We start from the raw sequence: 55,125 nt of genomic DNA, 5'->3' as shown, positions 1-55,125 counted from the left end.
GTTCGGCGGCCTTGACGGCAGTGAGCAGCGTCTTCTGCGCGCTCATCACGATGATCGGCAGTTCGGGGCGGATGCGCTTGATGCGCGGCAGCAGATCCAGGCCATTCTCGTCGGGCATCACCACATCGGTGATGATCAGTTCACCCTCGCCTTCCGATGCCCAGCGCCACAAGGTTGCGGCATTGCCGGTCGAGCGCACCTGGTAGCCGACGCGGCCGAGCGCCTGATCCAGCACGGTGCGGATCGAGCGATCGTCGTCGGCGACGAGAATGGTGCCCTTATTACTCATTCTAACTCTCCGGATTCATCCGTCGCCGAGGTATGGACCGGCAGGCGGGCACTAAAGATGGTACGGCGGGGGCGACTGTCACACTCGATAACGCCCCCGTGATCGCCAATGATCTTGGCAACCAATGCAAGACCGAGGCCAGAGCCGCTGGCCTTGGTTGTCACGAACGGATCGAACAGATGAAGGCGGATATCCTCGGGCACGCCGGGACCGTTATCCTGCACCGTCACTTCCAGCGGCAAATGCAACCGGTCGCGCGAGCCGCGCACCGCGAGTCGCACGCCATGCCTGTAGGCCGTGGTCAGCACGATTTCGCCACCCGGATCGTCGCCAATGGCCTCTGCTGCATTCTTCACCAGATTCAGGAAGATCTGGACCAGCTGGTCGCGGCTGCCATTCACCGGCGGCAGCGACGGATCGTAGCGCTCGACGAAGCGCAGATGCTTGGCAAAGCCAGCCTGGGCCACCTTGCGCACATGCTCCAGAACCTGGTGAATATTCACCGGTCCGCGGTCGATGCGCTTGTCGGAAAAGACTTCCATGCTGTCGACCAGCGCGCAGATGCGGTCGGTCTCGTCGCAGATCAGACGGGTCAGCTCGCGGTCGGCCTGACTGCAATTGGCTTCCAGCAACTGCGCCGCGCCGCGAATGCCGCTGAGCGGATTTTTCACTTCATGGGCAAGAATGGCGGCCATGCCGGTCACCGAACGCACCGCGCCGCGATGGGTCAGGGCGCGGTCGATCTTGGCCGCCATGGTGCGCTCGTCGAAGCGCACGATCACATGATCCTCGGCTTCGGGCACCGGCGAAACCTGTACGTCGACCAGGCGCTCGCCCAGACGTGGCGAACCGAGATCGACATCGTATTCCGCCACGCTGTAGCGCTCGCGGAATACCTGAGCAAACAGCTGCAGCACCGGACTGCCGAAAGGCACGAGATCGCGCAGATTCTGCCGGCACAGCACGGCGGCGCCGGAATCGAAGAACTGTTCGGCCGCCGGATTCACATAGGCGATATCGCCCTGCCGGCCGACGACGAGGATGGGATTGGGAATGGCGCCCAGGACCTGGGCCGCATCGATGCTGCTCATTTCAATTTCTATATTGTCAGCCGGCTGCATCAAGCCGCCATCCGGTCGAGCTGCGGCGCATAGAAATCGCGAATGGCCTGGCGCACCTGGCCCGGCTCCTCGATTTGCATGATGCGCGTGCGGAACTCGGCCGAACCCGGCAGACCCTTGGAATACCAGGCCACATGCTTGCGGCCGATCTTCACGCCGGTCTGCACGCCGTAATGCTCCAGCATGGCGTCATAATGTTCCAGCACGATGGCTTCCTGCTCATCCAGTGCCGGATCGGGCAGACGCACGCCGGTCTTCAGGAATTCGATGACCTGGCGCAGGAACCACGGGCGGCCATAGGCGCCGCGACCGATCATCACGCCATCGGCACCCGACTGCTCCAGCGCATCCTTCGCTTCATCCAGCGTGGTGATGTCGCCATTCACTATGACAGGTAGCGACACGGCTTCCTTCACCTTGCGCACGAAGCCCCAGTCGGCACGGCCATTGTAAAGCTGGTTGCGTGTGCGGCCATGGACGGTGAGCATCTTGATGCCTTCACCCTCGGCGATGCGCGCCAGTTCCGGCGCATTGCGATTGGCGTCGTCCCAGCCGGTGCGCATCTTCAGCGTGACGGGCAGCCTGACAGCCTTCACGGTGGCCGTGAGCAGGGTCTTCGCATGATCCAGATCGCGCATCAGCGCCGAGCCGGCATGGCCGTTGACCACCTTCTTCACCGGGCAGCCCATGTTGATATCGATCAGGGCGGCGCCGCCATCTTCATTGAGCTTCGCGGCCTCGGCCATCACATGGCCCTCGCAGCCGGCAAGCTGCACCGACATCGGGAATTCTTCCGGCAGGTTCTGTGCCATCTTCAGCGACTGACGCGAACTGCGCACCATGGCTTCCGAGGCGATCATTTCAGACACGACAAGACCGGCGCCGCTGCGCTTCACAAGACGGCGAAATGGCAAGTCCGTGACACCTGACATGGGAGCCAGGATGACGGGTTCTGCGATAGAGACGGGACCGACGTTTATGCTCATTTTTTACACAATTCCCTGGGATGCCCAGTTGTTGGTCACGATAAAGGCTTTCCTACTGCGCTGCAACATACTTCCGCAGTCGGATCATATCCGGCTCTGCCGCCCGGCCTTTGCCTGATCCGGCAGCCTCGGGTAGGTTGCCGGATATGGAAAACGCCGCGCTGATCGTCGCGGCCGGTCGCGGCAGCCGCGCCGGCGGAGAAATACCTAAACAATACCAGATGCTTGGTGGAAAATCTCTGCTGCGGCACAGCATCGAGATATTCCTGCGCCACGGGGCAATAGCACGGGTCGTGGCCGTGATCCACCCCGATGATTCCGCCGCTTATGCCGCCGCGATACAAGGCCTGGAAAATGAGCGGCGGCTAGCCCCGCCCTGCCTCGGCGGTGCCGCCCGGCAGGATAGCGTACGCCTGGGTCTTGAGGGTCTTGCTGTCGAAAAACCCGCTACCGTGCTGATCCACGACGCAGCCCGCCCATTTTTACAGCACAAACACATCGATGCCCTGTTGGAAATGCTCAAACAAGCGCCAGGTGCCGTTCTTGCCATCCCGGTTGTCGATACCTTGAAACGCGACGACCAGGGCAAGGCCCGTAGCGGCGTTGAGCGCCAGGGTCTTTGGCGGGCCCAAACCCCGCAGGCCTTCCGCTTTCCCGATATCCTGACCGCCCATCGCCAGAGTGCCGGCCTGGCGCTGACCGACGACGCCGCCGTGGCCGAGCAGGCCGGCCTCGCCGTGCGGCTGGTGCAGGGTTCCGAGGAGAATTTCAAGGTGACCGAACCCGAAGACTTCGCCCGCGCCGAGCGACAGCTGATGATCCGGCGCAGCGACATCCGTACCGGCACCGGCTTCGACGTGCATGCCTTCAGCGACGAGCCCCACCGCAAGCTGACCATCGGCGGCATTGTCGTGCCGCATGATCGCGGCCTCGCCGGCCATTCCGATGCCGATGTGGCGCTGCATGCGCTGACCGATGCGATCCTCGGCGCTTTGGGCGATGGCGATATCGGCCAGCATTTCCCGCCATCCGACCCGCGCTGGAAGAATGCCGACAGCGCCGCCTTCCTGAAACATGCCGCCGATCTGGTGGCACAACGCGATGGCATGATCGGCCATTGCGACATCACCATCATCTGCGAAGCGCCGAAGATCGGACCGCATCGCGAAGCGATGCGTCAGCGTATTGCCAGAATCATCGGCATCGGCCTCGACCGCGTCAGCGTGAAGGCGACGACAACAGAGCAACTCGGCTTCACCGGGCGGCGCGAAGGCATCGCGGCACAGGCCATCGCCACCATCCGGCTGCCGGGCTAGGACGCACAATCCCGCATGCTGTATTTCCTGCCCTTCATGATTTCCACCTTCTTCGGCGTCGGCAAGCTGCGGCCTGCCGCCGGCACCTGGGGCTCGGCGGCCGCCCTGCCCTTTGCCTGGGGCCTGCAGATGCTCGGCGGCCCATGGCTACTGATCGCCGCCGCCGTCGCCGTTTCTGTTGTCGCACTCTGGGCGATCAGGCTCTTTCTTGTGCGCTGGCCTGGCGACGATCCCGGCGAGATCGTGATCGATGAAGTCGCCGGCCAGTGGCTGACACTCGCCTTCGTGCCGCTCGATCTGTGGCATTATGCCGTCGGCTTCCTGGTCTTCCGCTTTTTCGACATCACGAAAATCTGGCCGGCCTCCTGGGCCGACCGCACGCTGAACGGTGCGCCGGGTGTGCTGGTCGACGATCTGTTCGCCGGCCTCTATGGCATGCTGGTGATGTTCGCGCTTTCCTACGTCTGGTGACCGCTATGGACGATACGCTGTTGCGCCTTGCCGAAGACCTGCTCGCCCGCTGCCGCGCCAAAGGCGCGATGCTGGCCACGGCGGAATCCTGCACCGGCGGGCTTATAGCTGCGACGCTGACCGAGATCGCCGGCTCATCGGATGTGTTCGAGCGCGGCTATGTCACCTATTCCAACGAAGCCAAGACCTATGCCATCGGCGTACCGGCCGAGATCATCGCCGGCCATGGCGCCGTGTCGGAGCCGGTGGCACGCGCCATGGCGGAAGGTGCCTTGCGCAAGAGCAATGCCCATATCGCGATTGCCTGCACCGGCATTGCCGGGCCCGGTGGCGGTTCGCCCACAAAGCCGGTGGGCCTGGTGCATATCGCCGTCGCTGGCCAGGGCCAGGAAACCATGCACCAGCGCATGACCTATGGCGAGATCGGCCGCAGCGCCGTGCGCAGCGCCACGGTGGAAGACGCGCTGACGCTGGCTGGCGAGATGCTTGAACAGATGGCGGCGGCCGCCGAAGGCTAGAGCCCGGCCAGCCGCTTCACGTCTCCCGAGGCGGCAATCGTCCCGTCGCGCACGAGGCGTTCGTGATTCTGGTCGATATCGTCCAGGCGGTAGAGATAGTTTACCATCAGGCCGGCCGACTGCTTCATGCCGTTGCGCGAGCGGTCGCCCATCCAGTTCAGGCGATGCACCTGGGAACCGTTGCTCAGGTGAAACCGCGCCACCGGATCGAGCGGTTTGCCCTTGTCGGTGCTCAGCAGATAGCGCGCGGCCAGCCGCGTCAGCACCGGCTTCAGTGCTTCGACCAGCGCGGCATTGTCGGCCCAGGCATGATCTTTCAGCAGCGCCGGCAGCATGCCCTTGGAGAAGCGCTGCCCCAAGGCATGGCTCAGCTCTTCGCGCGCCTTGCTTTCGACCAGATCCGGCGTGCCTTCGGCCACCGCCTCTTCCAGCCATTTGCGGAAGCCCGGGATCGGCGACAGCGTCGAGAACTGCTTCAGGTTCGGCAGGTCGCGCGTCAGGTCGTCGACCACGCGCTTGATCAGGAAGTTGCCAAACGAAATGCCGCGCAGGCCGACCTGGGTATTCGAGATCGAATAGAAGATCGCCGTATCGGCTTCGCGCGGGTCCAGCACCGGCGTGGCCTGATCGAGCAGCGCCTGCACATTGCCGGTAATGCCCTTGACCAGCGCGACCTCGACGAAGATCAGCGGCTCCAGCGGCATGCGCGGATGGAAGAAGGCATAGCAGCGCCGGTCGGCATCGAGGCGGTTGCGCAGGTCGTCCCAGCTTTCGATGGCATGCACGGCTTCATAGGCGATCAGCTTTTCCAGCAAAGCCGCCGGGCTGTTCCAGCTGATGCGCTGCAGCTCCAGGAAGCCGATATCGAACCAGGCGACGCACAGGTCTTCCAGATCGGCATCGATGATCGCCAGTTCCGGCACTTCCTTGCGCAGGCGCAGGGCATCGGCGCGCAGATCGACCAGGAATTTCACGCCCTGCGGCAAAGCCGTGAACTGGGTCAGCAGCCGCTGGCGCGGCGGCGTCAGCGCCATGCGCAGCTTGCGCTCCGCCTTGTGGCGGGCAATCGGCGCCTCGGCCTTCTGCAATTCGCGGATCGCGGTTTCCAGCGCCGCATCATCGGCAGCAAAATCGTTGGCCAGAACCTGCAGGAAGCTGCGCTTGCCGGCATCGTCGAGCGCCAGGTAGAGCCGGCCGAGCGCTGCCGCCCGGGCCCGCGCCGCCACCTCGCCGCCGCGCGCCTCCAGGCATTCGGCGAACAGGCCGCGCAGCCGTTCGACATCCTTGGCGTCCTTCAGGCCCTCGCGGACCAGATGGGCGGTCTCGTCGCCGCCGGCGATGCCGCGCCAGGCGCCGACCAGACTGCGCAAGCCACGCTCCAGCAGGGTGCCGGAAATCGACAGATTGGGAAGGGTTGGCAGGGCGACCATGCAGAACACTCCAGAAAAGGCTCAGGATAACGCCCGAACCGGGTCAGAGTGCCGTGATCGTAGCACCAGGCGCCAGGGATAATCCATTCTCGCCATAGAGCTGGCGCGCCCGCGTCTCGAAGGCGCCGACCATGCGCTTGACCGCTTCGTTGAACAGCAGCTCGATGGTTTTCTGCAGCAGCCTGGAGCGGAACTCGAAATCGACATAGAAGTCGATCTCGCAGCCGGTCGGGTGGGCCGAGAATATCCAGTGGTTCTTCAGGTATTTGAACGGGCCGTCGGTATATTCCACATCGATCCGCCGGGCTTCGGGACTGAGCGTCACCCGGCTGGTGAAGCGTTCGCGGAATACCTTGAAGCCGATAATCAGGTCGGCCACCACGACAGTTTCGCTGCGCTCGCGGATACGCGCGCCGATGCACCAGGGCAGGAATTTCGGGTAATGCTCGATCCCGGCGACCAGCGCATAAAGCTGGTCGGGGCGATAGGGCAGGATGCGTTTTTCCGCGTGGGTGGGCACTAGACGGCTTTGGCGGCGAACTTGGCCTCGCGAGCCGCGCGCAGGCGGGCGAAATCGTCGCCGGCATGATGCGAGGAACGGGTCAGCGGCGAGGCCGATACGGTCAGGAAGCCCTTGGAATTGGCAATCGTCGCATAGGCGGCAAACTCGTCCGGCGTGACGAAGTGCTTCACTTCGGCATGCTTGCGGGTCGGCTGCAGATATTGCCCGATGGTAATAAAATCGACATCGGCGGCGCGCATGTCGTCCATCACCTGCATGATCTCGATCTTTTCTTCACCAAGACCGACCATAAGCCCGGACTTGGTGAACATCATCGGATCGAGTTCTTTCACCCGCGCCAGGAGCTGCAGCGAGGCGAAGTAGCGCGCACCGGGACGGATGGTCGGGTAAAGCCGCGGCACGGTTTCCAGATTGTGGTTATACACATCGGGCCGTGCGGCCACGACCGCCTCGATGGCGCCGGGCTTGCGAATGAAATCGGGCGTCAGGATCTCGATGGTGGTGGTCGGCGAGGATTTGCGGATTTCCTCGATGGTGCGGACGAACTGCGACGCGCCACCATCGGGCAGGTCGTCGCGGTCGACCGAGGTAATCACCACATGATGCAGCCCGAGCTTGCCCACGGCCTCGGCCACATGGGCCGGCTCATGATGATCGACATCGCCGGGCTTGCCGGTAGCGACATTGCAGAAGGCGCAGGCGCGCGTGCAGACGGCGCCCAGGATCATCACGGTGGCATGCTTCTGCTTCCAGCATTCGCCCAGGTTCGGGCAGGCCGCTTCCTCGCAGACGGTGTTCAGGTTCAGCTCGCGCATCAGCCGGCGCGTCTCGGCCACCTCCGGCGAGGTCGGCGCCTTCACGCGAATCCAGTCCGGCTTGCGCAGCATCGGCGTGTCAGGCTTGTGGGCCTTCTCGGGATGGCGGACCGGGAGGGGATGAACGTTGATGACCACGGCAGTCTCTAATCCTGTTGGCGACCTCTGGGGCTGAGGTAGCGCAGGAGCAGTATACAGAAAAGCCCCTGCCCTCGCATCTGCCCGCAAAAGCCTAGAAATTCAGCGCCTTGCCATAGGCGTCCAGTACCGACTCATGCATCATTTCGCTGAGCGTCGGATGCGGGAAGATCGCGTGCATCAGCTCGACCTCGGTGGTCTCCAGGGTCTTGGCGATGCCGAAGCCCTGGATCAGCTCGGTGACTTCCGCGCCGATCATATGGGCGCCCAGCAGCTCGCCGGTCTTGGCGTCGAACACGGTCTTGACCAGGCCTTCCGGCTCGCCCAGCGCAATCGCCTTGCCGTTGGCGAGGAAGGGGTAGCGGCCGACCTTCACCGCATGGCCCTTGGCCTTGGCGGCGGCTTCCGTCAGGCCGACGCTGGCAACCTGCGGCGTGCAGTAGGTGCAGCCCGGGATGTTGCTGACATTGAGCGGATGCACGTCCTTCTCGCCGGCGATCTTCTCGACGCAGATCACGCCCTCATGGCCGGCCTTGTGCGCCAGCCAGGGCGGACCGGTCAGGTCGCCGATGGCATAGATGCCCGGCTCCGCCGTGCGGCTGTATTCATCCGTCACCACATGGGTCTTCTCGACCTTCACCTTGGTGGTCTCAAGTCCGATATTCTCGACATTGCCGACGATGCCGACAGCCAGGATCACGCGTTCGACGGTGATCTCGCTCTCCTTGCCGGCCTTGTCCTTCAGCACGGCGGTGACGGTGTCGCTGCCCTTCTTGAGCGCGGTGACCGTCGTGCCGAGATGAATCTTCATGCCCTGCTTCTCGAAAGCCTTCTTGGCCAGGCCGGAGATTTCCTCATCCTCGACCGGCAGCACGCGGTCCATCACTTCAACGACCGTGACTTCCGAACCGAGCTGGCGGTAGAAGCTGGCGAATTCGATGCCGATGGCACCCGAGCCGATGACCAGCAGCGACTTCGGCAGCGCCGTCGGCACCATGGCTTCCTTGTAGGTCCAGACCAGCTTGCCGTCCGGCTCCAGGCCGGGCAGCGAACGCGCGCGTGCGCCGGTGGCGAGGATGATGTGCTTGGCGGTCAGGTCGGCAACGGCCTTGCCGTCCTTGCTCACCTTGACCTTGCCGGGACCATTGAGCACGCCGACGCCGTCGAAGACGGTGATCTTGTGCTTCTTCATCAGGAACTTCACGCCGTTGGACAGTTGCGCCGCGACTTTACGCGACCGCTCCACCACCTTGGCGGTGTCGATGGTGACCTTGCCCTCGACCTTGAAGCCATAGGCTTCGGCATGCTTGATGTTGGTGTAAATCTCAGCCGAACGCAGCAGCGCCTTGGTCGGGATGCAGCCCCAGTTCAGGCAGATGCCGCCCAGATGCTCGCGCTCGATGATTGCGGTCTTCATGCCGAGCTGGGCGCCACGGATGGCGGTGGTGTAACCGCCCGGCCCGCTGCCGACCACGATCAGATCGAAACTGGTATCAGCCATGCTGGCCTCCTTAAATCAAACTGACCGCGTAATGCCGCCGTCGACGCGGATATTCTGTCCGGTGATGTAGCTCGCCTGCTCCGACAGCAGGAAGGCCACCGTATCGCTGATCTCGCGCACCGTGCCGTAACGTTTCATCGGGATGCGCGCGATGCGCTCGTCCTTCGACGGCAGGCTGTCGATAAAGCCAGGCAGCACGTTGTTCATGCGGATGCCCTGCGCCGCATACTGGTCGGCATAGACCTTGGAGAAGGCCGCCACCGCCGCGCGCACCGGACCCGAGATGGGGAAATCGCTTTCCGGCTCGAAAGTGGCATAGGTCAGCAGATTGACGAAGGCGCCACTGCCCTGCTTGAGCATCACCGGCGTCACCAGCCGCACCATGCGGATGACGGCCAGATGCACCAGCTCGAAACCGGTGGTCCAGGCGGCATCGTCCAGGTCGAGCAGCTTGCCCTTGGGCGGATGGCCGGTGTTGTTCACCACCGCATCGATGCGGCCGTACTTATCCAGCGTCAGGTCGACCAGCGCCTTGACGTCGTCCGCCTTGGCATTGGAGCCGGCCGTGCCGACGCCACCGAGGCTCTCGGCCAGCGTCTTGGCCGCACCCGAAGGCGACATGGCGGCAACGCGATAGCCATCGGCCGCCAGCTTTTTCAGAATCCCCGCACCCATGCCCTTGCCGGCACCGGTGACGATGGCAACCTTTGCTTCAGCCATCGTCAATGCCTCACAGCAGCATGGTCAGTGGGTCGTCGATGAAGCCCTTGAAGGCCTGCAGGAACTGCGCGCCGACGGCACCATCGACGGCGCGATGATCGACCGACAGCGTGCAGGTCATGATGGTGGCCGGCACGATCTGGCCATTCTTCACGATGGGGCGCTGTTCGCCGGCACCGATGGCGAGGATGCAGCCCTGCGGCGGATTGATCACCGCTTCGAACTGCTTCACGCCAAACATGCCGAGATTCGAGATCGAGAAGGTGCCGCCCTGGAATTCCTCCGGCTTCAGCTTGCCGTCCCGCGCCCGTGCAGCGAGATCTTTCATCTCGGTGGCAATCTGAGTCAGCCCCTTGCCTTCGGCCTGCTTGATGATCGGCGTGATCAGGCCGTTCGGGGTCGCCACGGCGACCGAGATATCGGCATGCTCGTAATACATCATGCCGCTGTCATCGAAGCTGGCATTGGCGGTCGGCACTTTCTTGAGCGCCAGCGCCACGGCGCGGATGACGAAGTCGTTGACGCTAATCTTGGCGTCGGTCTTGTCGTTCAGCCGCTTGCGAAGCGACAGCAGCTCGTCGATCTCGGTGTCGATGGTCAGGTAGAAATGCGGCACCGTCTGCTTGGACTCGGTCAGGCGGCGCGCGATGGTCTTGCGCATCCCTGACAGCGGCTCCAGCTTGTAGGGCATCTTGAGCAGGTCGGCGAGCTGGCGCGCGCCCGGGCCGCTGGCCACCGGCGCAGCCTTGCCGGCAGCAGCCGGAGCCGCAGCACCCGCCTTGGCGCCCGCGGGCGCCTTCTCGATATCGGCCTTGACGATACGGCCATGCGGACCGCTGCCCGACACCGCCTTGAGATCGATGCCGGCCTGTTCGGCCATGCGGCGCGCCAGCGGCGAGGCGAAGACGCGATCACGGGACTTGACCGGCGCAGTGGCAGGCGCCGCGGCCGGAGCAGCCTTGGGCGCTTCGGCCTTCTTCTCTTCCGCCTTCGGTTCGGGCTTCTTCTCTTCTGGCTTGGCGGCGGCCTTCACATCACTGGCGCTTTCGCCCTCTTCCAGCAGCACGGCAATCGGCGTGTTCACGGCCACACCCTCGGCGCCCTCGGCCACCAGTATCTTGCCGATCTTGCCTTCATCGACGGCTTCGAATTCCATCGTCGCCTTGTCGGTCTCGATCTCGGCGATGATGTCGCCGGACTTGACCGCGTCGCCTTCCTTCTTGTGCCACTTCGCCAGCTTGCCCTCGGTCATCGTGGGCGAGAGCGCCGGCATCAGGATTTCGATCGGCATCCTTCAGGCCCTCCCTTACTTGCGGTAGCAGACGGCTTTCGCCGCCGCGACGATTTCCGGCACCGTGACCAGGGCCAGCTTTTCCAGGTTGGCGGCATAGGGCATCGGCACGTCCTTGCCATGCACGCGCACCACCGGCGCATCCAGGTAATCGAAGGCCTCTTCCATGATGATGGCCGCGATCTCAGACCCGATGCCGGACTGCGGGAAGCCTTCCTCGATGGTGACGAGGCGGTTGGTCTTCTTGACAGATTCGACAATGGTGGCGCGGTCCATCGGACGGATGGTGCGCAGGTCGATCACTTCGGCGTCGATGCCCTCTTCGGCCAGCTTTTCGGCCGCCGCCAGCGCATGGCCGACCGCAATCGAATAGCCCACCAGCGTCACATCCTTGCCCTTGCGGGCAATGCGCGCCTTGCCGATCGGCACGATGTAATCGTCCAGCTTCGGCACCTCGAAGCTGCGGCCATAGAGGATTTCGTTCTCCAGGAAGATCACCGGATTGGGATCGCGGATCGCCGCCTTGATCAGGCCCTTGAAATCGGCAGCGCTGTAGGGCGCGACCACCTTGAGACCCGGAATATGCGAATACCAGGCGGCATAATCCTGGCTGTGCTGGGCGGCGACGCGCGCCGCCGCGCCGTTCGGACCGCGGAAGACAATCGAGCTGCCCATCTGGCCACCCGACATATAGAGCGTCTTGGCCGCCGAATTGACGATCTGGTCGATGGCCTGCATCGAGAAATTGAACGTCATGAATTCGACGATCGGCTTCAGGCCGTAGAAGGACGCGCCGACACCCAGGCCGGCAAAGCCCTGCTCGGTGATCGGCGTATCGATCACGCGGTCGGGGCCGAACTCGTCCAGCATGCCCTGGCTGATCTTGTAGGCGCCCTGGTACTGGGCGACTTCCTCTCCCATCAGGAAGACCTTCGGGTCGCGGCGCATCTCTTCCGACATGCCTTCGCGGATCGCCTCGCGCACGGTCATGCTGACGAACTGCGTGCCTTCGGGAATGGCGGGATCCTTCAGCTCCGGCGCCGGAGTCTTGGCCGCGGTGACGGCAGACTCGACAGCCTTCTCTTCCTTGGGGGCTTCGGCCTTCGGGGCCGGCGCTTCCGCCTTCTTGGCCGGAGCCGCACCGGCTGCCTCGCCTTCGCCGCGCAAAGACGCGATCGGCGTGTTCACGGCGACGCCCTCGGTGCCTTCGGCGACCAGGATCTTCTCCAGCACACCCTCGTCGACGGCTTCGAATTCCATCGTCGCCTTGTCGGTCTCGATCTCGGCGATGATATCGCCGGCCTTGACCTCTTCGCCTTCGCGCTTATGCCATTTGGCCAGCTTGCCTTCGGTCATCGTGGGCGACAGGGCAGGCATCAGAATCTCAATGGACATCGTTAAATCCTCCTGCCCGCTTCACGCTTCGACATAGACGTCGGTCCACAGCTCCGACGCATCGGGCTCGGGACTGCTCTGCGCGAAATCGGCAGACTTCTGCACGATGTCCTTGACCTCCTTGTCGATGGCCTTCAGCGCATCCTCGTCGGTCATCTTGTTGTTCAGCAGCAGCGCCCGCACCTGGTCGATCGGATCGTGCTCCGAGCGCATCTTGCTCACTTCGTCCTTCGAGCGGTATTTCGCCGGATCGGACATCGAATGGCCGCGATAACGGTAGGTCATCATTTCCAGGATGACCGGGCCCTTGCCGGCGCGGCAATGGGCGACGGCTTCCTCGCCGGCTTCCTTCACGGCCGTTACGCTCATGCCATCAACCTGGCGGCCGGCGATGCCGAAGCTTTCGCCGCGCTTGTACAGCGCCGGCTGGGCCGAAGAGCGGGCCACCGAGGTGCCCATCGCATACTGGTTGTTCTCGATCACATAGATGACCGGCAGCTTCCACAGCTCGGCCATATTGAAGCTCTCGTAGACCTGGCCCTGATTGGACGAGCCGTCGCCGAAGTAGCAGAAGGTCACATTGTCGGTCTTGTTGTACTTCTGGGCGAAGGCCAGACCGGTGCCCAGCGGCACCTGGGCGCCGACGATGCCGTGGCCGCCATAGAAATGCTTCTCGCGGCTAAACATGTGCATCGAGCCGCCCTTGCCCTTGGAATAGCCGCCGGCGCGCCCGGTGAGTTCGGCCATCACGCCGTTCGGGTCCATGCCGGTGGCCAGCATATGGCCGTGATCCCGGTAGGAGGTGATGACGGCATCGCCGAGCTTGGCGCAGGCCTGCAGGCCGACGACCACCGCTTCCTGGCCGATATAGAGGTGGCAGAAGCCACCGATCAGGCCCATGCCGTAGAGCTGGCCGGCTTTTTCCTCAAAGCGGCGGATCAGCAGCATGTCGCGGTAATAGTTGAGCAGGTCCTTGGCAGGCGGCAGTTTGCCACCCTTGGCCGCATCCGCGGCCTTGCCCGGTTTCGCCATCGTTTCTCTCCCGACTGAAGCTCAGACGGCCCCTTTTACGCAGGGGCATTGGCCGGTACCGTAACACCGGCCGGGAGCGAAGATGACGGCTAAATTCAGTTAAAACAACGGCTTTTGGCTGATTAACTTGATTTCAGTTAATCGGCGCAATTCCGTTACCGGAAAGGGCCGTTTCAGCGTCTGAGAATTACCAGCTCGCCCGGGCGCAGCAGGCCCAGAACCCGTTTGCCCTGTTCGTCCAGCATGTCGGCATCCAGCTTGTCGGTGCGCAGCAGGGCAACCCGGCGCTCGATGGTCTTGCGCTCGGCCGTCACCTCGGCCAGCGCCGCCCTGGTGTCCTGGATCTGCAGGGTCAGCCGCGTATAGGCGTTGATGCCATGTTCGCCTTCCATCGCGTGGTAGGCGAAGTAACCAATGGCGGCAAAACAGATAACCGGCACAATGGCCGCCAGCGAATGGCGGCGTATTTCACGAACAGCGCTCATGATTCGAATCGAATCATATCCGAGTCGCCGGGTCAAACCTTTTCCGAGTCGGACTCAAGATTCTCACACGAGAATCAACAGATTAGGCTGAATTCCGGATCTTGGCCCCGAACTGCCTTCCCCGCTGCCGGGCAGAAGGTTATGCTGCGGTTATGCGCAAATCGAAAATGATCCGTCTGGCCCTGCTGGGCACCGTGGGTTTGGTCGGCCTCGCCGGCTGCGACAACAGCGACGATCCGCTGGCCGGTCATGACGTGCTGCGCGACCAGAAAGAATGCGCGACCAAGCCCGATCCCGATGGCTGCCGCACCGCCCTGGCTGACGCCCGGGCCCAGCATCTGCAGACCGCGCCCCGCTTCACCACGCGCGAGGAGTGCGAGGCGCAGTTCGGCCTCAGCAACTGCGGCACCCCCAATCAGGTGCTGGCCGGCGGCAACGACGCCTTCTCGGCCGCCACCCCGGCCGGCGACCCCACCAATAGCACGTCCGGGCAGCCGGCGCCGCTGAACCAGCAGACGCAGCAGGCCAGTTCTGGCGGCATCTTCATGCCCATGCTGATGGGCTACATGATCGGCCGCACGCTCGGCGGCGGGTTCGGCGCCCAGCCGCTGTATCGCGATCCGTCCAATACCGCCTATTCCGGCGGCAAGCCGCTCGGCCAGCTCAGCGCCAACCGCTTCCCCGATGCGCCGGCAGCTTCGCCGAACGCTGTGTCGCGCGGCGGCTTTGGCCGCACCGGCAGCGCCATCTCCTCTTCGGCCGGCTCCTAACACCGATGGAGCGGCTGACGGTCGAGCCGCGCCCCGACTGGCGCGAGCGGGCCGAGAAGATCGGCTTCGAATTCCATACGATCAACGGCGAGCCCTACTGGTGCGAGGACGCCGCCTATCGCTTCACCGCGGCCGAGGTCGATGTGATCGACGATGCGGCCCAGCGGCTGGAGGATATGAGCCTCGAACTGCTCGATGGCATCATCGCCAGGGGCGACTACAGTGCGTTCGGGATTTCGGATCGCGCCTGCAGCCTGGTCGAGGACAGCTGGCGCCGTCAGGACAAGAATCTCTACGGCCGCTTCGACTTCGCCTGGTGCGGCACCAAACCGCCCAAGCTGCTCGAATACAATGCCGACACGCCGACCGCGCTCTATGAAGCCAGCGTCGTGCAGTGGGAATGGCTCGACAGCTACTGCAACCACTGCGACCAGTTCAACGGCATCCATGAGACCCTGATCGAGGCCTGGAAGCATTTCGGCCTCTGGGGCCATCGCGTGCATTTCACCTGCGTGCGCGACCATGCCGAAGACCTCGGCACCACCGAGTATCTGCGCGATACCGCCGTGCAGGCTGGGCTGGACACCGACCGGCTGTTCATCGACGAGATCGGCTGGACCGGCAAGCGCTTCGTCGACCTCGCCGCCAAGCCGATCACCACGCTGTTCAAGCTCTACCCCTGGGAATGGCTGCTGCAGGAAGATTTTTCCGCCAACATCCAGCCCAGCGGCGTCAAGATGATCGAGCCGGCCTGGAAAATGCTGCTCTCCACCAAGGCGATCCTGCCGCTGCTGTGGCAGGCGCATCCCGAGCATGAAAACCTGCTGCCGGCCAGCTTCGATGCCGCCGACATCAAGGGGCCGCGCATTGCCAAACCCTTCTGGGGCCGCGAGGGCGGCGGCATCACGCAGTATGACGCGGCCGGCCAGATCGTGGCGCAGACGCCGGCCAGCGGCGATCCGGCGCCGGAGAAGCTCGTGTATCAGCAGGCCATCGAGATGCCGGCATTCGACGGCTTCTATCCGGTGCTCGGAGTCTGGGTGATCGCCTCGCGCGCCTGCGGGCTCGGCATCCGCGAAGACAAGAGTCCGATTACCCGCAACACCAGCCGCTTCGTGCCGCATCTGTTTGAATAGGGATCATCATCATGATCAGCACCACCTCGCCGAATTTCAGCCGCTACCTGTTCACGCTGCCGGATTTCGCGCTGTATTTCCTCTGCGCACTGATCCTGCTCAGCGCCTTCCTGGTCATCTATACCCGGCTGACGCCACAGCATGAATGGCGGTTGATCCGCGAAGGCAACAGCGCCGCCGCCATCTCGCTGGCCGGTGCGATGATCGGCTTCGTGCTGCCGCTGGGCAGCGCGATCATGAATTCGCTCAGCCTGATGGACATGCTGGTCTGGGGCCTGGTGGCACTCGTTATACAGCTCGGCGCCTTCGGCGTCGCCCGCGCGCTGCTAGCCCACCTGCCCGAGCGCATCAGCAAGGGCGAACTCTCGGCCGGCATCACCGCCGCCACCTTCAGCATCAGCATCGGCGTGCTGAACGCCGCCTGCATGACTTACTAAGGGCCCAGCCGTTTCTGCACGGCGTAGTTATGAATTGCCACGCCTGAGACCGTGAAGTCACGCCGCGCCGTCACCGTGAAACCCTGCTTCAGGAAGAACCGCCGCGCGGCCTCGCTGGCTTCGGAATAGAGCCGGATCAATCCACGCTGCTGCGCTTCCGCTTCCAAGGCTAAATATAGTGCCAGCGCTACACCGGCACCGACAGCCTGCGGCGCGCAGTACAGGTAGTGGATATGGCCATCGGCCTCAAGGTCGGTGAAGCCCAGGAGCAGTCCCGCATCGCCCACGGCCACCAGCGTTAGTCGGCCATCGCTGGCCAAGGTGTCGATGCGTTCCGCCGAGGGTGCAACGGACAGCCAGGCCGCGACCTGCGCTGCGGTATAATCGCGGCTGCCGATCTCAGCGACAGATTCCCTATAGAGAGCAGCGATGGGTGCCGCGTCTTCGGGCCGGTAGCGACGGACCGTTACCGGCACCGCACCAGCCGGCGGTCGCTTTCGATGGTCTCGTCGAAAGCGACCAGCCGCGTCGGCGTGTAATCCAGGATCATCAGCGCCAGCTCGCGGTCGGGCTCGTCCTCGTCGATCAGGATGATGCGGTCGCGGCCGAGGCGGTATTTGCCCTCGCGGGTCTCGCGTTCGTCCAGCGTCGAATGGAACTTGCCATCGGCGCTGAATTCCAGCACCTCGTCCTCGCAGCGGCTCTGGCTCACCGCCCATTTGCCGACGATATTCATGGACTGGGCAAAAGAGTCCGCCGCCGCGCCGGCAATGCACAGCGCGGCGGCGAGTGCGATGATGATTACCCCCCGGCTCATCATCGACTGTCTGCTTAGCGGCCCTTGAGGGCCGAGAGGCCCGGATAGAAAGCCGCAGAATCGAGCTGCTGCTCAATGCGGATCAGCTGGTTGTACTTGGCCATGCGGTCCGAACGGGCCAGCGAGCCGGTCTTGATCTGGCCGCAGTTGGTGGCGACCGCGAGATCGGCAATGGTGCTGTCCTCGGTCTCGCCCGAGCGATGCGACATCACGGCGCGATAGCCGTTCTTGTGCGCGAGCTCGACGGCTTCCAGTGTCTCCGACAGCGTGCCGATCTGGTTCACCTTCACGAGAATGGCGTTGCCGACACCCTGCTTGATGCCATCGGCCAGTCGCTTGGGGTTGGTGACGAACAGATCGTCGCCGACGAGCTGGCACTTGGCGCCGATCACGTCGGTCAGTTCCTTCCAGCCCTTCCAGTCGTCTTCGGCCATGCCGTCCTCGATCGAGACGATCGGATAGTCGCCGGCCAGCTTGGCCCAGTATTTCACCATGTCGGACGGTGACAGCTTCAGATTCTCGCCGTCGAGATGATACTGGCCGTCCTTGAAGAATTCGGTGCTGGCGGCATCCAGCGCGATCATCACATCCTTGCCGGCCTTGTAGCCGGCGGCCTCGATGGCCTGCATGATGAAGTCGAGCGCGCCGCGGGTGCTCGGCAGGTTCGGCGCGAAGCCACCCTCGTCACCCACATTGGTGTTGTGGCCGGCATCCTTCAGCTTCTTCTTCAGCGTATGGAACACCTCGGCACCCATGCGCACGGCCTCGGCCACGCTCTCGGCCGCCACCGGCATGATCATGAATTCCTGCACATCGATGGGATTGTCGGCATGGGCGCCGCCGTTGATGATATTCATCATCGGCACCGGCAGCACATGGGCCGCAGCCCCGCCCACATAGCGATACAGCGGCAGATCGGCTTCGGCCGCCGCCGCCTTGGCCACGGCCATCGAGACGCCCAGAATGGCGTTGGCACCGAGGCGCGCCTTGTTCGGCGTGCCGTCGAGATCGATCATGGTGCGGTCGATGCGCAGCTGCTCGCTGGCCTCGAAGCCGGCCAGCGCGTCATAGAGTTCGGTATTCACGGCTTCGACGGCTTTGAGCACGCCCTTGCCCAGATAGCGCTTCTTGTCGCCGTCGCGCAGTTCGACGGCCTCATGGGCACCGGTTGAGGCGCCCGACGGCACGGCGGCGCGACCCGAAGCGCCGCTCTCCAGCACCACGTCGACCTCGACGGTGGGGTTGCCACGGCTGTCGAGAATTTCGCGCGCCAGGATATCGGTGATGCCGCTCATTACGGGGGTCCTTCTGCAGACGGAAAAGGCAGGAAAAAGGAGGCCAAAGGGATAGCCCGCCGGGGGCCGAGGGGCAAGGCCCGGGGTGTGGCCAGACGGAGGCAGGCTGTGGGTAAAACGGGGCTTTTTCTGCAGCCCTAGCGGTCGGGTGGCCGGATCGTCAGACGCAGATTGCCGGTCGGGGTCGGCTGACTGCGCACGGTGCCGCCGCCAGCATGAGTATTCCCGGCGGAGCCGAACAGCAACGCGTTGGACAAGCTCTGCCGGAATGGCAGCACGCGCCCATCCTCCGGTCCCGACGCTGCGGTATAGATGACCAGATAGCGTGCGGCGATGGCGGGCTCGACCGTGGTTGTCACTTCCAGCCCCGGTCCATCGAGGAATGTTGGCCCGGCGTACCCAAACCGCTCGATCCCGACCGTGAGTACAGGCTGGCGATCCGCGTTCAGAAACAGCAGGGCCGGCTGGAAGACCGGATCAGGCGTGCCGCTGGCCGCAGTGGACAAAAGCCCACGTACGACGATGCGATAGGCCGTGTCCGACACCGGTAGGGCGAAGGCGCTGAAATGGCTCTTGCGGGCGCCGAACTGAAAGACCGGCGACGTCTCCGTGATATCGAAGCAAGCGTCAAAACCGAAGGCTGCGGACTGCACCGGGATATCGGCCAGCGACATGCAGCAGACCGGCGCCGCCTGCAGTCTGGCGAAGGCTTCTCGATTGCCTTCCGTGGTGACGCAGCCGGCCAGAAGGCCGAGCGTCAGAAGCATCGCAGCCCAGTTCCGGCGGGTCATCACTGTCAAGCAGCCGCTCAGTGCTTCGCCTTGGCGAGATGGTCGAATTCGAGCAGCGTCTCCAGCACGCCTTCCATCTGGTCGAAGGGCACCATGTTGGGGCCGTCGGACGGCGCGCTGTCCGGGTCCTTGTGCGTCTCCATGAATACGGCGGCGACGCCGATCGCTACGGCGCCGCGCGCCAGGATCGGCACGAAGCGGCGGTCGCCGCCCGAGCTGGAGCCCTTGCCGCCCGGCTGCTGCACCGAATGCGTGGCGTCGAACACAACAGGGCAGCCGGTCTCGGCCATGATCGGCAGCGCCCGCATGTCGTTGACCAGCGTATTGTACCCAAAAGAGACGCCGCGTTCGCAGAGCAGCACGTTGGGATTGCCGGCATGGTCGAATTTCTCGACGATGTTCTTCATGTCCCAGGGGGCCAGGAACTGGCCCTTCTTCACATTCACCGCCTTGCCGGTCGCCGCCGCGGCCAGCAGCAGGTCGGTCTGACGGCTCAGGAAGGCCGGAATCTGCAGCATGTCGACGCTGTCGGAAACCAGCAGGCACTGTTCCTCGGTATGCACATCGGTCACCACCGGCAGGCCGAGCACGGTGCGGATTTCATCGAAGACCGGCAGCGCATTCTCCAGCCCAAAGCCGCGGTTGCTGCGGATCGAGGTGCGGTTCGCCTTGTCGAACGACGACTTGTAGATGAAGTTGATGCCGAGCTTTCCGGTCAGTTCCTTCAGCGAGCCGGCCATATCGATGGCATGGTCATGACTTTCCATGGCGCAGGGCCCGGCCAACAGCGTGAACGGCAGGTCGTTGCCGATCTCGAAATTGCCGATCCTGATATGGCGGATGGGATTGGGGGCTTCGCTCACGGCCAAAGGCTCCATGACTTAAATAACAACTGTCATGCCCGGGCTTGTCTCGGGCATCCATGCCTTACTTAGGGTCGTTCCATTACAAAGACGTGGATGGCCGGAATCCGGCCATGACACTCTATGGTCAGACCAGTCGCGACTGCTTCAGTGCCGCTTCGATGAAGCTGGCGAACAGCGGATGCGGCTCGAACGGCTTCGACTTCAGCTCCGGATGATACTGCACGCCGATGAACCAGGGGTGGTTGGGGAATTCCACGATCTCGGGCAGCAGGCCGTCGGGCGACATGCCGGAAAAGACCAGGCCGCAGCCTTCCAGCTTGCCGCGATACTTGGTGTTCACTTCATACCGGTGACGATGTCGTTCCGACACGGTCGTGTTGCCATAGACCTCAGCCACGCGGCTGCCGGGCTTCAGCGCTGCATCGTAGGCGCCGAGCCGCATGGTGCCGCCCAGATCGCCGGCCTGGCTGCGCTGCTCCAGTTCGTTGCCGCGCATCCATTCGGTCATCATGCCCACGAGAGGTTCTTTCGCGGGTCCGAATTCGGTGCTGCTGGCGTCTTTCAGGCCGGCGAGATTGCGCGCCGCCTCGATCACCGCCATCTGCATGCCGAAGCAGATGCCGAAATAGGGAATGCGGCGCTCGCGCGCGAAGGTGACGGCGCGGATCTTGCCTTCCGAGCCGCGTTCGCCGAAGCCGCCGGGCACCAGGATGGCATGCACGCCCTCCAGCGCCTGCAGCGCGGTCTCGTCCTTCTCGAATATCTCGGACTCGATCCATTCGATATCGACGCGGGCGTTGTTGGCGATGCCGCCATGCACCAGCGCCTCGGCCAGCGACTTATACGCATCCTTCAGGCCGGTATACTTGCCGACGATGGCGACCTTGACCTTGTTCTCGGGCGCGATCACGCGCTGCACGACATTCTGCCAGCCGCTCAGGTCCGGCGCCTTGCCGGCATCGATGCCAAAGGCTTTCAGCACCTGCACGTCCAGCCCGGCCTCGTGATAGGACAGCGGCGCGGCATAGATGGTGCTGACGTCCAGCGCCTCGATCACGGCCTCTTCGCGCACATTGCAGAACAGCGCCATCTTGCGGCGGTCGCCCTGCGGAATCTCGCGGTCGGCACGGCAGAGCAGGATATCGGGCTGGATGCCGATGGAGCGCAGCTCCTTCACCGAATGCTGGGTCGGCTTGGTCTTCAGCTCGCCGCTGGCGGCAATGAACGGCACCAGCGTGCAATGGATATAAACCGCCTGGCCGCGGCCGGCTTCCAGGCCGAACTGGCGGATGGCTTCCAGGAAGGGCAGGCTTTCGATATCGCCCACCGTGCCGCCGACTTCGACCAGCATGAAGTCAACGCCTTCGCGGTCGTCGGCGATGAAGTCCTTGATGGCGTCGGTGATATGCGGGATCACCTGCACGGTGCCGCCCAGATAGTCGCCGCGGCGTTCCTTGGCGATCACGGTCTGGTAGATGCGGCCGGTGGTGATGTTGTCGGTCTTGCGGCCGGGCACGCCGGTGAAGCGCTCGTAATGGCCGAGATCGAGATCGGTCTCGGCGCCGTCATCGGTGACGAAGACCTCGCCATGCTGATACGGGCTCATGGTGCCCGGATCGACGTTGATATAGGGGTCGAGCTTGCGCAGGCGGACGGTATAGCCGCGCGCCTGCAGCAGGGCGCCGAGCGCCGCCGAAGCGAGACCTTTTCCGAGGGAGGAGACCACGCCGCCGGTGATGAAGATGTACCGCGTCATGGGAGACCTGTCTAACCTATCCATCCGACACAAAAAAGGGTCCGTTCGCGCCGACTCGCGCGATTTCACAAAGACGAAAAGAGTCTTTCAGTTCAGGCGATTAGAAACGCTTACTGCGACAGCGGCACGGCCGGCTTGGGGGCTTCGGCCGGGGCCGCGGTGGCCGGCCCGTCGAGAATCGAGCGCGGCTTGGAGTGACCGCCGGCGAGAATCGCCAGCGTGATGCTGGTGATGAAGAACAGCACCGCCAGAATCGCCGTGGTACGGGTCAGCAGGTTGGCCGAGCCGCGCGCGGTCATGAACCCGCCGCCGCCACCGCCGCCCATGCCCAGCGCGCCGCCTTCCGACCGCTGCACCAGAATGACGCCGATCAGCGCCAGGGCCAGCAGGATATGCACCACCAGAAGGAAGGTCATCATGGGTCGAATCTCTCCAAAGTCCGGGGGCTTTTACACCCTCCCCTCAGATAGGGAAAGACCCTGCCGCCGCAAAGGGATCGGGGAATTGACTTTGGGCAAATGTTCCTATAATGTTCACGATTGCCTTGTCCCTGTCGATCCACCGCCCGGTCCTACAACGCCTTGAGGCGCAATGGAGAAGTATTGGCCGGGCCTGACGCCTCAATCGGATTGAAGCGGCCCGCACGAAATAAGACCGAATAAGCCGCAATAAGGATCGAATAAGCCCGGATAAGACTCAAATAAGGAGAAATAAGACTCGAATAAGCGCGAATAGCGCCAGCCAAGACTGCTTCAGCGGGCGGTTCAGCGCTCCGGGAGGCCCGGATCGTCATACGCGTGTGTGCAGCCCCAGGGGTCGGTGACCTGCCAGGACCCATCCGCCTGCGGCTCGATATATGCCGGCCCGACCGGCACTTTGCCGTGGCCGCCGGGGATGTCGAGGATATAGGTCGGCTGCAGCAGGCCCGAAGTATGGCCGCGCAGCCGGCGCATGAGCTGCTGGCCCTCTTCCAGGCTGAGCCGGAAATGGCTGGTGCCGCGGGCCAGGTCGCCGTGATGCAGGTAATGCGGCTTGATGCGGTTGGCGACCATGGCGCGGAACAGGTCGGTCAGCGCCGCCGGGCTGTCGTTGACGCCGCGCAGCAGCACGGATTGCCCCAGCATCGGCACGCCGGCGTCGACCAGTCTGCGGATCGCATCCCTGGCCTCGCTAACGAATTCGCGCGCATGGTTGGCATGCAGCAGCAGCCACACGGCCTTGTCGCTGCTTTTCAGCGCGTCGATCATCGCGTCGTTGATGCGGGCGGGATCGACCACCGGCACGCGGCTGTGGATGCGGATGACACCCAGATGCGGAATGGCGTTGAGTTTGGCGATCACCTCTTTCAGGCGGCGCGGCGCCACGATCAGCGGATCGCCGCCGGTGAGGATGACCTCCCAGATGGCTGGATGCTGCGCGATATAGTCGATGGCGGCATCGAGCTGGTCGGTGTTCAGGCCCTTCGAGCCTGGCCCCACCATCTCGCGGCGGAAACAGAAGCGGCAGTAGACCGGACAGACATTGACCAGCTTGAGCAGCACGCGGTCGGGATAGCGATGCACGATGCCGGCTACCGGACTGTGGGCGTCATCGCCGATCGGATCGCCGCGCTCGTGGTCGTGAATCGCCAGCTCGGCCGCATCGGGCAGAAACTGCCGCGCGATCGGGTCTTTCGGATCGGAAGCGTCGATTAAAGACTGAATATGCGGCGTGACGGCCACGGCGAACTGTTCGGCCACCTGTTTCAGGGCCGCGATCTGTCCGTCGCTGTCGCGTTCCACCTTGCCCATGAGGGTTTACTTGAAGCCTTTCGCCTCGATGATCGGCCAGAAATCCGCGGCCTTCAGGCTAGCGCCGCCGACCAGCGCGCCGTCGACATCGGCCACGGCCATCAGGGCCTTCGCATTGTCGGGCTTGACCGAGCCCCCGTAGAGCAGGCGGAAACCGTCGCCGCTATCGAAGCGCGCCTTCAGATGCTGGCGCATCGCTGCATGCACCTCGGCCACCTGGGCCTCGGTCGGCGTGCGGCCGGTACCGATGGCCCAGACCGGCTCGTAGGCGATCACGGTATTCGCAGCCGTGGCGCCATCGGGCAGCGAGCCATGCAGCTGCGCCGAAACCACCTTCAGCGTCTCGCCCGCGTCGCGCTGCGCCAGCGTCTCGCCCAGGCAGATGATGGCCACCAGGCCGGCACGATGGACGGCCTCGGCCTTGGCCCGCACCTGGGCATCGGTCTCGCCATGATCGGCGCGGCGTTCGGAATGGCCGACGATCACCAGACTGGCGCCGGCATCCTTCAGCATCTCGGCGCTGATATCGCCGGTATGGGCGCCGCCGGATTTGGCGTGGCAGTCCTGGCCGCCGACCATGATGCCGACATCTTTCGCCGCCGCCGCCATCGCCGCCACCAGGGTCGCCGGCGGGCAGAGGCCCAGTTCGGCCTGCGGCGCCTGTGCCTTGATGCGGCCGGCCAGAGCGGCGACCTCGCCAAGACTGGCGGCCAGGCCGTTCATTTTCCAGTTGCCGACGATCAGGGGGCGTCGCGCCGCCATGGGGGACCTCGTATGCCGCTAAAGGATGCAGGGTGAAAAGCCCGGGTTTCGTAGCAAGTTCCGCCCGGAAAGGCAAAGCCGGCGCCTTGCCGCCCCCGGGCCCGGGCTTTAGTATGCGCGCCCACCCGCCCGGGGTCATGTGATCTGGCGGGAGCCTTTGTTTCGCTTCACTTTTTTGGGTGTTTTATGCTGCAGCAGATGCGTTCCGGCGCGGCCTCCTGGATTGCCAAGGGTCTGATGGTGCTCCTTATCTTCAGCTTCGGCATCTGGGGCGTGGCCGACTATGTCGGCGGCTTCGGCGGCAGCGGCGATGTCGCCAAGGTCGGCAGCACCGCCATCGGCCAGGGCGAATTCGCCGAGGCCTTCCGCCGCGAGGTGAGCAATCTGCGGCGCCGCTTCGGCAACGCCTTCTCCGCCGACCAGGCCCGCCAGCTCGGCCTCGACGAGACCGTGCTGAACCGTCTGGTGGAAGACAAGCTCTATGTGCAGGCGGCCAAGGGCATGGGTATCCAGGTCACCGACCAGCAGGTGCGCGAGATGATCATCGCCGCGCCGGCCTTCAAGGGCATGGCCGGCCAGTTCGACCGCATGGCGTTCGAGACCTATCTGCGCAACGAAGGCTACAGCGAAGGCATGCTGGTGGCGCTGCTGCGCGACGACATCGCGCGCACCCAGCTGGTCGGCAGCCTGTTCGGCAGCGTGACCACCGTGCCAAAGCCCATGGTCGACGCCGTGCTCGCCTATCGCCTGGAACGCCGCCTGGCCGAATATGCCGTGATCGACGCCGCCAAGCTGCCGGCCCCGCCGGTGCCGACCGATGCCCAGGTGGACGAATACTATAAGGCCAATCCCGTCGCCTATACCGCAGCCGAGCGCCGCAGCGTCAGCTGGATTGCCCTCGATGCCGCCCAGCGCGCCAGCCAGATGGCGGTGAGCGACGCCGAGATCCGCGAAGAATACGACGCCAACAGCCGCGCCTATGTCACGGCGGAAAAGCGCGCCGTCGAGCAGGTGGTGTTCGCCACCGAAGCCGAGGCGAAAGCCGCCGCCGAGGCCATTTCCAAGGGCGAGAGCTTTGCCGCCATGGCCGAACGGCTGCTGAAGCTGAAGCCCGATGATCTCAAGCTCGGCACGGTCACGCGCGAAGAGCTGCCGGCCGGCATCGCCAATGCCGCTTTCGCCCTGCCTAAGGACAAGGTGAGCGATCCGGTGCAGTCGGCCTTCGGTTTCCATCTGCTGCGCATCACCGACATCCAGCCCGGCAGCACCCGCAGCCTGGAGGAAGCCAAGGCCGAGCTGCAGCAGCAGATCGCCCTGCGCAAGGCGCTTGAAGGCATGGTCAAGCTGCGCCAGCAGATCGACGACCAGATCGCCGGCGGTGCCACGCTGGAGGAAATTGCCAAGGCGCAGAGCCTGACGCTGCAGCAGGCGGCCGATATCGACAACCAGGGGCAGGATATGGCCGGCAAGCCGGTGGCCGCCCTGCCCAAGCTGCCGGCCTTCTTCACCGATGCCTTTGAACTGGGCCCGGATGCCGAACCGCATATTCTGGACAGCGAAACTGGCCTCATCGTGCTGAAGGTTACCGAGGTCAAGCCGGCCGCCCTGAAGCCGCTGGACGCCGTGAAGGCTGACGTGGTTGCGGCCCTGGAGCAGCGCGCCCGCAGCACTGCGGCCGAAGATCGCGCCAAGCAGATCGCCGAACGCCTGCGCGCCGGCGGTGACCTGGCCAAGGAAGCCGCCAGCATCGGCGCCACCGTGCAGCTGAGCGCGCCGCTGACCCGGGGCCAGCCGGCAGAACGCAATTTCTCGCCGGTGATCAATGGGGCACTGTTCAACGCCAAGGTCGGCGAGGTCGTCACTGGTCCGGCCGCGACAGCCGGTCCGAGCGGCGGGGCCAATGCCATCGTCGCCCGCCTCACCCGCATCGAGCCGGCCGATGCGGCCTCGATTGCACGGCAGCAGGACCAGACGGCACAGCAACTCGCCGGCGGCGTGGCGCAGGACCTGGTGCAGCAGTATCGCCTGACCCTGCAGAAAGAGATCGGCGTGACCGTGAATGCCGCGGCCCGCGCCCGCGCGATCAGCGCCGGCGAGCAGTAAGCCCCAGACAGCGTCATGAAGATCACGCCCGACTATGCCAGCTTCGCCCAGCGCTACATGGCGGGCGAAGCCCAGGTGCTGTCGACCCAGTTGGTCGCCGACCTGGAGACGCCGGTTTCCGCCTTCCTGAAACTGGCCGACCGGCCGTGGTCCTGCCTGCTGGAATCGATCGAGGGTGGCGCGGTGCGTGGCCGCTATTCGATCATCGGGCTGAAGCCTGACCTGCTGTGGCGCTGCCACGGCCAGAAGGCCGAGATCAACCGCAAGGCGCGCTTCGACACCACCGCCTTCGAGCCCTGCAAGGAGCCGACGCTTGAGTCGCTGCGCGCCCTGCTGGCCGAAAGCCATATCGACCTGCCGGTGAACCTGCCGCCGATGGCCGCCGGCATCGTCGGCTTCATCGGCTATGACATGGTGCGGCTGGTCGAACCGAAGGTGCCGGATTCCAACCCCGATACGCTCGGACTACCGGACGGCCTGCTGATGCGGCCGACCGTGATGGCGATTTTCGATTCCGTGCTCGACATGATCACGCTGGTGACGCCGGTGCGGCCGCAGAGCGGCATGGATGCGCGGGCGGCCTATGCGATGGCGAGCGAGCGGCTGTCCGATATCGTCGCTGATCTCGACCGCCCGCTGGGTGCGGTGCGCGACCAGATCGCCGATCTGGATGCCCTGCCCGAGCCGCAGTCGAACATGTCGCCCGAGGATTACATGGCGATGGTGCTGAAGGCGAAAGAGTACATCGCCGCCGGTGACATCTTCCAGGTCGTTGTGGGCCAACGCTTCAGCCTGCCGTTCCGTCTGCCGCCGTTTGCGCTCTATCGCGCGCTCCGCCGCACCAACCCCTCGCCCTTCATGTTCTATCTCAATCTCGGCGGTCCCTGTCTCGTCGGTTCGTCACCTGAGATTCTGGTGCGCCTGCGCGACGACACAGTGACCATCCGGCCGATTGCCGGTACGCGCAAGCGCGGCGCCACCCCGGCCGAGGACCAGGCGCTGGCCGATGACCTGCTGAGCGATCCGAAGGAACTGGCCGAGCATCTGATGCTGCTCGATCTCGGCCGCAACGATGTCGGCCGCGTGGCGCAGATCGGCACGGTGAAGGTGACCGAGCGCAACCTGATCGAACGTTACAGCCACGTCATGCATATCGTCTCGAATGTCGAGGGCAAGATCCGCCCCGATCTCGATGCGCTGGACGCCATGTTCGCTGGCTTCCCGGCCGGTACGGTCTCGGGGGCACCCAAGGTGCGGGCGATGGAAGTGATCGACGAGCTGGAATCCGTGCGCCGCAGCTTTTATGCCGGCGGCGTCGGCTATTTCTCCGCCAACGGCACCATGGATACCTGCATCACGCTGCGCACCGCGCTGGTGAAGGACGGCACCATGTATGTGCAGGCCGGCGCCGGCATCGTCGCCGACAGCGACCCGATGTCCGAGCATGTCGAATGCGTCAACAAGGCGAAAGCGCTGATCCGCGCCGCCGAGGAAGCCGAACGCTACGCCAGCCGCACAGGCCGCGGGCAGTAGACCTTACGCAGCGATCCGGTTCGCCAGCGGGAACTGCAGGGTGATCGCCGTGCCGGCCTCGGGACCGGTGGCGATGCTGAGCGCGCCGCCATGCATCTCCACCAGCTTCTTGACGATCGGCAGCCCGAGCCCGAGCCCGGCACTGTGATCGGCCAGCATCGACTGGCCGCTGCCGAAGGGTTCGAACAGATGCGACAGCTTGTCGGGCCGGATACCCGGACCGCGATCCTGCACGCTGAGTGTCAACCCGCCCTCGGTCACCCGTCCCACGACCGTCACCACCTGACCCGGCGGGCTGAATTTCAGCGCATTGGAAATCAGGTTCAGCAGCATCTGTCGCAGCATCATCGGATCGGCCAGCAGGTGGCGGGCATCCGGGTCGATCTCGAAACGGACGCTGTTATCCCTCGCATCGGCCAGCGGCCGCAGAATTGCCGTCACCTCTTCGGCCATGACGTCCAGATCGACCGGCCCCGGTTCCACCTTCAGGGCGCCAGCTTCGATGCGGGTGATGTCCAGCACCTGGTTGATCATCCCCAGCAGATGATCGCCGCTGCGATGGATGTCGCGTCCGTAATCCTGATAGGTCTTGGCCAGCGGCCCGACCATGGCGCCCGAGATCAGCTCAGAAAACCCGAGGATGGCGTTCAGCGGCGTGCGCAGTTCATGACTCATGCGCGCCATGAAATCGCGCTTGGCCTGGTTGGCTGCATCCAGTTCGGCCAGCGCCTCGGTCACGCGTTTCATGGCAGCATCACGTCGTACCATCAGCACAGACAGCCAGCCCGTCAGCAGTGCAATCACAAGCGAACCGAACGACATGCCGACCAGCTTGGGCCAAGCCTGCGCGTGCCAGGCCATTTGCAGCGATTCTTCACGCAACGCCGCGGCAACGATAATCGGATACGGCGTTACCGGCGCATAGCTGGCCTTGATGCGAAGACCCAGATCACCCGTACGGTCCTGTCTGAAGGCCGTCACCGGCTGGTACTGCCGGCTGAGCGCATCGAGATCGAAACCCGCCAGTATCTTGCCGATCCGCTCTTTCGGATCGGGCGTCAGATGCAGCACCAGCCCATCCTTGCGCAGCAGGCCGATGGCCGAGGGCGCCGAGATCAGCAGATCGCGATAGGCCTCCTCGAAGCTGGCCACCGGTATTGCGGCGAGAATGACCCCGATATCGGAAGGGTTCTTGCGTGCTTTCATCACCATCGGGATAACGGCACGGCCACTGGTGCGGCTCGACAGGGGTTCACCCATATGCAGCGTGCCAGGTGTCGCATCGCGAATGGCCGCCATATATTCGCGGTCGCCGACAAAGACATTGCCGCCGCCGCCTTCGATGCGGATCAGCCGCTCGCGGCCGTCGATAATGGCAATGCCGATCGGATCATCATCGCTGCTCTGCATCCTGAGCGCCAGTTCGCTCAGGCGATGCAAACTGACATCCTCTACATCCGCCTGCAGGGCCTCGTCGATCGCCACCAGAATTGCATGGGCCGTATCCAGGCTCCGCCGGGCATGGATTCGCAACACCGGGATGGCGCCGGTCAGTTCAGCCTCGGCCGACTGATAGATGCGCTTGCGGTCTTCCACGATCAGCGCAATCGTGACGGCCCAGGCGACGATCAGAACGAATGCCATCAGGACAAGAAGGAGTCTGTGGGGAGATCGAATGGCTCTCCCCATCCAGCCGACACCAGGTATGACTTTCGAGTCCAAGGTCTGAGCACCGATAACAGATGACATGCTGTCAGGCAGAAAGTATGGTCAGGAACAATTATCTGCGACAACTAAAAATTCGTCAGTCTACCCCGCTATTCGAAGTCCAGACCGCCATCATGCCGACCGCCTTCAAAACCATTCGCGCCCGCGCGGAAAAGCGCAAAGGCGGCCCGGCCGCCCTCAAAAAACTGCTGCCGGCAGTGCCGGACCAGAAGGCGCTGCTGAAGCTGAAGGACGATCGCGCGTTGGCCGAGATGGCGAAGCGGGTCTTCTCGGCTGGCTTTGTCTGGAGCGTCATCGAGAACAAGTGGGACGGCTTCGAGACCGCCTTCCAGAAGTTCGAGCCGCGCAAACTGGCGCACAAGCCGGATGAATTCTGGGAGAAGCTCACCTCCGACAAGCGCATCGTGCGCAATCCGCAGAAAATCCGCAGCGTGCGCGACAACGCCCAGTTTGTGGTCGACATCGCCGCCGAATACGGCAGCTTCGGCAAACTGCTCGCCACCTGGCCGAAGGAGGATCAGGTCGGCCTGCTGGAGCTGCTGGCCAGGCGCGGATCGCGACTCGGCGGCAATACCGGCCAGTACCTGATCCGCTTCCTTGGCCGCGACAGCTTCATCGCCTCGCGCGACGTGATCCTGTGCCTGCGCGATGCCGGCGTCGCGCTGACCGACAAGGCCGCCTCGAAAGGCGACATGAAAAAAATCCAGGCGCAGTTCAATATCTGGGCGAAGGAAAGCGGCCTGCCGCTGGTGCATATTTCGCGGATTTGCGCGATGTCGATCGGCGAAAACTACGAAGCCGAGCGGCTCAAGCGCGCGATGGGCGAGGCCGAGTAAGACATAATCCTGCCAGTTATGGTTATCGGCCCGTAAACACCGCTGCAAATAAACTCAATTATATCGTTGGCCCGGATACGGCATCCGCCGCTAGCTTGGCCTGATGCAACACGACCTTTCACTCGACGCCGTCAGCTGGGAACAGCGCGGCATCCAGGCCCGCGACGCTGGCCAGCATGCGGAAGCGGAAGCCTGCTTCGCGCAGGCCGTGGCGCGCGACGAACGGCCGCTGTCCTGGCTTGGCCTCGCCCTTTGCCAGATCGATCAGAAGCGCCCCGATGACGCCGTGAGCAGCCTGCGCCGGGCGCAGGTCCTGTCGCCCAAATCCGGTGTCGTGCGCCACCTGCTCGACTCCCTGACCGGCACCAATACGCTGCGCGCACCCGATACCTATGTCACCTGGCTGTTCAACACCTATGCCAGCGAATTCGATGCGCATCTCGCACGGCTCGGCTATCAGGGCCCGCAGATGCTGCACAGCCTGGCCGAACGCGCGCAGTGGCCGGTGCAGCCGACCGCCCGCATTCTCGACCTGGGTTGCGGCACCGGCATGAGCGGCCAGCCCTTCCGCCCCTATGCCGCCCGGCTGGACGGCATGGACCTGTCGCCCGGCATGCTGCGCCAGGCTGGCAATCGCGGCATCTACGACACGCTGCAGCTCGGCGAAGTGCATGAGCTGCTGCGCCAGGCGCCGGAAGCGGCCTATGACATGGTGATCGCCGCCGACACGCTGATCTATATCGGCGATGTGGCCGATCTTTTCCGTCTGGTGACTCGCGCGCTGAAACCCGGCGGCAGTTTCCTGTTCACCGTGGAAACCGGTGAGGCCGGCTTTGCGCTGACCGCCAGCGGCCGCTACAGCCATGCCGATGCCTATCTGCGCCGCTGTGCCGACCGGCTGCTGCGCCATGCCGACTGCGTGGACGGCGTCATCCGCATCGAGGCCGGCAAAATCACGCCGGCACGCGCCTACCGCTTCGTCAAGACCGTCAACTGATCCGGTAAATTGTAAGGTTCAGCGTTCCTGCTGCTGACGACGCAGCAGCACCGTGCTGACCGGCACCAGGCTGAAGCCGCGCTCTTTCGCCGTCGCAATCCAGTTTTCCATAGCGGTCAGCGTGGCGGCATGGGGATGCCCGATGGCGATGACATCGCCGCGCGCCCTGGCGATGCGTTCCATCGCCGCCAGTTCATGGCCGATGCCCGGCGAGCGCTCGTCATCGAGGAAGAGATCCCGTTCGGCCGCATCCAGACCGCGCTGGCGCGCCAGCGCCGGGCCGGCCGAGCTGGGGCCCGACAGGCTGTCGAGCCAGAAGACCTGACGACGGTTCAGTTCGTTCAGCACCGCGCCCATGCCGGCGGCATTGGCCGTGAAGCGGCTGCCCATGTGGTTGTTCACGCCGACATAGTCGCTGAAGCGATCCAGATGCCAGGCGATCCGGCGCTGCAGCTCAGCCTCGTCGAGGCCGACATACAGCGCATTGGGACCGGGATTGTTGCGCCGGGCATCCAGCGGCTCCATCGGCAGATGCAGCATCACCTCATGGCCGGCAGCACGCGCCGCCGCACTCTGCTCCGACAGATCGTTCGCGTAGCTCATGAACGACAGCGTCACCGGCCCCTGCAGCCTGGTGGCGCGCTGGGTGCCTTTGCGGTCGAGGCCGGCATCGTCGATCAGGAAAGCCACGAAGGGCGGCTTGGCCGCAGCAGGCGGCGCCACGGCGCGCGCGCGCCAGGCCGGCGCTTCGCCGGGATTGCGCGGAGCAAGCGACGGCGGCGGCGCGGGCGCAGCCGTCAACTGGACCGGTTTATCGCTGGCCGGTGCCTTTTTGGCCACCGCCGGAACAGCAGCCTGAGTCACCGGAGCCGGGAGTGGCGATGCCGGATTTGCCGGCACGGCAGCAGGCGCGGCCGGAGCCGCAGCGATCTCAGGCTTTGGCTCGGGCTTCACGGGTTCGGTGACCGTCGCCGGTGCGCTGGCCATGATGGCCGGCGTCGGCACCGGATCGACCTTGATCGGTTCAGGCAGCGGCGGCATGACGGCGGCCTGCTGGGCGAATTCGGAAATCGGGCGCCAGCCCCGTTCGGGGCGAATCTCGGGCGCAGCCGTGGGAGCAACGGGCGCAGCTTCTGCCGGTTGCGGCTGCAGCGGCGCCACGACGGCGACGGCAACGGGCTGCGGTCGCGGCGCGTGGCCCACCGCCATGCCCATGGCCACACCGCCAGCCAGCAGCGCGGCTGCGGCTGTCATCAGCGGCCAGTTGACCGCCAGGAAACCACGGGTCTTCTGCGGAGGAGTTGCAGCCGCCGGAGCAGCAGCCGGGATCGGGTGGCCCGGGACGCTACGCGTCTGCATGGCGCCATAGGCACCGGCGGCAGCCTGTGCCGAAGCGGTGCGGCGCGTCTTCAATCTGAGGGCGGCAGGATCGCTCATCTGACCCGGTTAAAGGATTGCGGCGGACACGGCAAGGGCGGTGTGCAACGCGTTGCCGTCATTGTCGTTTCGGCATGGTTAGCGAAGCGTAAAGACAGCCCTGCCCGTCGACTCGGAAAGGCATTAAACTTTGGCTATGGGCGAGGCAGCAAAGATCGACATTATTACCGACGACATCACGCGTCTGGAGGTCGACGCCATCGTCAATGCCGCCAACGAAAGCCTGCTGGGCGGTGGCGGCGTCGATGGCGCCATCCACCGCGCGGCCGGACCGGGACTGCTGGCGGAATGCCGCGCTATTGGCGGCTGTCCCACCGGCGAGGCTCGTATCACGGCGGGCTACACTCTGCCGGCCCGCCATGTGATCCATACCGTCGGGCCGGTCTGGCATGGCGGCAGGCGCAACGAAGCGGCACTGCTGGCACGCTGTTATCGCAACAGCCTGGCCCTGGCGGCGGAATACCGGCTGGCGGCGATTGCCTTTCCCGCGATCTCGACCGGCATCTATGGCTACCCGCTGCAGCCGGCCACCACGATTGCCGTGGCCGAGACCCGACAGCACCTGCAGGGCAACAACTGGCCGCAGCGGGTGATCTTCTGCTGTTTCTCCGCAGAGGCGGCGGCCGTCTATTCGGCCGCCCTGGCCAGCGGCTCCTGATCGAGCCGGAAGAAGGTGATCGAGGTGGCCAGTTCGCGCGCCTGATCGGCCAGCGACTGGGCCGAAGCCGTGGTCTGCTCGACGAGGGCGCCGTTGCGCTGGGTCATCTCGTCCATCTGCGTCACGGAATCGTTGATCTCGTCCAGTCCTGACGCCTGCTCCTGGCTGGCGATCGAAATCTCCTCGATGATGCCGGCGACCCGTTTCACGGCATCGACGATACCGGTGAGGCTGCCGCCCGCCTCGTTGACCAGCGCAGCACCAGATTTCACCTGCGCATTCGAGGCCGAGATCAGACCCTTGATCTGCTTGCTGGCATCGGCCGAGCGCTGGGCCAATGTGCGCACCTCCTGCGCCACCACGGCGAAGCCCTTGCCGGACTCGCCTGCCCGGGCGGCCTCGACGCTGGCATTCAGCGCCAGAAGATTCGTCTGGAAGGCGATCTCGTCGATCAGGCCGACGATATCGACGATCTTGCGGGCGCTCTCCTCGATCTCGCGCATCGCCTCGACGGCACGGCCGACCACGGTGCCGCCGCGATCGGCGGTGTCGCGCGCCGTGACGGCCAGCTGGCTGGCCTGACGCGCATTGTCTGCGTTATGCCGCACGGTGGCAGTGATCTCTTCCATCGACGCGGCGGTGCGCTGCAGGTTGGCGGCCTGCTGCTCGGTGCGCTGGGCCAGATCGCCGCTGCCGACCGAGATTTCGGCCGAGGCATCCCGCACATTGCCGGCGGTCTGCGACAGGCGGCCAACGATATCGGCCAGCTTTTCCGCCAGCGTATTGGCGTCATCGGAGAGTTGCTCGAACACGCCACGATGGCCGCCGGCGATGCGATGCGTCAGATCGCCCTGGGCCAGCGCCCCCAGCATGCTGCCCAGATCGGCCAGCGCCTTGTCGACGGTGCCCAGCAGATCGTTCATGCCCAGACCCAGGCGCTGCATCACGCCCTGCAACGCGTCAGCGTCGATACGGCGCGTCAGGTCGCCGGCGGTGGCCGAGGCGACGATCTGGCCGATGGCGTCTTCCAGCAGCTTTTCCTGTGTCTTACGCTCGGCCTCGAAATTCTCGCGGTCGCGCTCGACCTGCTGCTGCAGCTTTTCATTCTCCTGGCCGTTGGTCTTCAGCACCTCGACGGCGCGCGCCATCTCGCCGATCTCGTCCGAGCGGCCGGTCTCCTGCAGTTCGACCGACCAGTCGCGGTCGGCCAGACGCCGGGTCACCGCGGTCATGCGCAGGATCGGCGCCACGATCTGCGGCCCGATGAACATCAGCCCGATCAGCAGCGCGATGACCAGGCAGATCACGGTGATCGCCACCAGCACCAGCTGCGCCGTGGTCGCCTGCCCGGCTGCCGAAGCGGACGCGGCATCGGCTGCTGCGGTGGCGGCTGCCACCAGTGCCCCGACCTTGGTGCCGAGTTCGGCAGCGGCATCGCGCGCCTGCGTCAATGCCAGGCCGGCTGTGGTCATGGTGCGGATCTCGCCGCGCCGGATCTGGAAGATGCTTTCCGAACCCTGGCCGTAGCCTAGCAGCTTGTTGGTGGTGTTCTGCAGTTCGATGACGTCGAACTTCTTGCTGGCCCAGTCGAGCTCTTCAAGCGCGCTACTGTTCAGCTTGACGAATTCGCTGAACAGCTTGTCGAGCTCAGGGTTGCTTGGCGCCTGCGCTGCCACCGCCATCACCGCCACCAGCTGGTTCACCGCATTGCCGGCGGCGATCAGGGCATTGGCCGCATCGGCGGCCTCCGATTTCGCATTGGGCTGGCGCAGCTCGTAGATGGCGCGATCCAGCGCCGGCTGCATCAGCGACTGGAAGGTGATGTAGTCGGCGCTCATCCTGGTCTGCAGCTCTTCGCGCTGCTTCACATAGCCAAGCCGCGCATTCACCGAGCGGTTGATCTGCGCCACCATGGTGTTGAGGAAATCGACCGATTTCTCGATCGCCTCGATCTGCTCGGTCTGGCCGGCCGGCGCCGCCACCTTCACGGTTTCCACCGACTGCTTGAGCTTGGCCTGCTTGGCCCTGAGCGCGGTGAGCGCCTTTTCGCGATCCTCGTCGCTGGTGGCATTGGCCAGCACCGGTGCGCCGGCCGCGAGGTCGGCGCTGGTGCCCGAAAGCTCCAGCGCCGTGATCACCGCTGGTAGGTTGGTGGTGGTGATGCCGGCATAGCTGTTCTCGACGCGGCCGAAGAACAGGCCGCCGATGACATTCGAGACCAGCGTCAGCGCCGCAAGGACGCCAATGGCCAGATAAAGCTTCTGACGAATACCCATACTTTCCTCCCCCTGCGGACGTCCTTCTGGGCGTCCGGCTCTGAAGCCATGCCGGCTTTTCTTACTTACCGACATACTTTCCCACTGGAGCCACCGCCGTAAAGGGGGGGAGAGAGATACGGGTGTATGTTCGGCGACAACTCAACCTATAGGAAGCTCTTTTCGTTCTCCTACTAGATGTGGGCCCTAGCCTGTGGAAAAATACTTGACCCGAATACAGAACCTCATTAGAACATTTCGTGGGTTTCATGTTCGTTCTGGTTTGTCGCCGGCCTGTCCCACTCCCCGGCCCCGACCGCCCAGGACCTTAAATCGAGGAGGCTTCCATGCTGACCCGGAAACAGCACGACCTGCTGCTCTTTATTCACGACAAGCTGGAGAATTCCGGCGTGTCGCCGTCCTTCGAGGAAATGAAGGAGGCGATGAAGCTGAAATCCAAGTCGGGCATCCATCGCCTGGTGACCGGCCTGGAAGAGCGCGGCTTCATCCGCCGTCTCGCCCATCGCGCCCGCGCCCTGGAAGTGCTGCGCCTGCCCGATTCGGCCGTGCCGGTTCGCGGCGGCGTCGGGGCCCCGGCCCGCAGCGCCACCCCGCGCAACCGCCTGATGCCGCGCGCCATCGAAGGCGGGGCCGGCGGCAACAGCCCCATGGCCGGCACGCCGGTGAACGTCAATCCCTATAACGCCCGCGACATCGTCACCCTGCCGCTCTACGGCCGCATCGCCGCCGGCACGCCGATCGAGGCGCTGCGCGACATGAGCACGCAGATCGATGTGCCGATCGGCCTGCTGGGCAATGGCGAACACTACGCCCTGGAAGTCGCCGGCGATTCGATGGTCGATGCCGGCATCATGGATGGCGACACCGTCATCATCCAGCGCAGTGACAATGCCGAAAACGGCACCGTCGTCGTCGCCCTGGTCGACGATCAGGAAGTGACGCTGAAGCGCCTGCGCCGCAAAGGCAACTCGGTGGCGCTCGAAGCCGCCAACCCGGCCTACGAAACGCGCATCTTCGGCCCCGACCGAGTGAAGGTGCAGGGCCGCCTGGTCGGCCTGCTCCGCCGCTACTGAGTTTCAGCCGGATTGAATACCAAGCGGGGCGCCCTTTGGCGCCCCGTTTTTTATGAACCGCGCTCGGGCCCGTGCCCCTTGGGCACGACCCAGGGCCGGCGACCGCGCTGCTGTGCCACGGTGAGCAGGCGGATGGTCCCGGTTTCGCGCGCCAGGAACAGCGCATGCGTGCCGCCACGCCACAGATCGTTGCGATCGATGACGATTCTTGCGGCCGGACAGCGATAGCGGATCGGCATCTGGGCCGCGATCACCACATCGGCATGTTTGCAGTCTTCGGTGATCGCCTTCGGCTGCCGCGGCAGCGCCACCAGAAAACCATCACGCCGCCAGGAGCAGCCCTCCGGATCGCAGCGCAGGCTGCCGTCGACGCCGGACCGGCCTTCGGTGTCGTTGCGTCTGAGCGTCGGCCAGGGATAAAGCGGCGGCGCTCCCAGCCGCTCCCACCAGGTTTCGGCAGCAAAGCCGCGCGGCGGCGTGGAGGTCAGATAATACCGGTCATCCAGCGCCCGGGCTGCAATCAGGCGACCATCGCCGCTGACCAGCAGATCGGGCTGCGGCACCAGCCAGGGTGAAGCCGTACCGATCAGGAGACCAGCCAGCCCGAGCCAGCGCCAGCGCTGCTGCCACAGGCATAACCACAGACCGCCGCCGGCAATGGCACCCAGGCCCCAAAGTGGCATTGCCGGCACCACGCCAACGGCATCGGGCCAGCCGGCCACCCATTGCGCCAGCGCGATCAGCAGATCGATGCACCAGACCATCGGCACCAGCGCGAGAGCTTCGAGGCCCAGCGGCATCAGCAGGAAGGCCAACACGATCAACGGCATGATCAGGAAATCCACCAGCGGCGCGGCCAGCAGGTTGGCGATCAGGGCATAATCAGCGACGCGATTGAAATGATAGGCGGCGAAAAAGGACGAACCCAGCCCGGCCACGAAGCTGGCCGCCATGGTGCCGAGCAGCCAGAGCATAGCGATCTTTACTGGTCCCGCCTCGCTGCGCCAGCGCGTCAGTCGCGGCGCGAATTGCTCGAATGCCGCCACCAGCGCGGTGACGGCGGCAAAGGACATCTGGAATCCGGGATCGAGCAGACTGTCGGGCCAGAGCACCAGCAGCAGCAAGGCTGCCCAGGCCACCGCGCGCAGCGTGATGGCACGGCGGTCCAGCATCACGGCGATCAGCGCCAGGGCGATCATCACCAGCGCCCGCAGCGTGGGCAGTGCCGCGCCCGAGAGCAGCGTATAGGCGGTGGCGCCGAGCAGGGCCGCGACCGCCGCCCATTTCTTGATCGGGTAATGCAGGGCCAGATGCGGACTGAGCGCCAGCAGGCCGCGCACGAGAAAGAACAGCAGGCCAGCCACCAGGGTGAGATGCAGGCCCGAGATCGAGAGAATATGTGCCAGGCCAGAATCGCGGAATGCCGCATCCACGCTGTCGGGGATCGGTCCGCGCACGCCGGTCATCAGCGCTGCGGCAATCGCGCCGCCGGCGCCCTCGGTCTGCGCGGCGATACGGCGCGTCCAATCCTGCCGCAGGGCACTGAGCGACAGCAATGCCGCATCGCGCCAGTCTTCGGGTTCGGTCTCCGGCATGGCTTCGGGCGTGCTGATCGCATAGCCCACGGCGCCAATCTGGCGAAACCAGGCATAGCGCGCAAAGTCGAAGGCGTCGGGCATCGCCGGCTCCGGCGGCGGCAGCAGCATGACGCGCAGGCGGATACGGTCACCCGGCCACAGAATGCTGCCGTCACGGTTGAGCGTGATCCGCACGCGACGCGGCGTTTCCGGCTCGCCAAGGCCGCTGAAGCTGACGCGGTCCAGCAGCAGGCGATGACCGGCATCGCGCGGCTCGGCGTCCAGAACCCGACCTTCGAGCCAGACCGCGCCGCTCATCCGCTGCAGGACCGGCGCCGCCACGCTGGCACTGCGTTCCGCGCCAAGCCACACCCCGGCCGTAACGGCCAGAGCCATAATCAGGGGCAGTCGCCACAGCGCCCGGCGTGCGAACAGCACCAGCGCCAGAACCAGCGCCGCCACACCCAGCCGCAAGGGCAGCAGCGGCGGTTCGGTGGGGAGAAGGAAATATGCGGCAATGCCGGTCCCCAGCAGGGCCGGCAGCCAGAGAAACCAGCGTTCGCGCTCGGCCAGCAATGTGGCGATGGCATCGAAATCGCGCAGATCGCGCCAGCCTGCCGCCATGCCTGCGACAAGCCCCGAAACCAACCGCTGCCATAATAGCTGTTGCGCCAGACGGGCCATGGCGGAAAACTCTGCATACCTGCCCTGCGGTCGCCAATCCGTGCAAATCGGGAACGCGGCTTGCCCGCCTGCACCCGTATGCTAAAACCCTGCGGCAATCGTCATTTCCGCTCTCGCGTCTGGATCGTTCCATGAAGGTCGTTACCCGCTTCGCCCCCTCGCCGACCGGCTACCTGCATATCGGCGGTGCCCGGACGGCCCTGTTCAACTGGCTGTTCTCGCGCCACCACGGCGGCACCTTCCTGCTGCGCATCGAAGACACCGATCGCGAGCGTTCGACCGACGATGCCGTGCAGAAGATTTTCCAGGGCCTGAAGTGGCTGGGACTGGACTGGGATGGCGAGCCGGTGATGCAGTTCGCCCGCATGAACCGTCATGCCGAGGTGGCGCATCAGCTGCTGGCCGAGGGCAAGGCCTATCACTGCTACTGCTCGCCCGAAGAGCTGGAGGAGATGCGCAACAAGGCCAAGGCGGAAGGCAAACCGATCCGCTATGACGGCCGCTGGCGCGACCGCGATCCGAAGGATGCGCCGGCCGGCGTTAAACCCGTCGTGCGTTTCAAGGCGCCGCAGACCGGCAGCACTGTGATCAAGGATCATGTGCAGGGTGATGTCACCTTCCAGAACGAGCAGCTCGACGACCTCATCATCCTGCGCTCGGACGGCACGCCGACTTACAATCTCTCGGTCGTCGTCGACGACCACGACATGGGCATCACCCATATCATCCGTGGCGACGATCATCTGACCAATGCCGCGCGCCAGAGCCAGCTCTATCTGGCGGCCGGCTTCGCCGTGCCCGACTTTGCGCATATCCCGCTGATCCATGGCAGCGACGGCGCCAAACTGTCCAAGCGCCATGGCGCGCTGGGCACGGAAGCCTATGCCGATATGGGCTATCTGCCGGCGGCGATGCGCAACTACCTGCTGCGCCTGGGCTGGAGCCATGGCGATGACGAAATCATCTCGACCCAGCAGGCCATCGAATGGTTCGGCCTCGATCATGTCGGTCGTTCGCCGGCGCGTTTCGATTTCGTCAAGCTGAACAATCTGAACGGCCATTACATCCGCCAGGCGGCGGATGACGAGCTGATGACGGCCGCCCTGCCCTTCATCGAGAAGAAGATCGGCCGCGCGCCGAACCAGGCCGAGGCCGCGCAGATCAAGGCGATCCTGCCCGCCGTGAAAGAGCGCGCCAAAGACCTGAACGAGATCACGGAATCTCTGCAGTTCCTGTTCGCTGCCCGCCCCATCGCGCCCGATGCCGCCGCCCAGAAACACCTGGACGATGCCGCCAAGGCACGCCTGAAGACCATGATCGAAACGCTGACCGGCGTTGCGGACTGGACGGCAGCGAATACCGAAGCCGCAATCCGCGCCTTGAGCGAGACGCAGCAGGTGAAACTCGGCCAGCTGGCACAGCCGCTGCGCGCGGCACTGACCGGCCGCACCGTGTCGCCACCGATCTTCGATGTGCTGGCCGTGCTGGGCCGCGAGGAAACGCTCGCGCGTCTGGCCGACGCTGCGGCTTAAGCCATGTCGCGGGTGCGGCCTCCGATCCTGATCGTGCCCGGCCTGGGCAATTCCGGGCCGCAGCACTGGCAGAGCCACTGGCAGCAGCGCAATCCCGACTATATCCGCGTCGAACAGGCCGACTGGGACCAACCGGATTTCGCCGACTGGCTGGCACGGCTGGATGCGGCGATTGCCGCCTGCCCGAAACCGCCGGTGCTGGTGGCGCACAGCCTGGCCTGTTCGCTGGTCGGCCACTGGGTGACGCGCCATGACGGCGAACTGCATGGCGCATTGCTGGTGGCGCCGGCCGATATCGATTCAGAAAGCCATACGCCGCCGGAGACGCGTGGCTTCCGCCCGATGCCGCTGACGCGTTTCACCTGTCCCACCATCGTGGTGGCGAGCACGAACGATCCCTATGTCGATTTTACCCGCGCCCAGCATTTCGCCGCACGCTGGCATGCGCGGCTAGTCGATGCCGGCGCGCTCGGTCATATCAACGGCGCGTCCAATCTGGGCGACTGGCCGTTCGGACAGGCATTGCTGGAAGAGTTGATCGACGCGGGCTGAGTAAAGGCGTCGGCTGATCAGAGCTGGCGGCGCAGTTCGGTCTGCCGCGACATGCGGGCCTGGTCCATCATGAACTGCTGCAGCTTTTCGATGGCCGGACGCGGCATCGGATCCTGACCGCTGAGCATCAGCGTCAGGTTGACACGGCTGACGCCGATGCGCAGCGCCAACTGGTCGAGCGAGATCGCCGCCATCTTGCAGGCCTGCGACACCGCAACCACAGAGCCCTTCTCGACGAAGAAGCGGCCCCACTGTTCCTTGACATTGAGCTTGGCCGGCAGCGGCGGCAGGGCCGTGCCGCTGCCGCGCGACGCCGCGATGGCATCCGGCGACACCAGTTGCGACGTCATGACAGCGGTGGACGGCGTGGCCGAGAGACGCGGCGGCGGCGGTGCGGGCTGGAATTCCTCCAGACGCGGCGCATTCTCGATGCTCTGTTCCAGCAGCTTGCGCACGGCCTCAATGAGTTCGTGGCTCAGCGGCGCCAGATCATGCTCTTCGCCGAAGCGATCATAATACTCGGCGATCTCGCCCAGGCGATTCAGGCGGCGCGACAGGAATTCGCGCGCGCCGATCGGCAGGCGCCGGCCCGCACGCGTGATGTTGATCAGATAAATCCGGGTGGTATCCAGCTCGAGGATGGTGATCTTCCAGCGGATCTTCGACAGATGCTTCTGCAGTGGCCGGCGTTTGGTCTCTTCGAATTCCGGGATGCGCCCATCGACCAGATCAACGAAGACGTAGAAGTGCTCCATCTTCTCGACGAAGCGCTTGTAGTCACCGAAAGTGCCGTTGAGATTCTTGTCGTCCTGACAAAAAGCGAGCAGCTCGCGGCTCTGGTTTTCCACCACGCCGACCAGCTTCAGGGTTTCCTGAACAACCGGTTTGATCGCCTGACTCACTGCGGGATTGCTCCGCCTTTATCAATCTTTGTCCGGGAAGCACATGCAACGCGGGTATTGGGGCCGATTTTTGCAGAAATACTGCTACGCAGCAATACCACTGCAACTGTAAGTCTGCCTATGAATTGTGACCAAACCATGAAGTGTCCTGCGCCGCTAAACGACTGAGATCGCAGGAGGTTCACGCGGGCAGCTCGTGCGGGGCGCAATACAGGCCGGCGCCACGCAGGCTGCGGCAGTAGGCCAGGGCTCCGGGCTGGTCGGCGAATCCACCCACCAGCAGGCGCATCACCTTGCCCCGCTGGCCGCCCAGATCGATCTCGACATAGCGGCGGGCTGCATCTTTCAGCACCGGAAACCGTTCGGCCAGCCGGGGCCAGGCGGCTTCAGCTTCGGCCAGGGTTTTGTAGCTGGCGACATGGCCGGCATAGCGCAGGACCATCGGGGCCGGCGGCGGCGAGGGTTCAGCGACCCGGACCACCGGCTCGGGCTCCACCGCCGCCGGAAGTTCAACCGGGACCATCGCCGGTTCGGTGGCGCAGGCGACCAGCAGAGCAGTCAGGAACAGGGCCGCAAGGCGGCCGGACAGCGACGGCAGAACCGTCAGGGTCATTTCTCGACCAGCTTGAACAGGCTGCGATCCAGCATGGCGCTGACCGAGACGGTCTTGGTGCTGCTGGCATCGCGCTCGTTGATCAGCTGGACGTGCTGGACATCCTCGCCAGGGAATTGGATCAGGCGTGCCACCCGCCAGATAAAGCCCTGTCGCTGCTCGAAACGCTGGCCGGGAACGATATCCGCGGCGGTAAACTTGGCCATCTGAAACACCTTGAATCGGTTGACCGCACGCTAGCGCATTTCGCTGCACTGCGCCAACGTCCCGCATAGAGCGCGTGGTTACGCCGGCTGGCGAATCTGGAACACAAAAACCCCGTTATTCTGCTCCGACGACAGCAGGGCAAACCCGGCCGCCTCACAGAGCGCGGCGATATCGGTCGGCGCCTGCGGGTCGGTGGCTTCCACGGTCAGGATTTCACCCTTCGGCACGGCCTTCATCGCCTTCTTGGTGCGCAGCACCGGCAGAGGACAGTTCAGCCCTTTGACATCGAGAGTCTGGGTCATGGCAATCCGACTTAAATCCCACAAAACGGACGTGGGAAAACTTAATACTTCCCATGGCTTATGTAAATCCTATAATCCCAGCATCTTGGCATAAACACTGGCAAATTTGCCCTCGGAGACCCAGCGGCCATGACCGCCCTGCCCCTGCCTGTACTCGTCAACCTGGCCGGCCTGCTGCTGGGGATGGTGTTCGGCGCCACCGTGCAGCGGAGCAACTTCTGCACCATGGGCGCGATCAGCGACGCAGTGCTGATGGGGGATGCCAGCCGGCTGCGCAGCTGGGTACTGGCAATTGCCGTAGCCATGCTGGGCAGCCAGGGACTGCATCTGGCCGGCCTGATCGACCTGGGCAGCTCGATCTATGCGACCGCGACAATCGGCTGGTTCGGTGCCCTGCTCGGCGGCCTGCTGTTCGGCTTCGGCATGGTGCAGGCCGGCGGCTGCGGCAACCGCACGCTAGCCCGTCTGGGCGCCGGCAACCTGAAATCCCTGCTGGTGGTGCTGATGATCGGGCTCTCGGGTTACATCACCCTGCGCGGCCTGCTCGGTCCCGCCCGGGCCTGGCTCGAACGCTCGACGGCCATCGACCTCAAGCCGCGCGGCTTTGCCGGCCAGTCGCTGCCCGACCTTCTCGGCGGTCTGCTCGGACAGGATGTGCAGATGCTGCGCTGGTTCCTCGCGGCGGCCATTCCCGCTCTGCTGCTGCTCTGGGTGTTCAAAGACGCACGCTTCAGGACCAGGCCGGTGCTGATCGCGGCCGGCGCGATCGTGGGGCTGGTCATCACCGCCGGCTGGGCCGCGACCGGCATCCTTGGCGCCGACGATTTCGACCCGGTGCCGCTGGCTTCGATGACCTTCGTGGCGCCAATCGGTGCGGCGCTGCAATACCTGATGACCTTCACCGGCGCCAAGCTCGATTTCGGCATCAGCAGTGTCGGCGGCGTGATCCTCGGCGCCTTTCTGATGGCCAGAGCAACCGGCAGCTTCCACCTCGAAGGCTTTAGCAGCGCAACCGACATGCTGTCGCATCTGTTTGGCGGCGTGCTGATGGGCATCGGCGGTGTGCTGGCCATGGGCTGCACCGTCGGTCAGGGCCTGACCGGCCTGAGCACGCTGGCCCTGAGCAGCTTTGTCGCAGTCGCCGGCATCGTGATTGGCGGCATCCTGGGGGTCCGCTATCTTGAGGAAGGCAGCCTCACAGGCGCCGTGCGCGCACTGTTCGCGCGCGACTGAAACAGCCGGAGCAACAACGCCATCATGGGCGGCCTCGATATTTCCTATGCCGGCGCCGCCGGCGCCGGGCTGATCAGCTTTCTCAGCCCCTGCGTGCTGCCGCTGGTGCCAGCCTATCTGTGCTTCGTTGCCGGCACCACGCTGGACCGCGTGGTGGCCGCAGACGCCGTCGATCCGGCACTGACGCGCCGCGTCGTCGTCTCGGCGCTGGCCTTTGTCATCGGCTTCTCCACCGTGTTCATCATCATGGGGGCCTCAGCCTCGGCGCTGAACCGCCTGCTGGTACAGCATATCGACATCATCGCGAAAATCGCCGGCGCGGTGATCGTGCTGTTCGGCCTGCACACGATGGGCCTGCTGAAAATCCCGCTGCTGTACCGCGAAGCGCGCATCACCACCGAGGAGCGGCCGGCCAATCTGGTGGGCGCCTATGTCATCGGCCTGGCTTTCGCCTTCGGCTGGACGCCCTGCATCGGCCCGATCCTTGCCACCATCCTCACCGTGGCCGCCAGCCGCGAAGATCTCGGCTATGGCATCTCGCTGCTGGCAACCTATGCACTGGGTCTGGGCATTCCCTTCCTGCTGGCGGCGCTGGCGATGAAGCCGTTCATGAGCTTCATGCGGAAATTCCGGCAGCACCTGCGCAAGGTGGATATCACCGCCGGGGTACTCCTGGTGGTCACTGGCCTGCTGATCTTCACTAACAGCCTGGGGCAGTTCAGCTATTACCTACTGGAAATTTTTCCCTGGTTCGCCCTGATCGGCTGACACCGTCGCGTAGCGCCAAAAGATCACTAGACCCGCGCCTATTTTGCTCTGCACGGTACCGGCATGAACGCAGGCATAACAGAAAAGACGCGCGTGCTGAAAGCTCAGAGCCAGTTTCTGCTGGATGAACGCGACTTCCTGCTGCATCTGTTCGATACCTCGCCGGGATTGATGGGCGTGCTGCGTGGCCCGCAGCATATTTTCGAGTTCGTCAATCACCGCTGGTTCGATCTGTTCGGTTACGACGTCGTCGGGGTGCCCATGGGCATGCTGCTGCAGGGCGAGCAGGCGCAGAATCTCACACGCCGTCTCGACGACGCCTTCATTCATGGTCTTCCCTATACCGGCCGCGGCCTTCGCTTTGCGCCACCGCGCCACAACACGCTCCAGCCTGCCATTTATTATCTCGACCTGACCTGTCAGCCGTTATTCGAAAACGATGGCACCATTTCAGGCGTTTTCGTCTCGGGCATCGACGTGACCGAGAGTGTCGCGGCACAAGAGCAGCAACAGTTTCTGATGGACGAGATGAATCACAGGATTGAAAATGTCCTGGCGACCGTCTCCGCCATCGCGACGAATACACTGCGCGGCTGCGTAAACCCGGGCGATTTTGTCGAAGCGTTCCAGTCCCGCCTGATGGCCCTGTCGCGCACCCATAATGCGCTGATCCAGAGTGCGTGGGAGGGCCCGGACCTGCAGGGTCTGCTGCAGGCAGAATTCGAGCCCTATGGCATCGAGACGCAGATTACGCTGGCAGGAGAACCGGTCTGCCTGCCGCCCCGAAGCGCGCTATCCCTGGGCATGGTATTTCACGAATTGGCGATCAATGCGTCGAAATATGGCGCGCTCTCTGTTCCGGAGGGTCGCCTCACTATCCGCTGGCAGCGCCTTGCCGATCCCACAAGCCCTCTGGTTCTCAAATGGCAGGAAAGCAGCGGCCCGCCCGCCACGATACCTCAGTCCCACGGCTTCGGTTCGCGACTGATCGAGCGCAGTATCACCGGCGACCTGAACGGGGCCCTCACCATCGAGTATGAACCGACCGGTCTGACCTGCCATATGGTGTTGCCATACCAGGCGCTTTCCGGATGAGCGCCCATCCGGACGTCGCCGGTGTCAGAATCATGCTTCTCGAGGATGAGCCTCTGGTTGCCATGGCGATAGAAGACATCCTGCTGCTCGATCTCGGTTGTGTGGTGCTCGGGCCCTTTATGCATCTGGAGGATGCCTTCCATTGCGTCCGGGACCATCGGGCTGACATCGATATCGCGATCCTGGACATCAATATCCGGGGCGAACGCAGCTTTGAACTGGCCGGCTGGCTGGATGACCTTGGCATCCCCTTCTTTTTTTCAACCGGTTATACCGAAGCTGGCCTCGACGGACGCTGGCGGAACCGGCCCAGCATCGGCAAATGGTTCAGCGAAGCCAGGCTCGCGACAATGATCCGCCAGCTGGTGCCGGAGCAGCGCCCCGTATCGACCGCAAAGCCCGATTGGCAACAAATACTTTTGTAGCCAAAACCGGATTGAAAATAACGGTTTAATCTCTTTGCCTGCCGCCGTCGGTTTGCGCTAAGTCGATAGCGTGAACACGATTTCCGACGCCTTCCTGCTGTCCCTGCAGATGATGCTGCATCTCGATGCCGAGCTGCTGCGCATTGTCGGCCTGTCGCTCGGCGTCAGCCTGACCGCCGTGCTGATCGGCAGCGCCATCGGCCTGCCGCTCGGCGCCCTGCTGGCGCTGACCCGCTTCCCCGGCCGCAACATCTGTATTGTCGTCCTCAATGCCTGCATGGGCCTGCCGCCGGTGGTGGTCGGTCTGATCGTCTATTTGCTGCTGTCGCGTTCCGGTCCGCTCGGACCGCTCGGCTGGCTGTTCAGCCCGGCCGGCATGGTGATGGCCCAGGTGGTGCTCATCACTCCCATTGTCGCCGCGCTGTCGCGCCAGATCGTCGCCGATCTGTGGAGCGAATACGAAGAGCAACTGCGTTCGCTCGGCCTCACTCCGCTGAAAGCCATCGCCACCCTGCTGTGGGACGGCCGCTTCTCGCTCAGCACCGCCGTGCTGGCCGGCTTCGGCCGCGCGATTGCCGAAGTGGGCGCCATCATCATCGTCGGCGGCAACATCGCCGGCTATACCCGTACCATGACCACTGCGATTTCACTGGAGACCAGCCGCGGCGACCTGGCGCTGGCCATGGCACTGGGCATTGTTCTGCTCAGCATCGCCATCGGCATCAATGCCTCTGCCTCCACGCTCGGCAATGCCGCGCGCCGGCGGCAGGGCGCCTGACGCGGTGACTGCGATGCATGCCCGCGCCACACTACTGCCGCTGCGTCTGGACGGTGTCGGCTACAGCGTGGCGGGCCGCAGCCTGATCCGGGACATCACCCTGGATTTCGACACCGGTGCCCCGACCCTGGTGCTCGGCCCCAACGGAGCGGGCAAAAGCCTGCTGCTAAGGCTATGTCACGGCCTGCTGACGCCGACAACGGGCCGCGTCTCCTGGCAGGGCAGCGCCGCACAGAATCCGGAAAGCCTGCGCTTCGGCCAGGCCATGGTGTTCCAGAAGCCGGTGCTGCTGCGCCGTTCGGTGCTGGGTAATGTGGTATTTCCACTCAAACTGCGCGGCCTCGATCATGCCGCACGCACCGCCAAGGCAATGGCGGCGCTGGATCGCGTCGGTCTTGCCGCTTTTGCCGACCGGCCGGCCCGCGTGCTGTCGGGCGGCGAGCAGCAGCGCCTGGCCCTGGCCCGCGCCTGGGCGCTGGAGCCGCAGATCCTGTTCCTCGACGAACCCGCCGCGGCACTGGATCCCAATGCCGCCCGTCAGGTGGAAGGCATCATCGACAGCATCGGCCGTACCGGCACCAAGATTGTGATGACCACCCATGATCTGGGACAGGCCCGCCGCCTGGCCGGCGACGTGATTTTCCTGCATGGCGGCAACATGGCCGAACGCACACCGGCCAACCGCTTTTTCGACAATCCCCAGAGCGAGGCAGCCGCCGCGTTCCTGAAGGGCGATCTCACCTGGTAATGCTTGAACGGAGGAAACCATAATGAACCGCAGACATCTTCTTGGGCTTTTTGCCAGCACTGCTCTCGCACTGGTCGCGCTGCCCAGTCTGGCACAGGAAAAGTTCATTGTCGTCGCCAGCACCACCTCGACCGAACAGTCGGGCCTGTTCGGCCATATCCTGCCGGCCTTCACCAAGAAAACCGGCATTCAGGTGCGCGTGGTGGCCCAGGGCACCGGCCAGGCGCTGAAGACCGCGGAGAAGGGCGACGCCGATGTGGTCTTCGTGCACGATCCGGTGGCCGAGCAGAAATTCGTCGCCGATGGCTGGGGCGTCGACCGCCGTCTGGTGATGTACAACGATTTCGTCATTGTCGGCCCGAAGGCCGACCCGGCCAAGATCGCCGGCAGCAGGGATGTGATCGCAGCCTACAAGAAGATCGCCGGCGCCAAGGTGCCGTTTGCCTCGCGTGGCGACAGCTCGGGCACCCACGCGGCCGAACTGCGCATCTGGAAGGAAGCCGATATCGACGTGAAGACCGCCGGTACCGGCTGGTATCGCGAAACCGGTTCCGGCATGGGGCCGACGCTGAACACCGCCAGCGCCATGAATGCCTATGCCTTCACCGACCGCGGCACCTGGCTGAGCTTCAAGAATCGCGGCGACCTGACTATTGCCGTGCAGGGCGATGTGAAGCTGTTCAACCAGTATGGCGTCATGCTGGTCAATCCGGCCAAGCATCCGCATGTGAAGGTCGCTGAAGGCAAGGCCTTCGCCGACTGGGTTGTCTCCAAGGAAGGCCAGGACGCCATCGCCGCCTACAAGATCGAGGGCGAGCAGCTGTTCTTCCCGAACTACAAGCCCGGCGCGAACAGCTGATGCGCCGCATTGCTCTTGTCCTGATCGCAATACTGGGCATGAGCAACACCGTTGCCGTGGCGCAGGAACCGATCCGCCTCTATGCGGCCGGCTCCCTGCGCGCGGCAATGACCGAGATCGCCGCTGCGTTCAAAACCGACACCGGCCTGAGCGTCGCCGGCACCTACGGCGCTTCGGGCCTGCTGCGCGAGCGCATCGAAAAAGGCGAGCCGGCCGAGGTTTTCGCCTCCGCCAACATGGAGCATCCCCAGATGCTGGCGCAGAGCGGCAGGCTGGGCGCCGTGGCACTGTTCACCCGCAACGAAATGTGCGCGCTGGTGCACCCGGCGCTGGCCGTAACACCCGAGACATTGCTGGCCCGGATGCTGGATGCCACGGTGCGGCTCGGCACCTCGACGCCGAAGGCCGATCCTTCGGGCGACTATGCCTGGGAGGTTTTTCGCAAGGCCGATACCGTGCAGAGGGGCAGCTACACAAAGCTTGATGCCAAGGCGATGCAACTGACCGGCGGCCCCGCTTCGCCACCCCCGCCACAGGGGCGCAATGTCTACGGCATGCTGGTGGACCAGGGGCAGGCTGACATCTTCCTGACTTATTGCACCAACGCCGTGCTGGCCCGGCAGGAAACCCCGGCCCTGCGGCAGCTTGCCCTGCCCCAGGCTTTGCGCGTCGGTGCCGATTATGGCATGGGCGTTGCCGTGAATGGACGGCCGGAAGCAAAACGCTTTGCCGATTTCGTGCTTTCGCCCAGGGGACAGGCTATCCTGACGGCGCAGGGCTTTTCGCCCATCCGCTAACCGGGAGTCCCCCCATGAAGCTGAGCGCGCGCAACATCCTCAAGGGCAAGGTCAAACAGATCACCAAGGGCAAAACCACGGCGACGGTCAAGATCGCCGTTGGTGACGCTATGGTGACCGCCTCCATCACCATGGAAGCGCTGGACGAACTGAAGCTGAAAAAAGGCGAGACGGCCTACGCCATCATCAAGGCTTCGGACGTCATCGTCGGCAAGTGATGCGGCTCAGCCGGCGCGCCTTTCTCGGAACGGCGCTTGCCGTCCCCTTCGCGGCCGGCGCGCAAACGGCGCGCGAGATCGTCGACGATGGCGGCCGCCGCGTCAGCCTGCCGGCGCAGGTCGGCCGTGTCTATGCAGCCGGCCCGCCGGCCTCGCTGCTGCTGTTCGCGCTGGCGCCCGAGAAACTGCTGGGCTGGACCACATCATGGCGCGATCATGAGCGGCCCTTCGTGGCACCGGCCTATGCCGACCTGCCGGTGCTCGGCCGCCTGACCGGACGTGGCAACACGGCCAATGTCGAAACCCTGCTGGCGGCAAAACCCGACCTGATCTTCGATTACGGTACGGTGAATGCCACCTTCGTCTCGCTGGCCGACCGCGTGCAGGAGCAGACCCGCCTGCCCTATATCCTGCTCGATGGCCGCTTTGATGGCATGGCGACAGGCATCGAAAAACTCGGCGTCGCCGTCAACGAGCCGCAGCGCGCCGCCGAGTTGGCCGGCTGGGTGCGTGCGCAACTCGATCTGGTGACGACGAGGCTGAGCCAGGTGCCGCAGGGCCGCCGGCCACGCGTCTATTACGGTCGCGGTCCGCGCGGTCTGGATACCGGCCTCGCCGGTTCGATCAATACCGAGATCATCGAGCGCGCCGGCGCGGTGAATGTCGCCGCCGAACTGGGCCAGGGCGGGCTGGTGCAGGTATCGCTGGAACAGGTTCTGGCCTGGAATCCGGATGTGATCGTCACCATCGACCCGACCTTCCATGCCAGCCTGCGCGACCAGCCGCTGTGGCGCGGCATCCGGGCGGTGCGCGACGGCCGCGTCTATCTGGCGCCGAACGCGCCGTTTGGCTGGATCGACTTTCCGCCGGCGCTCAACCGCCTGCTCGGTCTGCGCTGGCTCTGTGCGATCCTCTATCCGGCACAGTTCCCGGAAGACCTCCGCACCTTCGTCACCGATGCCTATACCCGTCTCTACCATCAGGCGCCCGACAAGACGCAGCTCGACGCCATGCTGCGCTCGATGAACGGCCTTAGCCTGTGAACCGCACGGCTTGGGCCTTTCTGGCGGCCACAGGCCTGCTGGCACTGCTGGCGCTGGTCGCCCTCACCGCCGGACGCTTTCCGCTGCCGGTCGGCGATGCGCTGGTGGGCATTCTGCGCCGCCTTGTCGGGCAACCGAGTGGCCTGGATGCCGGCGCTGACAGCGTGCTGTTCGGCATCCGCCTGCCGCGCGTGCTCGCCGCCATCACGGTCGGCGCGGCGCTATCGGCGGCCGGTGCCGCCTATCAGCAGCTGTTCCGCAACCCGCTGGTCTCGCCCGATATCCTCGGCGTGTCGTCCGGCGCCGCCCTGGGCGCCGTCTTCGGCATCTTCCTCGGCCTCGATGTCTTCAGCATTCAGATGCTGGCCTTCGCCATCGGACTGGGCACCGTCGCTATCGTCTATGCCATCGCCGCCGCCGTCCGTGGACACGATCCGATCCTGACGCTGGTGCTGTCCGGTGTGCTGATCGGTGCCCTGGGGGGCGCTGGCGTCGGCCTGATGAAATATCTGGCCGATCCCTACAACCAGCTGCCGGCCATCACCTTCTGGCTGCTCGGCAGCCTCGCCGCCATCGCGCCCGCCGATATTCACGGCACCATCCCGGTGGTTCTGGCCGGGTTGGTGCCGCTCTGGCTGCTGCGCTGGCAACTTGACGTGCTGTCGCTCGGCGACGAGGAAGCGCGCAGCCTGGGCGTCAATCCCACCCGCGTGCGGCTGGCGGTGGTCGCCGGCGCCACGCTGATCACCGCGGCCGTAGTGGCGATCAGCGGCGTAATCGGCTGGGTCGGCCTGCTGGTGCCGCATCTGGCGCGCCTGCTGGTCGGGCCGCGCTTCGCGCTGCTGCTGCCGGCTTCGCTGCTGCTCGGCGCCGGTTACATGCTGGCGATCGATACCCTGGCCCGCGTGGCGGCGCGCATCGAGATTCCGCTCGGCATTCTCACTGCCGTGATCGGCACGCCGGTCTTCCTGTGGATCCTGCTGCGCACGCGCCGGAGTTGGCAATAATGGGTTGGCAATGACGCTGGACGCGCGCGATCTCGCCATCGGCTTTCCCGGCCGCATGCTGGCACAGGGCCTGTCCTTCAGCCTGCAGCCGGGCGAAGTGCTCTGCCTGCTTGGCCCCAATGGCGTCGGCAAGACCACCCTGTTCCGCAGCCTGCTCGGCCTGCAGAAGCCGCTGGGCGGACAGGTGCGGCTCGATGGCGCGGATATGGCGACGCTCTCTCCAAGCGAAACAGCGCGCCGCATCGCCTATGTGCCGCAGGCGCAGACCGGTTATTTCCCCTTCACCGTCTTCGATGTCGTGCTGATGGGACGCAACGCCCATCTGAAACCGTTTGCCGCGCCCACGGCAAAGGATCGTGCGGCCGCCATGGCCGCTCTGCAGCGTCTGGACATCGCGCATCTCTCCGACAGCATCTACACACGGATTTCCGGCGGCGAGCGACAATTGACCCTGATCGCCCGGGCATTGGCCGCCGAGACACGATTGCTGGTGCTGGACGAGCCAACCGCCAGCCTGGATTTCGGCAACCAGTTGCGCGTGCTGGACCAGATCGCCGGTCTGGCGCGGGACGGCATTGGCGTGCTGCTCTCCACCCACGATCCCGATCAGGCCTTTCTCTGCGGAAACCGGGTCGCCCTGCTGCAGCGCGACGGGCATCTCGATCTGGGCCGGCCGGAGGATATCGTCACCCCCGCTGCATTGCAGCAGCTCTATGGCATCGCGGTAGAGATCGTGACGGTCACGCTCAGCGACGGACGCCGCCGTCCTGTCTGCTTGCCGCAGCAGGGATCGACGCGCTAGCATCCGGCAAAAGACCGGAGGAACCATGGACACGCAGACCCTGCTGCGCCGCTTTGCCGAAGCCGTACAGAACCGCGATGGCAAGGGCTTTGCTGCGCTGTTCACCGAAGATGCGGTCTACCACGATGTTTTCTATGGCGCCTTCCACGGCCGGCAGAAAATCGCCGAGCTGGTGGATGACTGGTTCTATCGCACAGCCGAAGACTTCCGCTGGCATCTGCATGACCCGGTTGGCAATGGCACCACGCTCTATGCCCGTTACACCTTCTCCTACAGGTCGCTGCTGCCCGAAGCCGGCGGCCGGCGCGTGATGTTCGAGGGCGTGGCGATTTTCACCCTGCGCGATGGCCTGATCGCCGACTACCGCGAGGTGGCCAATGCCGGCCCGGCCCTGGTCGATCTCGGCTTCGCGCCCGAACGGGTGACCAAGATCCTCACCCGTGCCGGCGCCGAGCTGAAAAGCCGCGAAGAAGCCCGTCCGCATCTGGCGTAACAGGCTAGCCCGAATCGGCTGCGATCCGCTATGCAGATGGCATGTGCGGACGCTTCAGCCAGACCAAGACGCTCGACGACCTCGCGGCTTTTTTCGAGTTGTACGAGCTGTTCCAGCGCCCCAATCTGGCGCCGCGCTGGAATATCGCACCGACGCAGACGACCGCCGTGGTGCGGAACGCTGCCGGCAAACGCGATCTGGCTATGCTGCGCTGGGGCTTCGCCGGCCCGAACAATGCGCCGCTGATCAATGCCCGCAGCGAGACGGCTGCCGAGAAGCCCAGCTTTGCCGAAGCCTTCGTCCAGCGCCGCTGCCTGGTGCCGGCCGACAGCTTCTATGAATGGCAGGTGATCGAGGGCCAGAAGACAAAACAGCCCTGGCGCATCGGCCTCAAGGGCGGCAGCGTTTTCGCCTTCGCCGCCCTGTGGCAGCCCGAAGCCGCCTTTGGCAATGCCGAATGCTTCACCATCCTCACCACCGCAGCGAATGACTATCTAGTGCCGCTGCATGAACGGATGCCGGTGATCCTGCCGGTGGAGCAGTTCGGTCTCTGGCTCGATCCCGCCACGCCGCGCGGCATCCTGCAGCGCCTGATGCGCAGCTATCCCGCCGAAGCCATGGCGCGCTATCGGGTGACATCCGTCGTCAACGGCGTGAAGGCCGACGGGCCGGAATGCTTCGCGCCGCTCAATGCGGCGCTGAAAGCCGTCGCCTAGCCAAAGCGCTGGCCGCCATCCACGGTGACGGTTTCGCCGGTAATCCAGCTGGCCGCATCCGAGCACAGGAACAGCGCCAGATTGGCCACCTCTTCCGCCGTGCCCATGCGCCCGAAGGGAATCCCGGCGAGGATGCCGTTGTAGAGTTTGGGATTGCCGGTCTTCGCCTGGTCCCACACGCCGCCGGGAAATTCGATCGAACCCGGCGCCACGCAGTTGACGCGGATTTTGCTTTTCGCCAGCGCTGTCGCCTGGGTCATGGTGAGTTGGATCAGCGCGGCCTTGACCGCGCCATAGGCCGGCGTGCGCACGCTGGGCATCAGGCCGGAGACCGAGGAAATATGCAGGATGCAGCCGCCGCCGGCCTTTTCCAGATGCGGGATCGCCGTCTGGCTGGCGCGCACCGTGCCCATCAGATCAACATTCACCGAGGCGGCCCAGCCGGCTTCATCGTCGGTGCGGCCGAAGCCTGACGCGTTATTGACCAGAATATCGATGCCGCCGAGCGCCACGGCCGCCGCCTCGACATAACCACGCACCGCCGGACCGTCGCCCAGATCGCAGGCAGCCGCATGCACCTTGCCGCCGGCCTGTTTCAGCGCCGTTTCCGCTTCACGCAGACCACTCTCGCCCCGCGCGCAGATCGACACAGCGGCACCTTCTTTTGCAAAGCCCAGTGCAA

The 55,125-nt window shown here is 64.6% G+C and carries 58 protein-coding genes (2 of these 58 only partly in view); 28 read left to right on the top strand and 30 right to left on the bottom strand.

Annotation, left to right across the window (positions count from 1 at the left end; all coding sequences use genetic code 11):
- The 3 genes in view from ntrC to dusB are tightly spaced (at most 29 nt apart) and all read right to left on the bottom strand, a layout consistent with a single transcriptional unit that may run on beyond the window.
- Nucleotides 1–289, bottom strand: the beginning of a protein-coding gene (gene ntrC / locus AC1ROT_RS19675; RefSeq protein ID WP_492970842.1) for a nitrogen regulation protein NR(I). 1,160 nt of this gene lie to the left of the window's left edge; only the first 289 of its 1,449 coding nucleotides appear in the window; the start codon lies at nt 287–289; its stop codon lies beyond the left edge, outside the window.
- Nucleotides 286–1,380: a two-component system sensor histidine kinase NtrB gene (locus AC1ROT_RS19670; RefSeq protein ID WP_492970843.1), complete on the bottom strand. Its 1,095-nt coding sequence runs from the start codon at nt 1,378–1,380 to the stop codon at nt 286–288. The genes ntrC and AC1ROT_RS19670 overlap by 4 nt, the downstream gene beginning before the upstream one ends.
- 29 nt (nt 1,381–1,409) lie before the next feature.
- On the bottom strand, nt 1,410–2,396 hold the full coding sequence (gene dusB / locus AC1ROT_RS19665; protein WP_493001045.1) for a tRNA dihydrouridine synthase DusB: 987 nt from the start codon (nt 2,394–2,396) through the stop codon (nt 1,410–1,412).
- Between the two features lie 146 nt (nt 2,397–2,542).
- Between dusB and AC1ROT_RS19660 the strand changes: the two genes are divergently transcribed.
- From AC1ROT_RS19660 to AC1ROT_RS19650, 3 genes are read left to right on the top strand one after another with little or no spacing between them, the layout of a single operon-like run.
- Entirely contained in the window at nt 2,543–3,712 is a 1,170-nt protein-coding gene (locus AC1ROT_RS19660) for a bifunctional 2-C-methyl-D-erythritol 4-phosphate cytidylyltransferase/2-C-methyl-D-erythritol 2,4-cyclodiphosphate synthase (RefSeq protein ID WP_493001044.1), read from the top strand.
- A gap of 15 nt (nt 3,713–3,727) precedes the next feature.
- A complete protein-coding gene (locus AC1ROT_RS19655) occupies nt 3,728–4,183 on the top strand; it encodes a phosphatidylglycerophosphatase A family protein (RefSeq protein WP_492970846.1) in 456 nt (151 codons plus the stop codon).
- Nucleotides 4,184–4,188: 5 nt separating this feature from the next.
- Complete coding sequence (locus tag AC1ROT_RS19650) at nt 4,189–4,701, top strand: CinA family protein (protein ID WP_493001042.1); 513 nt, start codon at nt 4,189–4,191, stop codon at nt 4,699–4,701.
- On the opposite strand, the gene AC1ROT_RS19645 is transcribed toward AC1ROT_RS19650, so the two are convergent.
- The 9 genes from AC1ROT_RS19645 to AC1ROT_RS19605 form a co-directional block, all read right to left on the bottom strand.
- Nucleotides 4,698–6,131, bottom strand: coding sequence for a malonyl-CoA decarboxylase (locus AC1ROT_RS19645; RefSeq protein ID WP_493001040.1), 1,434 nt, complete (start codon nt 6,129–6,131; stop codon nt 4,698–4,700). The two genes, AC1ROT_RS19650 and AC1ROT_RS19645, sit on opposite strands and share 4 nt — an antisense overlap.
- A gap of 43 nt (nt 6,132–6,174) precedes the next feature.
- Entirely contained in the window at nt 6,175–6,651 is a 477-nt protein-coding gene (locus AC1ROT_RS19640; RefSeq protein ID WP_492970849.1) for a type II toxin-antitoxin system RatA family toxin, read from the bottom strand.
- Nucleotides 6,651–7,607: a lipoyl synthase gene (gene lipA / locus AC1ROT_RS19635; RefSeq protein WP_493001038.1), complete on the bottom strand. Its 957-nt coding sequence runs from the start codon at nt 7,605–7,607 to the stop codon at nt 6,651–6,653. Before lipA ends, AC1ROT_RS19640 begins: the two co-directional genes overlap by 1 nt.
- 94 nt (nt 7,608–7,701) lie before the next feature.
- Nucleotides 7,702–9,108 (bottom strand): dihydrolipoyl dehydrogenase, encoded by a 1,407-nt coding sequence (gene lpdA, locus AC1ROT_RS19630; RefSeq protein ID WP_493001036.1) that lies wholly within the window; start codon nt 9,106–9,108, stop codon nt 7,702–7,704.
- Nucleotides 9,109–9,123: 15 nt separating this feature from the next.
- Complete coding sequence (locus AC1ROT_RS19625) at nt 9,124–9,828, bottom strand: SDR family oxidoreductase (RefSeq protein ID WP_493001034.1); 705 nt, start codon at nt 9,826–9,828, stop codon at nt 9,124–9,126.
- 10 nt (nt 9,829–9,838) lie between these two features.
- Nucleotides 9,839–11,119: a pyruvate dehydrogenase complex dihydrolipoamide acetyltransferase gene (locus AC1ROT_RS19620; RefSeq protein WP_493001032.1), complete on the bottom strand. Its 1,281-nt coding sequence runs from the start codon at nt 11,117–11,119 to the stop codon at nt 9,839–9,841.
- Nucleotides 11,120–11,134: 15 nt separating this feature from the next.
- Nucleotides 11,135–12,514, bottom strand: a complete 1,380-nt coding sequence (locus AC1ROT_RS19615; protein ID WP_493001030.1) for a pyruvate dehydrogenase complex E1 component subunit beta — start codon at nt 12,512–12,514, stop codon at nt 11,135–11,137.
- Nucleotides 12,515–12,535: 21 nt separating this feature from the next.
- The gene (gene pdhA / locus AC1ROT_RS19610; RefSeq protein ID WP_492970855.1) at nt 12,536–13,546 is read right to left on the bottom strand and encodes a pyruvate dehydrogenase (acetyl-transferring) E1 component subunit alpha; all 1,011 of its coding nucleotides are present in this window, start codon (nt 13,544–13,546) and stop codon (nt 12,536–12,538) included.
- Between the two features lie 173 nt (nt 13,547–13,719).
- A complete protein-coding gene (locus tag AC1ROT_RS19605; RefSeq protein ID WP_493001029.1) occupies nt 13,720–14,031 on the bottom strand; it encodes an FtsB family cell division protein in 312 nt (103 codons plus the stop codon).
- A 152-nt stretch (nt 14,032–14,183) separates the two neighbouring features.
- Between AC1ROT_RS19605 and AC1ROT_RS19600 the strand changes: the two genes are divergently transcribed.
- Genes AC1ROT_RS19600 through AC1ROT_RS19590 form a run of 3 tightly spaced genes read left to right on the top strand, consistent with a single transcriptional unit; the run spans nt 14,184 to nt 16,374 of the window.
- On the top strand, nt 14,184–14,801 hold the full coding sequence (locus tag AC1ROT_RS19600) for a DUF1190 domain-containing protein (RefSeq protein WP_493001027.1): 618 nt from the start codon (nt 14,184–14,186) through the stop codon (nt 14,799–14,801).
- Nucleotides 14,802–14,806: 5 nt separating this feature from the next.
- Nucleotides 14,807–15,937: a glutathionylspermidine synthase family protein gene (locus tag AC1ROT_RS19595; protein ID WP_492970858.1), complete on the top strand. Its 1,131-nt coding sequence runs from the start codon at nt 14,807–14,809 to the stop codon at nt 15,935–15,937.
- Nucleotides 15,938–15,948: 11 nt separating this feature from the next.
- Nucleotides 15,949–16,374: a DUF350 domain-containing protein gene (locus tag AC1ROT_RS19590; RefSeq protein WP_493001025.1), complete on the top strand. Its 426-nt coding sequence runs from the start codon at nt 15,949–15,951 to the stop codon at nt 16,372–16,374.
- On the opposite strand, the gene AC1ROT_RS19585 is transcribed toward AC1ROT_RS19590, so the two are convergent.
- From AC1ROT_RS19585 to tpiA, 9 genes are all read right to left on the bottom strand, one after another.
- The gene (locus AC1ROT_RS19585) at nt 16,371–16,850 is read right to left on the bottom strand and encodes a GNAT family N-acetyltransferase (RefSeq protein ID WP_493001023.1); all 480 of its coding nucleotides are present in this window, start codon (nt 16,848–16,850) and stop codon (nt 16,371–16,373) included. The genes AC1ROT_RS19590 and AC1ROT_RS19585 overlap by 4 nt on opposite strands.
- Nucleotides 16,841–17,194 carry a hypothetical protein gene (locus AC1ROT_RS19580; protein ID WP_492970861.1) on the bottom strand — a complete coding sequence of 118 codons (354 nt, stop codon included), beginning with the start codon at nt 17,192–17,194 and terminating at the stop codon, nt 16,841–16,843. The genes AC1ROT_RS19585 and AC1ROT_RS19580 overlap by 10 nt, the downstream gene beginning before the upstream one ends.
- 11 nt (nt 17,195–17,205) lie before the next feature.
- Nucleotides 17,206–18,486, bottom strand: a complete 1,281-nt coding sequence (gene eno, locus AC1ROT_RS19575; RefSeq protein ID WP_493001021.1) for a phosphopyruvate hydratase — start codon at nt 18,484–18,486, stop codon at nt 17,206–17,208.
- Between the two features lie 137 nt (nt 18,487–18,623).
- Complete coding sequence (locus tag AC1ROT_RS19570) at nt 18,624–19,253, bottom strand: MalM family protein (RefSeq protein ID WP_493001019.1); 630 nt, start codon at nt 19,251–19,253, stop codon at nt 18,624–18,626.
- A gap of 41 nt (nt 19,254–19,294) precedes the next feature.
- Nucleotides 19,295–20,140 carry a 3-deoxy-8-phosphooctulonate synthase gene (gene kdsA, locus AC1ROT_RS19565; RefSeq protein ID WP_493001017.1) on the bottom strand — a complete coding sequence of 282 codons (846 nt, stop codon included), beginning with the start codon at nt 20,138–20,140 and terminating at the stop codon, nt 19,295–19,297.
- A 127-nt stretch (nt 20,141–20,267) separates the two neighbouring features.
- Nucleotides 20,268–21,899 carry a CTP synthase gene (gene pyrG, locus AC1ROT_RS19560; RefSeq protein ID WP_492970867.1) on the bottom strand — a complete coding sequence of 544 codons (1,632 nt, stop codon included), beginning with the start codon at nt 21,897–21,899 and terminating at the stop codon, nt 20,268–20,270.
- Nucleotides 21,900–22,009: 110 nt separating this feature from the next.
- A complete protein-coding gene (gene secG, locus AC1ROT_RS19555) occupies nt 22,010–22,318 on the bottom strand; it encodes a preprotein translocase subunit SecG (protein WP_493001015.1) in 309 nt (102 codons plus the stop codon).
- Nucleotides 22,319–22,663: 345 nt separating this feature from the next.
- Nucleotides 22,664–23,689 (bottom strand): lysine-2,3-aminomutase-like protein, encoded by a 1,026-nt coding sequence (locus AC1ROT_RS19550; RefSeq protein ID WP_493001013.1) that lies wholly within the window; start codon nt 23,687–23,689, stop codon nt 22,664–22,666.
- A gap of 6 nt (nt 23,690–23,695) precedes the next feature.
- Nucleotides 23,696–24,451: a triose-phosphate isomerase gene (gene tpiA / locus AC1ROT_RS19545; protein WP_493001009.1), complete on the bottom strand. Its 756-nt coding sequence runs from the start codon at nt 24,449–24,451 to the stop codon at nt 23,696–23,698.
- Between the two features lie 186 nt (nt 24,452–24,637).
- Between tpiA and AC1ROT_RS19540 the strand changes: the two genes are divergently transcribed.
- On the top strand, nt 24,638–26,554 hold the full coding sequence (locus AC1ROT_RS19540; RefSeq protein ID WP_493001007.1) for a SurA N-terminal domain-containing protein: 1,917 nt from the start codon (nt 24,638–24,640) through the stop codon (nt 26,552–26,554).
- 15 nt (nt 26,555–26,569) lie between these two features.
- Complete coding sequence (gene trpE, locus AC1ROT_RS19535) at nt 26,570–28,087, top strand: anthranilate synthase component I (protein ID WP_492970872.1); 1,518 nt, start codon at nt 26,570–26,572, stop codon at nt 28,085–28,087.
- A gap of 3 nt (nt 28,088–28,090) precedes the next feature.
- On the opposite strand, the gene AC1ROT_RS19530 is transcribed toward trpE, so the two are convergent.
- A complete protein-coding gene (locus tag AC1ROT_RS19530; protein ID WP_493001005.1) occupies nt 28,091–29,731 on the bottom strand; it encodes a sensor histidine kinase in 1,641 nt (546 codons plus the stop codon).
- A 197-nt stretch (nt 29,732–29,928) separates the two neighbouring features.
- On the opposite strand from AC1ROT_RS19530, the gene AC1ROT_RS19525 reads away from it, so the two are divergent.
- Entirely contained in the window at nt 29,929–30,651 is a 723-nt protein-coding gene (locus AC1ROT_RS19525) for a DNA-3-methyladenine glycosylase I (protein WP_493001002.1), read from the top strand.
- Between the two features lie 103 nt (nt 30,652–30,754).
- Complete coding sequence (locus AC1ROT_RS19520; RefSeq protein ID WP_493001000.1) at nt 30,755–31,648, top strand: class I SAM-dependent DNA methyltransferase; 894 nt, start codon at nt 30,755–30,757, stop codon at nt 31,646–31,648.
- An 18-nt stretch (nt 31,649–31,666) separates the two neighbouring features.
- On the opposite strand, the gene AC1ROT_RS19515 is transcribed toward AC1ROT_RS19520, so the two are convergent.
- Nucleotides 31,667–33,085, bottom strand: coding sequence for a divergent polysaccharide deacetylase family protein (locus tag AC1ROT_RS19515; protein ID WP_493000998.1), 1,419 nt, complete (start codon nt 33,083–33,085; stop codon nt 31,667–31,669).
- Between the two features lie 136 nt (nt 33,086–33,221).
- Here AC1ROT_RS19515 and AC1ROT_RS19510 point away from each other — a divergent pair, with 136 nt between their 5' ends.
- Nucleotides 33,222–33,743, top strand: coding sequence for an O-acetyl-ADP-ribose deacetylase (locus AC1ROT_RS19510; RefSeq protein WP_493000996.1), 522 nt, complete (start codon nt 33,222–33,224; stop codon nt 33,741–33,743).
- On the opposite strand, the gene AC1ROT_RS19505 is transcribed toward AC1ROT_RS19510, so the two are convergent.
- Entirely contained in the window at nt 33,713–36,019 is a 2,307-nt protein-coding gene (locus AC1ROT_RS19505; RefSeq protein WP_493000994.1) for a methyl-accepting chemotaxis protein, read from the bottom strand. The genes AC1ROT_RS19510 and AC1ROT_RS19505 overlap by 31 nt on opposite strands.
- Before the next feature lie 326 nt (nt 36,020–36,345).
- Between AC1ROT_RS19505 and lexA the strand changes: the two genes are divergently transcribed.
- Entirely contained in the window at nt 36,346–37,092 is a 747-nt protein-coding gene (lexA, locus tag AC1ROT_RS19500; RefSeq protein ID WP_492970879.1) for a transcriptional repressor LexA, read from the top strand.
- A 50-nt stretch (nt 37,093–37,142) separates the two neighbouring features.
- Here lexA and AC1ROT_RS19495 read toward each other — a convergent pair whose 3' ends face one another.
- Nucleotides 37,143–39,353, bottom strand: a complete 2,211-nt coding sequence (locus AC1ROT_RS19495; RefSeq protein WP_493000992.1) for a ComEC/Rec2 family competence protein — start codon at nt 39,351–39,353, stop codon at nt 37,143–37,145.
- A 131-nt stretch (nt 39,354–39,484) separates the two neighbouring features.
- Here AC1ROT_RS19495 and gltX point away from each other — a divergent pair, with 131 nt between their 5' ends.
- Nucleotides 39,485–40,885, top strand: a complete 1,401-nt coding sequence (gene gltX / locus AC1ROT_RS19490) for a glutamate--tRNA ligase (protein ID WP_493000990.1) — start codon at nt 39,485–39,487, stop codon at nt 40,883–40,885.
- 3 nt (nt 40,886–40,888) lie between these two features.
- The gene (locus AC1ROT_RS19485; protein ID WP_493000988.1) at nt 40,889–41,437 is read left to right on the top strand and encodes an RBBP9/YdeN family alpha/beta hydrolase; all 549 of its coding nucleotides are present in this window, start codon (nt 40,889–40,891) and stop codon (nt 41,435–41,437) included.
- Between the two features lie 17 nt (nt 41,438–41,454).
- Here the strand turns inward: AC1ROT_RS19485 and AC1ROT_RS19480 are convergent, their stop codons facing one another.
- The 4 genes from AC1ROT_RS19480 to AC1ROT_RS19465 form a co-directional block, all read right to left on the bottom strand.
- Nucleotides 41,455–42,339, bottom strand: a complete 885-nt coding sequence (locus AC1ROT_RS19480; protein ID WP_492970883.1) for a hypothetical protein — start codon at nt 42,337–42,339, stop codon at nt 41,455–41,457.
- Between the two features lie 181 nt (nt 42,340–42,520).
- Nucleotides 42,521–42,952, bottom strand: coding sequence for an SPOR domain-containing protein (locus tag AC1ROT_RS19475; protein ID WP_493000986.1), 432 nt, complete (start codon nt 42,950–42,952; stop codon nt 42,521–42,523).
- A complete protein-coding gene (locus AC1ROT_RS19470) occupies nt 42,949–43,158 on the bottom strand; it encodes a hypothetical protein (RefSeq protein ID WP_492970885.1) in 210 nt (69 codons plus the stop codon). Before AC1ROT_RS19470 ends, AC1ROT_RS19475 begins: the two co-directional genes overlap by 4 nt.
- A 78-nt stretch (nt 43,159–43,236) precedes the next feature.
- Nucleotides 43,237–43,461 carry a sulfurtransferase TusA family protein gene (locus tag AC1ROT_RS19465; RefSeq protein WP_493000984.1) on the bottom strand — a complete coding sequence of 75 codons (225 nt, stop codon included), beginning with the start codon at nt 43,459–43,461 and terminating at the stop codon, nt 43,237–43,239.
- A gap of 129 nt (nt 43,462–43,590) precedes the next feature.
- Between AC1ROT_RS19465 and AC1ROT_RS19460 the strand changes: the two genes are divergently transcribed.
- The 14 genes from AC1ROT_RS19460 to AC1ROT_RS19395 all read left to right on the top strand — a co-directional run bounded on the left by AC1ROT_RS19460 (nt 43,591) and on the right by AC1ROT_RS19395 (nt 54,443).
- A complete protein-coding gene (locus AC1ROT_RS19460) occupies nt 43,591–44,694 on the top strand; it encodes a YeeE/YedE family protein (protein WP_492970887.1) in 1,104 nt (367 codons plus the stop codon).
- A 24-nt stretch (nt 44,695–44,718) separates the two neighbouring features.
- Entirely contained in the window at nt 44,719–45,462 is a 744-nt protein-coding gene (locus tag AC1ROT_RS19455; protein ID WP_493000982.1) for a cytochrome c biogenesis CcdA family protein, read from the top strand.
- A 63-nt stretch (nt 45,463–45,525) separates the two neighbouring features.
- Nucleotides 45,526–46,557, top strand: coding sequence for a sensor histidine kinase (locus AC1ROT_RS19450; RefSeq protein WP_493000980.1), 1,032 nt, complete (start codon nt 45,526–45,528; stop codon nt 46,555–46,557).
- The gene (locus tag AC1ROT_RS19445; protein ID WP_492970890.1) at nt 46,554–46,982 is read left to right on the top strand and encodes a response regulator; all 429 of its coding nucleotides are present in this window, start codon (nt 46,554–46,556) and stop codon (nt 46,980–46,982) included. The genes AC1ROT_RS19450 and AC1ROT_RS19445 overlap by 4 nt, the downstream gene beginning before the upstream one ends.
- A 70-nt stretch (nt 46,983–47,052) precedes the next feature.
- The gene (locus AC1ROT_RS19440) at nt 47,053–47,760 is read left to right on the top strand and encodes an ABC transporter permease (protein WP_492970891.1); all 708 of its coding nucleotides are present in this window, start codon (nt 47,053–47,055) and stop codon (nt 47,758–47,760) included.
- A 13-nt stretch (nt 47,761–47,773) separates the two neighbouring features.
- Nucleotides 47,774–48,508 (top strand): ATP-binding cassette domain-containing protein, encoded by a 735-nt coding sequence (locus AC1ROT_RS19435; RefSeq protein ID WP_493001182.1) that lies wholly within the window; start codon nt 47,774–47,776, stop codon nt 48,506–48,508.
- A gap of 19 nt (nt 48,509–48,527) precedes the next feature.
- Complete coding sequence (locus AC1ROT_RS19430; protein WP_493001180.1) at nt 48,528–49,367, top strand: ABC transporter substrate-binding protein; 840 nt, start codon at nt 48,528–48,530, stop codon at nt 49,365–49,367.
- Complete coding sequence (locus tag AC1ROT_RS19425) at nt 49,367–50,164, top strand: molybdate ABC transporter substrate-binding protein (RefSeq protein WP_493000978.1); 798 nt, start codon at nt 49,367–49,369, stop codon at nt 50,162–50,164. Before AC1ROT_RS19430 ends, AC1ROT_RS19425 begins: the two co-directional genes overlap by 1 nt.
- Before the next feature lie 14 nt (nt 50,165–50,178).
- A complete protein-coding gene (locus AC1ROT_RS19420; protein ID WP_493000976.1) occupies nt 50,179–50,382 on the top strand; it encodes a TOBE domain-containing protein in 204 nt (67 codons plus the stop codon).
- Nucleotides 50,382–51,425, top strand: a complete 1,044-nt coding sequence (locus AC1ROT_RS19415) for an iron ABC transporter substrate-binding protein (RefSeq protein WP_492970894.1) — start codon at nt 50,382–50,384, stop codon at nt 51,423–51,425. Before AC1ROT_RS19420 ends, AC1ROT_RS19415 begins: the two co-directional genes overlap by 1 nt.
- On the top strand, nt 51,422–52,432 hold the full coding sequence (locus AC1ROT_RS19410; protein WP_493000975.1) for a FecCD family ABC transporter permease: 1,011 nt from the start codon (nt 51,422–51,424) through the stop codon (nt 52,430–52,432). The genes AC1ROT_RS19415 and AC1ROT_RS19410 overlap by 4 nt, the downstream gene beginning before the upstream one ends.
- A 10-nt stretch (nt 52,433–52,442) precedes the next feature.
- On the top strand, nt 52,443–53,234 hold the full coding sequence (locus tag AC1ROT_RS19405) for an ABC transporter ATP-binding protein (protein WP_493000973.1): 792 nt from the start codon (nt 52,443–52,445) through the stop codon (nt 53,232–53,234).
- 25 nt (nt 53,235–53,259) lie between these two features.
- Nucleotides 53,260–53,727: a nuclear transport factor 2 family protein gene (locus AC1ROT_RS19400; protein ID WP_493000971.1), complete on the top strand. Its 468-nt coding sequence runs from the start codon at nt 53,260–53,262 to the stop codon at nt 53,725–53,727.
- 41 nt (nt 53,728–53,768) lie between these two features.
- Nucleotides 53,769–54,443: an SOS response-associated peptidase gene (locus tag AC1ROT_RS19395; protein WP_493000970.1), complete on the top strand. Its 675-nt coding sequence runs from the start codon at nt 53,769–53,771 to the stop codon at nt 54,441–54,443.
- On the opposite strand, the gene AC1ROT_RS19390 is transcribed toward AC1ROT_RS19395, so the two are convergent.
- Nucleotides 54,440–55,125 carry the 3' portion of an SDR family NAD(P)-dependent oxidoreductase gene (locus AC1ROT_RS19390; protein WP_493000968.1) on the bottom strand. The gene runs 67 nt beyond the window's last position, so only the last 686 of its 753 coding nucleotides appear in the window; its start codon lies beyond the right edge, outside the window; it ends in the stop codon at nt 54,440–54,442. The genes AC1ROT_RS19395 and AC1ROT_RS19390 overlap by 4 nt on opposite strands.

This window comes from Ferrovibrio sp. GW821-FHT12E11 (genome assembly GCF_058806975.1).
This window is presented reverse-complemented; position numbering and strand designations above follow the sequence as displayed.

What these genes read in the sequence shown, in the direction of transcription:
- AC1ROT_RS19670 (WP_492970843.1), bottom strand. Translation starts at nt 1,380, where the DNA reads ATGAGCAGCATCGATGCGGCCCAGGTCCTGGGCGCCATTCCCAATCCC.
- dusB (WP_493001045.1), bottom strand. Translation starts at nt 2,396, where the DNA reads ATGAGCATAAACGTCGGTCCCGTCTCTATCGCAGAACCCGTCATCCTG.
- AC1ROT_RS19660 (WP_493001044.1), top strand. Translation starts at nt 2,543, where the DNA reads ATGGAAAACGCCGCGCTGATCGTCGCGGCCGGTCGCGGCAGCCGCGCC.
- AC1ROT_RS19655 (WP_492970846.1), top strand. Translation starts at nt 3,728, where the DNA reads ATGCTGTATTTCCTGCCCTTCATGATTTCCACCTTCTTCGGCGTCGGC.
- AC1ROT_RS19650 (WP_493001042.1), top strand. Translation starts at nt 4,189, where the DNA reads ATGGACGATACGCTGTTGCGCCTTGCCGAAGACCTGCTCGCCCGCTGC.
- AC1ROT_RS19645 (WP_493001040.1), bottom strand. Translation starts at nt 6,131, where the DNA reads ATGGTCGCCCTGCCAACCCTTCCCAATCTGTCGATTTCCGGCACCCTG.
- lpdA (WP_493001036.1), bottom strand. Translation starts at nt 9,108, where the DNA reads ATGGCTGATACCAGTTTCGATCTGATCGTGGTCGGCAGCGGGCCGGGC.
- AC1ROT_RS19625 (WP_493001034.1), bottom strand. Translation starts at nt 9,828, where the DNA reads ATGGCTGAAGCAAAGGTTGCCATCGTCACCGGTGCCGGCAAGGGCATG.
- AC1ROT_RS19620 (WP_493001032.1), bottom strand. Translation starts at nt 11,119, where the DNA reads ATGCCGATCGAAATCCTGATGCCGGCGCTCTCGCCCACGATGACCGAG.
- AC1ROT_RS19615 (WP_493001030.1), bottom strand. Translation starts at nt 12,514, where the DNA reads ATGTCCATTGAGATTCTGATGCCTGCCCTGTCGCCCACGATGACCGAA.
- pdhA (WP_492970855.1), bottom strand. Translation starts at nt 13,546, where the DNA reads ATGGCGAAACCGGGCAAGGCCGCGGATGCGGCCAAGGGTGGCAAACTG.
- AC1ROT_RS19605 (WP_493001029.1), bottom strand. Translation starts at nt 14,031, where the DNA reads ATGAGCGCTGTTCGTGAAATACGCCGCCATTCGCTGGCGGCCATTGTG.
- AC1ROT_RS19600 (WP_493001027.1), top strand. Translation starts at nt 14,184, where the DNA reads ATGCGCAAATCGAAAATGATCCGTCTGGCCCTGCTGGGCACCGTGGGT.
- AC1ROT_RS19595 (WP_492970858.1), top strand. Translation starts at nt 14,807, where the DNA reads ATGGAGCGGCTGACGGTCGAGCCGCGCCCCGACTGGCGCGAGCGGGCC.
- AC1ROT_RS19590 (WP_493001025.1), top strand. Translation starts at nt 15,949, where the DNA reads ATGATCAGCACCACCTCGCCGAATTTCAGCCGCTACCTGTTCACGCTG.
- AC1ROT_RS19580 (WP_492970861.1), bottom strand. Translation starts at nt 17,194, where the DNA reads ATGATGAGCCGGGGGGTAATCATCATCGCACTCGCCGCCGCGCTGTGC.
- eno (WP_493001021.1), bottom strand. Translation starts at nt 18,486, where the DNA reads ATGAGCGGCATCACCGATATCCTGGCGCGCGAAATTCTCGACAGCCGT.
- AC1ROT_RS19570 (WP_493001019.1), bottom strand. Translation starts at nt 19,253, where the DNA reads ATGCTTCTGACGCTCGGCCTTCTGGCCGGCTGCGTCACCACGGAAGGC.
- pyrG (WP_492970867.1), bottom strand. Translation starts at nt 21,899, where the DNA reads ATGACGCGGTACATCTTCATCACCGGCGGCGTGGTCTCCTCCCTCGGA.
- secG (WP_493001015.1), bottom strand. Translation starts at nt 22,318, where the DNA reads ATGATGACCTTCCTTCTGGTGGTGCATATCCTGCTGGCCCTGGCGCTG.
- AC1ROT_RS19550 (WP_493001013.1), bottom strand. Translation starts at nt 23,689, where the DNA reads ATGGGCAAGGTGGAACGCGACAGCGACGGACAGATCGCGGCCCTGAAA.
- tpiA (WP_493001009.1), bottom strand. Translation starts at nt 24,451, where the DNA reads ATGGCGGCGCGACGCCCCCTGATCGTCGGCAACTGGAAAATGAACGGC.
- AC1ROT_RS19540 (WP_493001007.1), top strand. Translation starts at nt 24,638, where the DNA reads ATGCTGCAGCAGATGCGTTCCGGCGCGGCCTCCTGGATTGCCAAGGGT.
- trpE (WP_492970872.1), top strand. Translation starts at nt 26,570, where the DNA reads ATGAAGATCACGCCCGACTATGCCAGCTTCGCCCAGCGCTACATGGCG.
- AC1ROT_RS19530 (WP_493001005.1), bottom strand. Translation starts at nt 29,731, where the DNA reads ATGGCATTCGTTCTGATCGTCGCCTGGGCCGTCACGATTGCGCTGATC.
- AC1ROT_RS19525 (WP_493001002.1), top strand. Translation starts at nt 29,929, where the DNA reads ATGCCGACCGCCTTCAAAACCATTCGCGCCCGCGCGGAAAAGCGCAAA.
- AC1ROT_RS19520 (WP_493001000.1), top strand. Translation starts at nt 30,755, where the DNA reads ATGCAACACGACCTTTCACTCGACGCCGTCAGCTGGGAACAGCGCGGC.
- AC1ROT_RS19515 (WP_493000998.1), bottom strand. Translation starts at nt 33,085, where the DNA reads ATGAGCGATCCTGCCGCCCTCAGATTGAAGACGCGCCGCACCGCTTCG.
- AC1ROT_RS19510 (WP_493000996.1), top strand. Translation starts at nt 33,222, where the DNA reads ATGGGCGAGGCAGCAAAGATCGACATTATTACCGACGACATCACGCGT.
- AC1ROT_RS19505 (WP_493000994.1), bottom strand. Translation starts at nt 36,019, where the DNA reads ATGGGTATTCGTCAGAAGCTTTATCTGGCCATTGGCGTCCTTGCGGCG.
- lexA (WP_492970879.1), top strand. Translation starts at nt 36,346, where the DNA reads ATGCTGACCCGGAAACAGCACGACCTGCTGCTCTTTATTCACGACAAG.
- AC1ROT_RS19495 (WP_493000992.1), bottom strand. Translation starts at nt 39,353, where the DNA reads ATGGCCCGTCTGGCGCAACAGCTATTATGGCAGCGGTTGGTTTCGGGG.
- gltX (WP_493000990.1), top strand. Translation starts at nt 39,485, where the DNA reads ATGAAGGTCGTTACCCGCTTCGCCCCCTCGCCGACCGGCTACCTGCAT.
- AC1ROT_RS19485 (WP_493000988.1), top strand. Translation starts at nt 40,889, where the DNA reads ATGTCGCGGGTGCGGCCTCCGATCCTGATCGTGCCCGGCCTGGGCAAT.
- AC1ROT_RS19475 (WP_493000986.1), bottom strand. Translation starts at nt 42,952, where the DNA reads ATGACCCTGACGGTTCTGCCGTCGCTGTCCGGCCGCCTTGCGGCCCTG.
- AC1ROT_RS19470 (WP_492970885.1), bottom strand. Translation starts at nt 43,158, where the DNA reads ATGGCCAAGTTTACCGCCGCGGATATCGTTCCCGGCCAGCGTTTCGAG.
- AC1ROT_RS19465 (WP_493000984.1), bottom strand. Translation starts at nt 43,461, where the DNA reads ATGACCCAGACTCTCGATGTCAAAGGGCTGAACTGTCCTCTGCCGGTG.
- AC1ROT_RS19460 (WP_492970887.1), top strand. Translation starts at nt 43,591, where the DNA reads ATGACCGCCCTGCCCCTGCCTGTACTCGTCAACCTGGCCGGCCTGCTG.
- AC1ROT_RS19455 (WP_493000982.1), top strand. Translation starts at nt 44,719, where the DNA reads ATGGGCGGCCTCGATATTTCCTATGCCGGCGCCGCCGGCGCCGGGCTG.
- AC1ROT_RS19450 (WP_493000980.1), top strand. Translation starts at nt 45,526, where the DNA reads ATGAACGCAGGCATAACAGAAAAGACGCGCGTGCTGAAAGCTCAGAGC.
- AC1ROT_RS19445 (WP_492970890.1), top strand. Translation starts at nt 46,554, where the DNA reads ATGAGCGCCCATCCGGACGTCGCCGGTGTCAGAATCATGCTTCTCGAG.
- AC1ROT_RS19435 (WP_493001182.1), top strand. Translation starts at nt 47,774, where the DNA reads ATGCATGCCCGCGCCACACTACTGCCGCTGCGTCTGGACGGTGTCGGC.
- AC1ROT_RS19425 (WP_493000978.1), top strand. Translation starts at nt 49,367, where the DNA reads ATGCGCCGCATTGCTCTTGTCCTGATCGCAATACTGGGCATGAGCAAC.
- AC1ROT_RS19420 (WP_493000976.1), top strand. Translation starts at nt 50,179, where the DNA reads ATGAAGCTGAGCGCGCGCAACATCCTCAAGGGCAAGGTCAAACAGATC.
- AC1ROT_RS19415 (WP_492970894.1), top strand. Translation starts at nt 50,382, where the DNA reads ATGCGGCTCAGCCGGCGCGCCTTTCTCGGAACGGCGCTTGCCGTCCCC.
- AC1ROT_RS19405 (WP_493000973.1), top strand. Translation starts at nt 52,443, where the DNA reads ATGACGCTGGACGCGCGCGATCTCGCCATCGGCTTTCCCGGCCGCATG.
- AC1ROT_RS19400 (WP_493000971.1), top strand. Translation starts at nt 53,260, where the DNA reads ATGGACACGCAGACCCTGCTGCGCCGCTTTGCCGAAGCCGTACAGAAC.
- AC1ROT_RS19395 (WP_493000970.1), top strand. Translation starts at nt 53,769, where the DNA reads ATGTGCGGACGCTTCAGCCAGACCAAGACGCTCGACGACCTCGCGGCT.